The following is a 57,671-nucleotide window of genomic DNA, read 5'->3' as shown; positions in this document are numbered from 1 at the left end:
TACAGAAGGGTGCTGAAATAATGCAGAAGAAATTTAAATTAAAGGATGGACTCTCTATTACAGTTCATCATTTGCCAGACAATATGGTATTAGAGGGGATTTCGGATGTAGGACACGCACCTTACGACCGTATTATATCTTTTGTGTTTACAATTAATGAACTGTTAACGTATTTAAAAAGCACGCTTAAACAGAACTTGTTGGCAGAGCAAGGCTATTTATTTTTTGTTTATCCGAAAAAAAATAATAAAAAATATAAAGAGTATATTCATCGAGACGATATTTTCCCAGCCATTCAGGTGGACGAGGCGAAATATATTGCTGGGAGTGACTATAAATTTTCAAGTTTGATGTCATTGGATGATACGTTTTCTATTGTATGTATTAAACGAGATGCAAAGGGAAGAGGGAAGAAAAAGACAGCAAGTAGTCAATGTGTAGGTGACTACGAAAGTATGGTTCCTTTATTGCGAGGTGAACTTGCAGAAAATCCAATTGATGTAGTCTTTTATGATGCATTAACACCAGGCTATCAAAAGGATTGGGCTCGCTACATTTATAGTGCGAAAAAGCAAGAAACACAGCTAGCACGTTTAATGGAGATGCGTGAACTTACAAGGGCTGGCTTTAAGACGAAGGAGCACTATCGAAAAGCGAAAGCAGAGGGCCAAGTATAGGGAAATTTCCAGAAGTAGGCGTTAGTTCTTAAAACTTTTGTCGATTGTTGTAATAAAGGTGCTTGCACTATTGCTAATAAATAAGCTTCATACTACTATTAAGGAATATTTTTAAATCGTTTAATAACACATTTTTAATAAGAGTGGGGTGGAAATGATGGAGGCATATATTGAACAGGTAGATGAAAAGTGGCGTGATAGCTTCGCCAAGCTTGCAGATGTAATAGCAACGAATATCCCTGCTGGCTTTGAACAAACAATGAATTACGACATGATAAGTTATGTAGTACCGTTATCTTTATATCCAAAGGGGTATCATGTAACACCTAATACACCGCTACCATTTATTAGCTTGGCAGCGCAGAAGCGACATATAGCCGTTTATCATATGGGTATTTATGCAGATGCTAATTTATTGGCTTGGTTTCAGGAAGAGTTTGCAAAACGAGTGCCAACAAAATTAAATATGGGGAAAAGTTGTATTCGTTTCTCTAGTACGAAAAATATTCCCTATGATTTGCTAGGAGAGCTCGTTTCAAAAATGACTCCAGGGGAATGGATTAATAGATATGAAGGAGAATTGACTAAATGAAAAGTGCGACGACATTTTTAATGTTTCAGGGACAAGCTCATAATGCCTTGGAGCAATATAAGCAATGGTTTCCAGAATTATCTGTTGAAAGCTTAACATATGTAGAGAATACACAACAGATTGCGATGGCTGAAATCGTGTTAAAAGGAATGAAGATTAAGTTGAATGACAGTCCAATCAAACATAATTTTTCATTCACTCCAGCGATATCAATCTTTTTAGAGTGTGAGACGCAGGAAGAAATTAAAAGTCTTACTGAGCAAATATTAGATGGTGGTCAAGCATTAATGCCATTGGATAATTACGGGTTCTCTAAGCAGTTTTCTTGGATTCAGGATCGTTTCGGTGTATCGTGGCAACTTACGTATAATTAAATTTTAGGGGGAGTATAAATGAACCAATGGATGGCGCGAGCAGTGGAGCTAGCTCTTCAAAATATAGCACAAGGCGGTCAACCATTTGGCGCTGTTCTAGTAAAGGATAATGAAATTATTGGTGAAGGTGTCAATGAACTGCACCTACGACCAGATAGTACGGGTCATGCCGAGCTACTTGCTTTAAGACGCGCACAAGAAAAGTTAGGCTCTATCGATTTACGCGGAACGGTGATGTATGCAAGTGGGGCGCCTTGCCCAATGTGCTTTGGTGCGATGGCGATGGCTGGCGTGGATAAAGCTTATTTTGCTAATTCATTAGCTGATGCCATTGCAGTAGGTTTAGGACGCTCAAGCGAAGTCTATGCAGATTTACAGAAAATTGATGAAGAACGCGAGTTTCGAATGATTCATATGCCAGTAGAGGATGAAGATAAAAATCCTATGCATGTTTGGTATAGTAAAGCTTAATTGCATAAAAAGGAGAAAAGAGTATGGCAGTAACTTTAGTGAAGCATGATATTAAATATGCTGAAGCAATGCATGCATTGTCTTCAATGCCTCAGGTTCGGGATGCTCTTGGGTTACCTGCTGGGAAAGTAGAAGATACAATTAACTTTATAAAACGTGAATGTGTTGACGAGGAAGAGGGCAAAAGTGTCCCTCGAGTTGTGCTAAATGAGGAAGGACGACTAATAGGCGTAACAGCATTAATGTTTATAGACCGTGAAAATAAAAACTGTCATATTGGGTCTTGGTTAGGTCACGAGTTTTGGGGTCAAGGCTATAATGAGGAAGCGAAGAAGGCAATTTTAGAAATCGCTTTTTTTGACTTAGGGCTAGAACGAGTTTTCGCTGGTGCTAGAAAGGTCAATATTCGCTCACGAAAGGCACAAGAAAAGTTACCTTTTATCCGTATTAATGTAGAAAAGGAATATCCTCAGGAACATTCATGGTTAGAAATGAAGGAAAAGCAACCTTGTGTATTAAATGTTTTTGAACGCGAGGATTTTGTTCGATATTACACATCTATTGAAAAGGTGCAGGGTGACCGAGAAAGCTATATGCCCTATCTACTACTAGCAGATGAAAGTGAAGTTGCCGTTCGTCAATATATGAATGAGGGTGACTTATACGCCATTACATGTGGTGAGAAATTAGCGGGTGTCGCATTGCTTATTGCACAGTCTAATACGACAGTAGAATTAAAAAATATAGCTGTTGTGCCAGCATTTCAAGGTAAAGGTATCGGTAAGGAAGTGTTGAATAAAATTTATGCGGTCTGTGCAGCACAAGATTTTAAAAATATTTTAGTAGGCACAGCAAATTCGAGTATTGATAACATTGCTTTTTATCAAAAATCGGGTTTTCGTATGGAGACTATACAGAAAGATTTTTTCAGTAATTATCCGCAACCAATTTATGAAAATGGTATACGCGCATTGGACATGATTATCTTTTCAAAAGCTTTATAAAAGATATTGTCTATAAAGAAATACCCGATCAACAGTTGTTGAGCGGGTATTTTTATTTGCCGAATAATAAAGCCATTAATTTCTCCTTTGAATGTAAAAAATCATCAAGGGTGTATCGATCAAGGACAGCCATATATGCTTGTAAAGCTTCATATAGAACACCTTTTAATTGACATTCAGGTGCAATTTTACATAAGTTATTTTCTTTGTCGAAGCATTCAACAAGGTGAAAATCTTCTTCTGTATGGCGCACGATTTCACCAATAGTAATTGATTTAGGGTCAATTGCTAAACGAATACCGCCGCCTCTTCCCCGAATTGTTTCGATGTAACCAAGTAGCCCTAATTGGTGTGTCACCTTCATTAAATGGTTTTTTGATATATTATAGGCATCTGAAATTTCTTGAATGGTAGAGAGCTGGCCCTCTTCTTTCGCTCCTAGATATATGAGTGTCCGAAGGGAGTAATCTGTGTATAAAGTTAATCGCATTGGAACACCCTACTTTCTATATAGTTCACTATAATAATTATATCATTTCTACAATAATTTATAGTATTTCATTACTTTTTTAAAAGATGTATTTAAAATACATCAAATATGTCTATTTTGTTAAAGATGTATTTAGAATATTGCTTTAAGGAAATGAAAGCGTTATATTGTAATCACGAAAGGATGGTATGCGATATGTTAAAACAAGAAACAGTACAAATTATTAAAGCAACAGTACCCGTATTAGAAGTTCATGGGGTAGAAATTACGAAGACGTTCTATAAAAATTTGTTTCAAGCTCATCCAGAATTACTAAATATTTTTAACCACACAAACCAAGAAAAAGGTCGTCAACAAACTGCGCTAGCGAATACAGTTTATGCAGCGGCAGTTCATATTGAAAACTTAGAAGCAATTTTACCAGCAGTAATGTTAATAGCTCATAAACACCGTAGTTTAGGCATCTTACCAGAGCATTACCCAATCGTGGGTGAGTTCTTATTAAAAGCAATTAAAGAAGTTTTAGGTGATGCAGCTACAGATGAAATAATTAATGCATGGGCTGAAGCGTATGGCGTCATTGCAGATGTTTTCATTCAAGTAGAAGAGGAGCTATATCAAAAAGCTGAAAATGATGGTGGATGGCGTTTATTTAAACCTTTAAAAGTAGCGAAAAAAGAAGTTGAGAGTGACCTTGTTACTTCAATTTACTTTGTAAACGAAGATGGCTCACCACTTCCAGCGTACGAACCTGGCCAATATATTAGCATCCGTGTGAAAGTACCTGGGGAAGAATATTTATTAAACCGCCAATATACTCTTTCACAAGCTAGTGCAGAGGACGGCTATCGTATTTCAGTAAAACGTGAAAGTGAGCATACTCCGAACGGTAAAGTATCTAACTTTATTCATAATGCATTACAAGTTGGAGATTTAGTAGATGTAAGTGTACCTGCAGGATTATTTGTGCTGCATGAGAGCGCGGCGCCAATTACATTTGTTAGTGGTGGTATTGGCGTAACACCATTAAACAGTATGCTACAATCATTAAAAGATAATGCAGCTAACGAAGTGAATTTTATTCAATGTGCTCGCAATGAAAATGTAGTAGCTTTCAGTGATGACATTAAAGCTAAAGTAAATGCGCTTCCGAATGCATCGTATACTGCCCTTTATTCGGATGAGAACAAGTTACTGACAAAAGATTTATTAGCTGAGCAAGTAACGAACAATACAGATGTTTATATTTGTGGTCCGAGTGGCTTTATGGAGGCAGTCATTAAAAATCTCCATGAACTCGGCGTTAAAGATGAAAAAATTCACTATGAATTCTTTGGTCCAGCAATGCAAATAGCAAACTAATAATTTTATTAACTCTGTTATAAGTCGCATTTTGTGCAATTATAACAGAGTTTTTTTATGGAATGAAGTTAGAAAATAAATATTTAAATCTTTCATGTTGACATTATACCTACAGGGGTATATCATAAAGCACGTAAGCAAGATGAATTACTAAGGTTGAAAGGAGACGTTCACATAATGGCGTACGATGCTAAAACAGCCAATCGTATAAAACGAATGGAAGGCCAATTGCGTGGGATTTTACGCATGATGGAAGAAGGACAAAACTGTAAAGATGTGATTACACAGCTATCTGCCGTACGTTCTGCAGTTGATCGGACGATAGGGGTTATCGTCAGTGAGAACCTGTTAGATTGTGTAACGACTGCTGATGGAGATTCAGAGAAGATGAATACTGCCATCCAAGAAGCGATGGATTTAGTTGTGAAAAGCAGATGATTTCAATATACCCTTTATAGTATATAGACAGGAGGTCGTATTACGTGGAAACATGGATTTTTATTGCTATTGTTATTGGGTTTTTAGTTTGGCGTATGAAGCCAGCGAAAGGGGTGCAGTCAATATCAACAGCACAATTAAAAAATATGCTAAATGATAAGGACAAAGTATTTATTGATGTGCGAACAGCAGCTGAGTACAAAGGTCGAAACATTCCACAATTTAAAAATATTCCCTTAGGCTCTGGATTCGATAAATTACCGAAGGACAAAGAAGTAGTTGTTATTTGTCAAAGTGGTATGCGTAGTAGTCAGGCGTGCAAGCAACTGAAAAAACTAGGATATGAGCGTGTAACTAATGTCCGTGGTGGCATGAGCGCTTATTAGGAGGAAATAATGGTGAAAGAAATAACAGCAATCGAAGTTCAAGAAGCTTTAGCACAAGGTAAAACATTAAATTTAATCGACGTACGTGAAGTAGACGAAGTGCAAGCGGGACATATCCCAAGTATTATTCACATCCCACTAGGCTTACTTGAGTTTCGTATGCACGAGTTAAATAAAAACGAATCATATATTATGGTGTGCCGCTCAGGTGCCCGCAGTGGTCGTGCTACGCAATTTTTAGCAAGCCAAGGCTTCGATGTGACGAATATGGTTGGTGGCATGCTTGCATGGGAAGGTGAAGTTCAGTAAAGGGTTATAGTAAGGGTTATGTAGTGCCCTACGCTATATTTTTTTATCAAAAATAATACCCTTGTAGGTATAAGGAGGAAGTTATGGCTATTAAAGCAGATTTTCAGCTAGATGCGAAAGGGCTATCTTGTCCAATGCCAATCGTAAAAACGAAAAAGGCGATGATGGAATTAGCAGATGGTCAAATTTTAGAAGTGTCCGCAACGGATAAAGGTTCGAAAGCAGATATAGCTGCTTGGGCTGATTCTGTTGGGCATCAGTATATTGGAACGATAGATGAGGATGCGGTGCTAAAACATTATATACGTAAATGTGCACAAGATGCAGTTAGTGAAAAAACGTTTGCATCGACAATTGAGCTACAGCAAATTCAAGGAAGAGATGGGCTTATTCTTGATGTGCGCGAGGAAGCGGAGTTTGCTTTCGGTCATATTGAAGGTGCTAAATCAATTCCGATGGGTGAGCTTGAAGCACGCCTTTCTGAGCTAGATAAAGAACGAGAAATTTATGTGATTTGTCGTACAGGAGCGCGTAGCGATTTAGCGGCGCAAAAACTTGTGGCAAATGGTTTTACAAAAGTATTTAACGTCCTACCTGGTATGACTTCTTGGACGGGCGAATTATTCAAAACTATTTAAATTGGAGGAATTTATTATGTCAAACAAAGTAGCAATTATTGCAAGTAACGGTGGTCTTTTTGATGCGTATAAGGTGTTTAATATCGCAACAGCAGCGGCGGCTTCTGACAAAGAAGTAGCGATCTTCTTCACATTTGAAGGGTTAAATTTAATTCATAAGCAAGGGATGCAAGCTTTGCCAATGCCTGCTGGAACAGAGCATTTTGCTGAAGGATTTGCTAAAGCGAATGTACCTGCAATTCCGCAATTAGTGGAAATGGCGCAAGAATTAGGTGTGAAATTTATAGCATGTCAAATGACGATGGATGTTATGGGCTTAACGATTGAGGATTTCGTAGATGGTATTGAAGTTGGAGGAGCAGTAACATTTTTAGAATTTGCTAAAGATGCAGCACCATCATTAACGTTTTAAGTTGTTTAAGATGAGCGCGATTATGCACAAAACTCATCAAAGCTGACGCAAGTTAAAGTCCGAAGATTGATTGGAAAAGTAGTTATTCAAGCGGGCTCAGAAAAAATATGATTAGACAAAATGAAGCGAAAAGCGGAGAGGTATATCCTTTCCGCTAAAAAAATAATAACAATAATACCGTTGGGGGTAAAAAAGTGTCAGTATTCAAATGGAGCGCTGCTGATGTAGCGAAAAAAGTAATCGACAATGATGATTTATTTATTTTGGATGTGCGTAATGCAGATGCTTTTGCAGATTGGAAAATTGAAGGGCATAAATTTGAGTACCTTAATATTCCGTATTTTGAGCTATTAGATGGAGTGGAAGAAATTTTATCTAAAATTCCTACAAGCAAAGATATATTAGTTGTTTGTGCAAAGGAAGGTTCATCGATGATGGTAGCAGAGATGCTTTCAGATGCTGGACGTTCAGTTGCGTTTTTAGAGGGTGGTATGAAGACGTGGAGCGAATATTTAGAACCAATTAAAGTGGGTGACTTAACAGGTGGGGGCGAGTTATACCAGTTCGTCCGTTTAGGTAAAGGCTGCCTATCGTATATGGTTATTTCAGAAGGTGAAGCAGCGATTATTGATGCTGTACGTTTCACGGATGTATTTACGAACTTTGCAAAAGAGAAAAATGTACACATTAAACATGTCTTTGATACGCACTTGCACGCTGATCATATTTCGGGTGGTCGTCATATTGCAGCCGCTACAGGCGCTGCTTATTACTTACCGCCGAAGGATGCGGAAGAGGTCGTCTTTGATTATACGCCTTTAGTAGATGGCACTACAGTGCAAATTGGTGCATCAAAAATTGATGTAGGAGCACTTTATTCACCAGGTCATACTATTGGCTCAACGTCGTTTGTGGTGGATAGCAAATATTTATTGACTGGTGACATTTTATTTATCGATTCAATTGGTCGCCCTGATTTGGCGGGACTTGCAGAAGATTGGGTTGGTGATTTACGAGAAACGCTGTATAAGCGATACCGCGAATTATCGGATGATTTAGTTGTGCTACCTGCCCATTTTATGATTATTGATGAATTAAATGAAGATGGTACAGTAGCGAAGCGTCTAGGTGAATTATTTGCGCAAAATCACGGACTAAATATTGAAGATGATGAGACATTCCGCAGCATTGTAACTAATAATTTACCACCACAACCAAATGCATATCAGGAAATTCGCCAAGTAAATATGGGGAAAATAACTCCAGCATTAGAGGAACAAACAGAAATGGAAATCGGTCCGAACCGCTGCGCAGTTAGATAGAGTGCAAGATAGAGTGCCAGTCACCCATACAATTTTCACACAATTTAAAAGGAGATTAACATGAACGCAAACTTACAATTAGATGCAAAGGGCTTATCTTGCCCGATGCCTATCGTGAAAACGAAAAAAGCTATTGATACACTGAATTCAGGTGAGGTTTTAGAAGTACAAGTAACGGATAAAGGAGCTTTAGCGGATATTCCTGCATGGGCTAAAGCAGGAGGTCACACGATTTTAAATAAATCGGAAGACGCTGGCGTCATTACATTCTTTATTCAAAAAGCGTAGGGCGAGCAAGGGTGAGTGTTCAAATGAGGACACTCACCTTTCCTCTCATACTACAATTTATGTGGATCTTTGCCTTATGCCTCGTTCTTTATAGAGGACACAGGTGTAAAAGACTTGAAAGAAGGAAAATGAATGACTATCTCGTGGGTAATAACTATATTTATAATTGGCTTTGTAGGTTCTTTTGTATCGGGTATGCTAGGTATCGGCGGAGCCATTATTAAATATCCTATGCTTTTGTATATTCCCTCTTTACTCGGATTTACTGCATTCACTGCCCATGAGGTATCGGGTATTAGTGCGGTAGAAGTATTGTTTGCCTCGATTGCGGGCGTATGGGCATATCGTAAAGGCGGCTATTTAAATAAATCACTCATTATTTATATGGGCGGAGCCATATTAGCTGGCAGCTTTGTTGGTAGCTTTGGTTCGCAATATTTGTCGGAGTCAGGAGTCAACATTGTTTATGGCATATTGGCACTCATTGCGGCGATTATGATGTTTATTCCTAAAAAGCAAATAGATGAGAAGCCATTAAATGAAGTTACATTTAATAAGACGTTAGCAGCTATTCTAGCGTTTATAGTTGGTATTGGTTCTGGCATTGTGGGCGCAGCTGGTGGATTTCTGCTTGTACCAATCATGCTTGTTGTATTAAAAATTCCAACACGTATGACGATTGCTACAAGTTTAGCCATTACGTTCATCTCCTCTGTTGGGGGCACAACAGGAAAGCTAATAACAGGCCAAGTCGATTATTATCCAGCAGCCATAATGATTGTAGCTAGTTTAATAGCTGCACCACTAGGGGCAAAGGCTGGTAAAAGCTTGAATATAAAAGTATTACAAAGTATATTAGCTGTCCTCATTTTAGCTACTGCATTGAAAATTTGGATGGATATTTTATAGGAGGGGGGAAAGGGTACAATGAAAATAGAAGTGTTTTCAGATTTCTCATGTCCATTTTGTTATATCGCAAAAAGGGAATTAGAGCGTGCGATAAAAGAGGCTGGATATACAGGTCAAGTAGACATCGAATTTAAATCTTACCAAATTGATCCGACCGCATCCAAAGAGGTAGGTCAAAATTATTATGATTATGTCATGGCGCACCAAAAGGTATCATTTGAAGAAGCTCAACAAATGATGGCTGACATTATAGAACGAGCTAAAGAAGTGGATCTTCCTTATAATTTTGCTGAAATGAAAAAAGTGCATACCGAAAACGCCCATCGACTAGCAAAATGGACGAAACAATTCGGTAAAGAAGCGGTATTTATAGAAGCGTTAATGGCTGCTCATTTGATAGAAGGTAAAGATTTAAATGATAAGGCAGTATTATTAGCGGTTATAAAAAAATTAAACTTGAATGTTGCTACAGCTAAAGAGGTGTTGGCTAATCCACAAGCTTTTATGGAAGAGTTGGATAAAGACCGCTATGATGCCCAACAGATTGGCGTGCAAAGCGTACCGTTCTTTGTCTTTGAAAATCGTTACGGCATTAAAGGTGCTGAGCCAAATGAAGTATTTGTGCGTACATTGCATCAAGCGGCAGAAATTGCAGGCATTAAACCAACTTTAAATTAGGTGTCAGGCACCGAAACAATTTTGAATTTTATGAACATTCAACATGTAGTATGCCAAGTGTTTCTTGGCATACTATTTTTGTTTTTTCTACCTAGAACAGTGGATTTTGATATAAAGTCAGCGCTGTATTAGCAGAAACTATAGGGTACTTCAAGAGGTATTAAGGATTGCTTTTATTGTTATAGAACAAAATATTTTGTATAATAATTCCATTTTTATTGTCTTTATGGTTCTATTACTGTGAAGTGTGAGAAAAGTCACATCGTTCCATATATTATCTTGCTAGAATAAAATTAACATTCAAAGGGGGTATTGGTAATGAAGAAAATTGCTACTGGTATAGCGGGAACAGTCTTATTAGCCGCTACACTTTTTGTTGGGGCAGCAATCAGTGAAAAAATTTTAGGTGATGCGAATGGTGAGACACAAGAAGCGGGAGTGCAGACACAAATTCCAACAACGGCAGCTTCTCAAAAGGTAGTCTACGCACCACCGAGTATCGAAGAAGTACCCGATGGACCGATGAAAGAAGCTATCTTATTTGGTTATGAGCTTGTAAATAATACGCACGTTGCTGCGGATGAATATGTAGGAAATCAGTTATCTTGCACAAGCTGTCATGCTGGTGCTGGCTATGATGAACAAGCCTCTTCATTAGTTGGCGTTATGGCTAACTATCCACAATATATCGCACGTTCTGGAGGAATTGTGACAATTGAAGAACGCATTAATGGCTGTATGGTACGGAGTATGAACGGTAAAAAGTTTGAAATGAACAGTGACGAGCTTGAAGCGATGGTTGCTTATTTTGCTTACATTTCACAAGGAGTACCGATTGGAGCAGAGCGTGAATGGGCAGGCACAAGTAATATGAAAAATATACCTGTTCCAGATGTAGCGAACGGTGAAGAACTATACGCTCAATCTTGTATAGCTTGTCATGCAGCAGATGGTTCTGGTACTGGCGCTAATACAGGTCCAGCATTATGGGGCGATAATTCCTTTAATGATGGTGCAGGTATGGCACGTATGTCTAAAATGGCTGGCTATATAAAAAATAATATGCCAGTTGGAGCAGGTGGTTCTTTAACTGATCAAGACGCCGCTGACTTAGCTGCCTACATTTTATCGCAGGATCGACCAGAATGGGCTAACCATGATAAAGACTGGCCAAAAGGTGGTCGTCCAAACGATTTAATGGACAAAGAGAAACGAGACCAAGTAAAAAATGGCACGATTGATTGGGAGCAAGTACTTTCTACGAATTAAAAAGTGACAGGCACCAAAACAATTCTGAATATTGTCAGTAAAAAACCCACTGAGATTCCTGCGGCTTTCGAAATGCCATCGGGAAGCGAGGTGGATTTTTACGTTTTAGAAGTTCTGATAGGCATCTGTATAGGAGAAATAAGGGAACTGGCGCCAACTTATCTTGCTGTCTTTAGTAGTTTGTAAAAGAAAGTTAGTACATGAATTTGGTATACTAACAGTATTAGCAGTATTAGGAAGAACAATGGGAGGTGGCGCTAGTTGGTTTACATAAAGTTACTTATTCAAATTATATTTGTTGCAGGAATTATTTATTTTGTTAGTGGTCGTTTAATAGGCTCAAATATAAACTTTGTCAGAAGAGTACTATCGGTTGTTATTAGTGTTACGCTTACATCCTTTGTTTATTGGTACTCCTATTTGCGTCATCGAGATTTTTTATCGGAATCCATGATGCAAACCGTTACCGAAGTAAGCACGCTTATTTGGATAGGTAGTATGTTGCTTATTTCCATGCTACTCTACCTCGTATTCGAACTTTTTGATCCAATAGGGATGAAGGGCGGAGAGCGTCGTAATGGACAAAAAACAATATTGTTGAGACTCCGAAGCTACTGGCGACAGCAGAAGAGACTGCGTCAGGTGCTAAAAATAGCCGTTACAAACGGTATTGTGCAAACAATTAAATATGCAAGACAGCGGGAAAATGAGAAGGAGCTTGCTATTGCGTTGCGCTCTACTTTAGAGCAATGTGGTGGGATATTTATTAAATTTGGTCAAGTACTTTCAACACGTAAAGAATTATTTTCTCCTATTATTATAGATGAGTTAAAGCATTTACAGCAAAGTGTTAAGCCATTACCACACGAGCAAGTTACAAAGATTTTAGAGGATTCCCTACCGATGTCTGTAGATGATGTATTTACAAACTTTCAAATGGAGCCATTGGCAGCAGCTTCTATTGGACAAGTACATAAGGCACGACTGAAAAATTATGAAGAAGTCGTGGTCAAGCTATTGCGTCCAGAAGTAAAAGGAATTATGCGGGATGATCTTGATATTTTAGAGGAATTTGCTAATTGGTTTTCAAACAAGTCTACTTGGGCAGAATCATTAGGCTTCCGAGAGTTAGCAGGTGCATTTGCAGATGGCTTACGAGAAGAAATTCATTTAGATATTGAAGTGCGCAACACTTTACAAGTAACGAATGCTCTTGCCAAAAGTGAATATAAAGTACGTATCCCTAAAATATATACAGAGTTTTGTGATGAAGACATCATTGTAATGGAATATATTCGTGGGAAAAGTGTTGCTGAGGGGTCATCTGAATTTAGACGATTAAATATTGACCATAGACAATTCGCAAGAACAATTTTGTATTCCTTTTTTGAACAAATGTTATTTTCGGGAATATTTCATGCGGATCCGCATCCTGGAAATATTTATATTGATGAGACGGATGGGGGACCCATTCTCCTCGATTTCGGAGCTGTAGGACGGCTAGGAGCTACTCAACAAGAAGGCTTAAAGTTATTTTTATTAGGTATTCAACAAAATGACTCCAGTATTTTATACGATGGCTTAATGCTGCTAGTAGAAAATAAGGAACATGCAGAGCGTAGTAGAATAGAACAGGCAATGGATCAAATATTACTTAAAATATCTTATGTAGATCGTATTCCAACTGAGGAATTAATCCATTCATTGTTTACGGTCGTACGTGATTTTGGGCTTGCGTTCTATCCTTCTGTTGGTTTAGCGCTTCGATCATTAGTCACTTTAGATGGGACTTTACGTGTCATAGATCCGCAATTTGATATTTTTTCAGAAGCTAAAGATTTTTCTGCTTCCTATAGGAGAGCTGCATTTTTAAGACCATTTAAAGAACCGGTAGCAACAAAAGATCGAGTGCAGGAAGAACTGTCGATGCTGCTTCCTACTTTACGAAAAATGCCAAGACGAATTGATCAGCTAATTCAAAGAGTAGAAAGCGGAAAAATTATTTTACATCATGATATTTTTTCAGATGAACATAACTCACGTTTCATTACCCAGCTATTTGCTCGATTCGTACTATTACTTGTCGGCATTACATTTGGTATTATCTCAGTTGCACTGCTAGCAATATCTCAGTTCATTCATGAGCCGTACGCCGTGTATTTAAATACTGCCGCATATTTAGGGCTGTTCTTATGTGCCATTTTATTAGTACGACTATCTATCCAAGCTTTACGCTCAATGAGGTAAGGGGTATTTCCTTAACTTTAGTGTTAACAAACAGAGGTACTCAGGTTTTGGAGCTTATGGCGGGACGTATGTGGAAACGCACAGAACGTAAGAGTCAACAAACCGCTTGCAATCAAGGGTTGCGCTTACATGTGAGTCCGTGGAAAGCATTGGCGCTTAGCAGAGGTTCACTAGTAGTTTAGTCTATGAAATCATTAGATTCTAAGGTAGGGGATGTTTCCCCTACCCTTTTTATATTACAAAAAGATTACAAATAACAGAGGTGAAATGCACTATTTAGAGAAATTTGACGTAATTTGTAGCGTTATATTAACGTTTTGTAGATAAAAGTCGTTTTAAAGACAATGTTACAATTATATTTCGAGTTTTACTAAACTATTAAAACGGTCGGAAATAGTATAAAAGTTACGGCAATAGTGCTAAACTTTAAAAGGCTAATCAAAACATAAGAATTTAAATTGATCGTTCATGTATTTACATAGGAAAATAAAGAGCGAAATTGATAGATGAAGGGAAATGAAGACCCATGGGTAAGCGTAATAAATGGCGTAAGTCGATGGTGCTAGCAGTAGCACTTGCAGGCGGCCTATTATTTAATACAGTTCAACCGATTGAAGCGCACGCTGAAGAAACATCTCAGCAAATGATAGATAAAAAAGCAAAAATTGATGCGGAAGTTAAAAAATTAGAAACAGAGTTAGATCAACTTCAACAAGAAATTGATCAAAAAGTAAAAGTATTTAACCAAGTACAAGCAGATATAAAAGAAGTAGATGCAGGTATTGTTGAAACTGAAAAACGTATTGAGCAACGTTCAACTATTTTAAGCGAGCGTATGGCTGCATACCAAGCTCAAGATAACACAGTGGGTGTATACTTAAGCGTTGTTCTAGAAGCAAAAAGCTTTGCAGATTTAATGGACCGTGTCGTAGCGGTAAAAACATTAATGGATGCTGACCAAGAGCTAGTAAATCAACAAGAAGCTGACAAAGCGAAATTAGAAGAACAAAAAGCAACATTAGACGAGAAACAAAAAGAGCTTCAAAAACAATTCCAAGAGCTTCAACAAAAGGAAAGCGAAATGGAAGTGAAAAAAGCTGAAAACCAAGCAAAATCACTTGCATTAAAGGCACAAATTGCAACGAAACAAGAAGAAGAGCGTCTTGAAGCAGAGCGTAAAGCAGCTGAAGAAGAAGCAGCTCGTTTACGTGCACTTCAAGCAGCTACACCTGTAGTGCATGTCAACAACAATAACAACAACACTAACACTAGCGGTAAAAATAACGGTGGTAGCAAACCTCAACCAATCATAGTTGGATCTGGTTCAGGTACTGCATCTTCAGGTGATGCTATTTCTACAGCGAAGCAATTCCTAGGTCGTTCATATGTTTGGGGTGGCAGTAATCCTACAACAGGCTTTGACTGCTCAGGTCTTGTACAATGGTCTTACAAGCAAGCGGGCGTATCATTACCTCGTACAGCATCACAACAATATTTATCAACAAAACGAATTTCAGCAAGCGAAGCTCGTGTTGGTGACTTAGTATTCTTCAGCTATGGCTCAGGCGTAGCGCATGTTGGTATTTACCTTGGCAATAACACAATGATTGATGCTCAAAATAAAGGGGTAGTCATTGAGTCACTTGATTGGTGGAACCAATACTTAGTAGGCTTCGGTCGTATTCAATAAGCCTCTATTAATTAGACGATTATAATAGCAAAAAAGTTAAATATATTATTAAATAGCATCCATTATCATCACTAGATAATGGATGCTATTTTTATTTAGAAAAAATAAGAGTAGCTAGCGGCCGCTGTTTGCATTCCCCAGGCAGGTAGCGGAATAATCGAACGCATCTTAAACAATGGCGTTTATTAATTCATAAATTTTAATTGTAGTAAATAGACGATAATGTAAGGCACTCTCTGTTTAAATCGAGAGTGTCTTTTAGACTTTTGAGGCGCAATAAAAACATTTTCATTCTATTAAATTTTAAAATTGAATTTGATAACACCAGTTTCTTTTAAGGTGAAAAAAAGAATGATAATGAATGGCCCTAAGAGTAAGCCAATGACGCCAAACAATTGCAAACCGACAAACATCGCGATTAATGTTGGCAAAGGGGGTAAGCCGATGTGAGCACCCATTACTTTAGGCTCTACAGTGCGCCGAATAATTAATAAGATTGCTGCAAGAACAAAGAGCTTTATGGCAATCGCTGTATTACCGATTAGGAGGTGATAAGTTCCCCAAGGTGCTAAAATAATAATTGAGCCAAGGAAAGGGATAACATCTATAATCCAAATAATAATGGTCATGACTAGTACATATTTCGGTTGAATAAGTAGTAAACCAACAAGAGTCACACCAGCTATAATAAAGCTAACAAGAATTTGAGCTTTCATAAAACCGAAAAATGCATCTTTTAAGCGATTAGTAATAATTTTCAATTTTTCTTCAGTTGATGGCTTTAAATATTTATAAGTTGTCTGTTTTAACTTTGGTAAATCTAGCATAAATAAAAATAGGGCAATCATATAAACGAGAAGACTAATAAAGAGGCTTGGAATTTGTGAAAAGAAGGTCGTAACTTTGGTATAATTAAAGAAGTTTAAAAAAGATTCTTCAACCTTCTCAATGAAGTCGGTTGTCGTTTTTTGAAGTGAAGCACTCACTTCAGTTGGAAAGTCTTCTGTATATTTTGAAATATTCTCTTGCATATGACCCCACATCTCGGATAATTTAGAAATATAGTAAGGTGCTTGCTTTGAAATGGAAATAATTTGCGACATTAGTTGTGTAATAGTAAAGTAACAAATAATAGAAATAAAAATAACGCTTACTATGTATATAAAAGCTACAGCTATTTTTCGAGACATTTTCCATTTTCGTTTAAAGAACATAACAATGGGTTCTAATAAAAAAGCTGTAACACCTGCTAAAATAATTGGCACGGAGACAGGTATGATAAAATATGCGGCTACAAGTAGGCAAATAATCGCTAGCGTTCGTATAATCAACTTTCGAGTTATAAATCTATTCATAAGCTCTCCTTTTTATCATTAAATTTTAAGTACAGTGTAACAAAAAAATTTTAAATTTGAAAACGTTCTGAAAGAATGAAGGTAGGGATAAATCATGGAAAAAGAGATTTTGCAACTTTTTAGTAATTTAGCAGAGCGTGACCGTGAGATTGAATACGAGTCGTATAGAAAATTAATAAAAATCATGCAAGAACCAGTAGATTGGACATATGCAGTGTGGGAACAACTTATTAAAGCCCTTACATATACAGATGGACATGCTCGTGCACGGGCAGCGCAGTTTTTATGTGCATTAGCAGCAAAAAGTGACCCAGAAGAACGTGTTTTAGATGATTTTTTAAAAATTTGGGCAGTCACGTATGATGAAAAAACATTAACAGCAAGGCATGCCCTGCAAGCAATTTGGCAAATTGGGCTTGCTGGACAAGTTCAAAGAGATTTAATTGTTTCGTATTTAGCAAAAAGGTTCCAAACTTGTATTGACGAAAAGCAACCATCGCGTATTCGATATGATATTATTGTATCCTTTAAGAAGTTGTTTGATGCTACGAACGATCATAATTTACTAGATATTGCAAAGCGATTAATAGATGAAGAGCAGGATATGAAATACAAAAAGAAATATAAAACCGCCATCCGTTAAAATAGCGAGATGGCTATTTTTATGCCCAAGCGTGTTGTTTTGAAGAAAGAAAAGTTATTGATTATAATAAAAATAGGAGGATGGATTCAGTTTTTGATAGGTCTTATATACTGACGTAAGCTATCGTATAAGTGAGAGCCAGAAACTATCCATAAAGAGGAAACAAGTAAATCTGCAACAGTATATAGCATAGTAACAGTATAAATATTGTAAATTAGAAAGGGTCGAGAAAATGGGGATTTATAATTATTTAGTGAAAAAGCCAAACGGTGAAATTTTATCAATGGAGACGTATCGAGGAAAGACAATGTTAATCGTTAATACCGCCAATCAATGTGATTTTACATATCAATTTGAAGATTTGCAAAAAATGTATAATAAATATGGCAAGGGAAATTTCATTGTTTTAGGTTTCCCGTGTAATCAGTTTGGACAGCAGAACCCAGAAGATGGAGTTGAGACAACTCAACTTTGTCAGCTTAACTACGGGGTAACTTTCCCGATTTTTGAACTAGTTCAAGTTAATGGAGAAGAGACACATCCATTATTCAATTATTTAAAGCACGAAGTAGATTTTCGTGAATTCGGTAAGGCGAATATGCAGGAAAAGATGTTAGCTGAAGCTATTATCCAAATTGCACCTAGCTTTTTAGATGGACGTAACATTCGTTGGAACTTTACAAAATTTTTAGTAGATAATCAAGGAAATACAGTCGAGCGCTTTGAACCAACAGATTCACAATTAGATATTGAGCAAGCTATTGAAAAAATTTTATAGCTAGCCATTTTAATCAGAATTTTTAGGCTGGAATAACAAATAGCTAATCACTATGTAGAAATAGTGCTAAGTTTTGTATATATATTTTCGAATATTCCACAATCTCACAACTATTTTTTCAAATCAATATATGATAAACTGCTAATCAAGTGAATAATTCTTGCAGAATAATGGTGCTAACTTTAGCATAATCGGGAATTCGGTGTAAAACCGAAGCTGTTTCCGCAACTGTAAGTACAAGAATCATAAAAAATGCCACTGTCGAAAAGGGGAAGTCCTAAGATGGGAAGGTTTTATGATATCGCAACTGATTAGTGGTAGCGAACTGTACGAGCCAGGAGACCGACCTTTATTTAATGTATAAAAACTCTTCGGAAGCTAGGAGGATATACGGCAAATACATAAGCGATGTCGCATGGGCGGCACTATATATGCTATTTTCGTCGTTCCTAGGGAGCGGCGTTTTTTTATGCACCTATAAAGCAAAATCTGTTCATGAAAGAAAGAAGGGACTAGTTATGAAAAAAGATGCTCGTTATTCTTGCTACCCATTCATGCGTGAAAAAATATCTACTGTAGATTTTGAGATTCGTACGGATAGTTTAACAACTCATGTCGGTGTAGCATTAACGGCTGTAAAAGCAGAAGCAGTTGAGGTTGTAGCGACAGATTTATTGACGATTTTGCCAATGGCCTACCATGTAAATGGCTCAGTACGTGGCAAATTAGCAGTAACGGAAGAAGATTTAGTATGGCTTAGTGATCGCTATGATTTTTATGTGGGGCATGTAAAGGAAGAAATACAGAACTTTGTTTTACCACAAGGAACGGGGGCTGCAACAGCGCTTCATTTATGTCGTAGTGAGGCAAAAAAATCATACCGTGTTCTACATAAAGTTTCTGAGGAAAGAGAAGTACCAGCAATTCTTTTCGATTACTTAGGATTATTAGCGAATGTATTTTTTGTAATGGCTGTATACATGAATCAGCAAGCTGGTATTGCTGAAATACCGTTTATAAGCAAATCATACCCTATGAAGAAGAAGAAGGAGAATGTGTAAAGTGAAGAAACTAATTAATTTCCAATGGATTACAATATTAATGTTAGCACTTGTATTGGCAGGGTGCGGTACAGCAGATGAAGCCAAAAAGGACGATACATCATCTAAAGAAGGACAACAAGCTGAGCAAACAGGCTATAAAGTGACAGATGATCGCGATGTCGAAGTAGCATTTGATGCAGTACCAAAAACGATTGTGTCACTACAACCAAGTAATACAGAAATCTTATTTGCACTAGGCGTTGGAGATAAAGTTATTGGGGCAACTGAATATGATACGTACCCAGAAGAAGCAAAAGATATTGAACGTGTTTCAGACTCTGTGACATTTAACACTGAGCGAATTGTGGCTTTAAAGCCAGATGTCGTAATTGCTTATTCAACAGGCAATGCCGAAACACTTGATGCGCTAAAAGGTCTTGAAGATGCAGGCGTAAAAGTATTTGCAATTAAATCAGCAGCTTCATTTGAAGATGTATATGGAGATATTCAACAAATTGCTGAAGTGATGGGTGTTAAAGATAAAGGTGAGCAGTTAAACGAAAGTATTAAAGCGAAAATTGCAGATGTACAAGCAAAAGTCAAAACTGTAGAAACACCGAAAAATGTCTACTTAGAAATTAGCCCTAAGCCAGATATTTATACAACAGCAGCTGGTACTTTCCAACAAGAAATTCTTGATGCAGCGAATGTGAACAATGTATTTGGTGATCAAACAGGATGGGTAAAAGTTTCTGAGGAGGATGTTATTGCGAAAAATCCTCAAGTTATTTTAACTACAGTAAACTATGTAGAAGATGCAGTAGGTGAAATTCTTGGGCGTGATGGATGGAATACAATCACTGCTATTCAAGATAAAGCGGTAAATTATATTGATACTGATATTTCAAATCGCCCAGGTCCACGTATCGGTGAAGCTGTAGAGATGGTAGCAAAATCAGTATATCCTGAGTTATTTAAATAAGGATAAAGAATAATAGCCCTTGGGCAAAAGAGATTAAGTGTTAGATTGATGGCAATCAATCTAACACTTTTTTGCAGTGAACGGTATTTTCCACTACTGTTTTCCTCGGGCGCACGGGCTTCACAGGCGTCTAACGGCGCTATTCCTAAGTATATCGGCGATTTAGGAGCATCTATCGGCGCCATTCCCAAGTATATCGGCGATTCAGAAGCATCTATCGTCGCTATCTCCATGTTTATCGGCGATTCGCTCTCAATCTCTTCAAAAAGGCATTGGATAATTGGTATTATCTTCATTTGTTCTATAAAATAGAAGTATAGATAGATGATTGCTTAAATAAGGGAGGCGTAGTGGATGACACAGTTTGACATGAAGGTTATTCCGTTTGAGGCAGTCTTGAATTTCCGCGATATGGGTGGCTATAAGGCCCGAGATGGTAGAGTAGTTAAAAATGGATTGCTCTATCGCTCAGCTGCACTAGGTAAGATGACCCCAGCGGATAAGGAGCGCTTTGAAGCATTAGGAGTAAAAACAATCTTTGATTACCGCGATCAACACGAGGCACTGAATAATCCTAACCCCTCGTTTAAGGGCGCACAGTATATTCATATACCTGCAAAGGGCAATCACGCGTTTGAGATGCCGACAAATACTGGTGGCCATAATTTTTATAAAGTTGTTAGCCCAGAGATGTTCCGAGATTTTTACGCACAAATGCCATTTAACAATGCTTCATTTAAAAAGTTAATATCCACAATTCAAAATCCAGATAATTTAGGCCTCGTCCATCACTGTGCCGTAGGAAAAGATCGAACAGGAATTGGCGGTGCCCTCATTTTGCTTGCATTAGATGTCCCTGAAGAAACTATTATGCAAGATTATTTAGATACTAATATATACTTACGTCCCATGGTAGAACGAATGGCACAAGCAATTCAAAATACTTTTAATGACCATGAATTACAACAGTTCCATGCATTAATGTCTGCACGTGAGGATTATTTACAGGCTGCATTCGATGCTATTGATAGTCGTTATGGTTCGAAAACAGTATTTTTAGAGAAAGAGTTTGGTTTAACAACAGAAAAACGCCAGCAATTACAAGAAAATTGCTTATGCTAATAGCCCACCCTTTCACAGTAATTCAGTGAGAGGGATTTTTTTGTAAGCAATTCAAAATATTTTTTTATTAGCTATCCTTTACAGTGGCAAATCTGTGATAAGATACAATAGATTTTTATGTAAAGTATAGAGAGAAGTGAAGTTGTTGGGACAAGCGATAAGAGAGAAACATTCGGCGGACCAGTTTAGTTTATTTCATTTAACATGGCCGATTTTTTTAGAAGTTTTTTTATTTATGTTAATGGGATTAGCCGATACATTTATGTTAAGTGCCTTATCGGATAACGCTGTATCTGGTGTCGGCGCAGCAAATCAATACATTCATATTGCGATTTTAATACTTGAAGTAGTGGGTAATGGTGCTGCGATAGTTGTCTCGCAATATTTAGGTTCAAAGCGATTTTTAGAAGCTACAAAGATTTCGGCGTTAGCTATTACGTTGAACTTAATTCTAGGGCTTATTATGAGTGCTCTATTTTTCTTAGGCTCAAGCCATTTAATGACGATGATGAATTTAAAGGGTGATGTTCTACAATATGCCCAAAGCTATTTAGTCATTATTGGTAGTTTTATTTTCTTACAAGCGATTATTAATGCGTTAGCAGCTATTATTCGTGTCCATGGTTGGACGAAGCAAACAATGTACGTATCACTCGGTATGAATGTTATTCACGTCGTGTTAAATTACGGATTGATTTTTGGTAATTTTGGAATGCCAGAATTGGGTGTGAAAGGAGCTGCTATTTCCTCAATTATTAGTCGTGGACTTGCAGTTATTGTTTTTTCATGGTTGTTGTATCAAGTAATGGAGATACGTGTGAAAATCGAATACTTTTTTACTTTTTCAAAAGAGTATGTACGAAAAATTTTAAATATCGGATTACCTTCTGCATTTGAACAAGTACTTTATCAATTTTGCCAAATTGTTTTCCTCTATTATGCAACGTATATAGGATCCGAAACACTTGCAGCAAGACAATATGCAATGAATATTTCGATGTTTACATACTTGTTTGCGGTTGCAATCGGTACAGGGACAGCTATTATTATAGGTCGCTATGTAGGCGCTGGTAAAAAAGACGAGGCGTATCAACAGTTATGGATAAGCGTGCGTTCAGCTTTTATTTTCACAATACTAATGGTGAGTGTAGTGACAATTTTCCGCAAACCGTTAATGAGCATATTTACAGATAATCCAGAGATCATCGCGATTGGTGGGTCTGTATTAGCATTGAGTATTTTATTGGAAACAGGTCGTACGATGAATATTGTTGTTATTAATTCATTACGTGCTTCAGGCGACGCAAGATTTCCTGTGAAAATTGGATTTTTATCGATGGTCTGTATGAGTTTGCCGCTTGGCTATTTGTTTGTATTTGTATTAGATTGGGGACTAGTCGGGATTTGGTTAGCTATATCAGCAGATGAATGGATGCGTGCTATTATCGTATACTTTAGATGGAAAAGTCGAAAGTGGGAGCGTTATGCAATTGTCTCACCTACAGACCAAAAGGAGGCGAATTAAATGGGAGCACTTTCTAAACGTGCTGCAGGAGCGGCATTAATAAATGCAAATATTGGACTATTTGCTTGTCCAATTTGTCAGGAATCCATGCAAGTCTATGAGCAAGGAAGGCTTACATGCTCAGCAAACCATTCCTTTGATATTGCAAAACAAGGTTATGTCAATATGCTGACGCATAGTGCAGCTTCTAAATATAGTAAAGATCTTTTTGAATCTCGTAAAACAATTATTGATAGTGGTTTGTATGACCCATTAGAAGAGAAAATAGCAGAGCTAATAGGAGAAGCCAAAACAGTACTTGATACAGGCTGTGGAGAGGGATCACATTTAGCCCGTATTATGACGCAAAAACAAGGTATTGGCATTGGTATTGATATTGCAAAAGAGGGTATTCTTGCAGCTGCTCGTCATTATCCAAAGCAAATTTGGTGTGTTGGAGACTTAGCAAAAAGTCCTTTTGCCAAGACAAGCTTTGATGTCATTTTGAATATTTTATCTCCAGCAAATTATGAGGAGTTTAAACGCCTACTTACATCAAATGGATGTGTCGTAAAAGTGGTACCACAAAGTGGCTATTTGCAACAAATACGTTCACAACTTTATGCTGATTCGGCAAAAGAAACATACTCTAATGCACAAACTGTAGAGCGCTTTCGGGAAAGTTTCTCACATGTCACAGTAGAACGTATTACTTATACAGTGCCACTTGCTTCGGTGCTAGTGCCTGCACTGCTTGAAATGACGCCGATGGGCTGGCATAAGGAGCAGCATGCAGAAGTTTGTGTAAATGAAATCACGATTGATGTTGATGTCCTAGTTGGTCGGGTATAAATCAAATAGATTTGACTTGGACAATTGCAGTATATAACTCTTTTCGATTACAATGGTAATAACTATTGAATAAGGTAGGAATAAAACAGTGTATAAATTTACGGCAAATCTTGTCAAATTAATATTAAAATTATCGGGTTCAAAAGCTCGGGTATATGAAGAGCAAAACTTACCGAAAGATGGTGGGTTTATTATTGCATGTACACATACAGGGTATGTGGATATTTTAAACTTAGGTGTTTCGGTCTTGCCTCGTGAAATTCACTTTATGGCGAAAAAACAATTGTTTGATATTAAGGGCCTTGGCTGGCTTATTGACCATTTAAACGCCTTTCCAGTTGACCGTGACAACCCAGGACCAAGTGTTATTAAAGTTCCATCACAATTGCTGAAAGAGGGGAAAATTGTTGGAATTTTTCCATCAGGTACTCGGAACTCAGAAGGGTCTGATTTAAAGCAAGGTGCTATAACGATTGCACAGTTGTCTAAAACACAAATCGTTCCAGCTGCTTATGTTGGAGCGCGAAATGCTGGGGATGTGTTTAAGCGTGGAAAAGGTTATCTCATTTATGGTGAGCCATTTTATGTAACAGGAAAAGGGAAAGAAGGTCGTGAGGAATTTACACACCATCTTGAACATGAGCTTATCGCTCTAACAGAAGAATTAAATAAGCGAATTGCAGCAGATAAAAAATAATACGGACAGCACTCAAAATCAAGTTGATTTTGGGTGCTTTGTCGTAGGAGGTATTTTTAATGATACGCGTACTATTTGTTTGCCTAGGGAATATTTGTCGCTCTCCAATGGCGGAGGCAGTTATGCGAGATTTAATAGAAAAGGCAAAGTTGGATGACAAAATTAAAGTTGATTCAGCTGCGACAAGCTCATGGCATATTGGTGAGCCGCCACATCGCGGTACACAAGATAAGTTACGAGAATATGGTATCTCGACGCAAGGAATAAAAAGTAGACAATTACATAAGCATGATTTTGATCAATTCGATTACATTATTGGAATGGATGAAAATAATATTCGTAACATTTATACGATGCTTGGTAATCCCGATTCACCAAAAATTTTCCGTTTTTTAGATTTAACGGACCATCGAATGGATGTACCTGATCCATACTATACAGGGGATTTTCAGGAAACTTATAATTTAGTGCTAGAAGGCTGTCAAGCTTTATTGGCTAAAATGAAGCTTGAGAAAAAGTTATAATTAGTAAAATATTTAAAATGTTTAATACAGCATACCGTTCTGAAAACATTACTATAAACATTGGTATATCTAGCTTTGAGAGCATCAATATGTTATTATTTGCAGAGTAAAGATACGAAAAGTATTTAAATACCATTTGCAGATGTGCAGTTATGCATCTATGATTTTATAAACTTTATTTTCGAAAGAGAGTGGAAACAATGGGTCGTAAGTGGAACAATATTAAAGAAAAGAAGGCGTCAAAAGACCAAAGCACAAGTCGCGTGAATGCAAAATTCGGTCGTGAAATTTATGTAGCAGCAAAATCAGGCGAACCAGATCCTGAATCAAATCGCGCTCTTAAAGTTGTTCTTGAACGTGCTAAAACTTACAGTGTTCCTAAACATATTATTGAAAAAGCAATTGAAAAAGCGAAGGGTGGCGGCGACGAAAGCTTCGATGAATTACGCTACGAAGGTTTCGGACCAGCAGGAACAATGCTAATCGTGGATGCTTTAACAAACAATGTTAACCGTACAGCTTCTGATGTACGTGCGGCATTTGGTAAAAACAACGGTAACATGGGTGTAAGTGGTTCTGTTGCTTATATGTTTGATTCAACAGCCGTTATTGGTTTAGAGGGCAAGACTGCGGATGAAGTACTTGAAATTTTAATGGAAGCAGATGTCGATGCACGTGATATTCTTGAAGAAGAAGAGGCTGTCATTATTTATGCAGAGCCAGACCAATTCTTTGCTACACAAGAAGCACTGAAAGCAGCGGGTGTTGAAGAATTTACTGTTGCTGAGCTGACGATGTTACCTCAAACAGAAGTTACATTAACAGGTGATGATGTAGCGAAATTTGAAAAATTAATTGATGCATTAGAAGATTTAGATGATGTACAAAACGTTTACCATAACGCAGACTTAGGTGAATAATTTTTATTATAAGGCAGACCAGTAGCAATTCTTTGCTACTGGTTTTTAACTTGATTCAGAGAATTCCTACTACAATAAGTAAGGATGAGTGAGGAAAGTATGGACTAACTGCAAATGGGGGTATCTAAACCCGCTGAATCAAGTTAAAAGCACCGGCGGATGTCACAGATTTTTTAAAGGAGCTATTCGAGCAAGCTCGAAAAAAATCTGGACGCACTGACGCCGAGGCATCAGTGATTGGGCTTGATTCAGAGAATTCCTACTACAATAAGTAAGGATGAGTGCTAAAAGTATGGACTAACTGCAAATGGGGGTATCTAAACCCGCTGAATCAAGTTAAAAGCACCAGCGGATGTCACAGATTTTTTAAAGGAGCTATTCGAGCAAGCTCGAAAAAAATCTGGACGCACTGACGCCGAGGCGTCAGTGATTGGGCTTGATTCAGAGAATTCCTACTACAATAAGTAAGGATGAGTGAGGAAAGTATGAACTAACTGCAAATGGGGGTATCTAAACCCGCTGAATCAAGTTAAAAGACAGGCGGATGTCACAGATTTAAGGAGGAGAACTGTGCAAACTTTTTTAGCTATCATTATATTTTTAGTGACGTTATTTTTAGTCATTGTACAGCCACGGAAATTGTCAATTGGCTGGTCAGCATGTATAGGTGCAGCATTTGCCTTAATGCTAGGTGTTGTTACAATGAACGATGTCGTGGCAGTTACTGATATTGTTTGGAATGCAACATTGTCATTTATTGGGATTATTATCATTTCCCTCATCTTAGATGAAATCGGATTTTTTGAATGGGCAGCATTGCATATGGCACGACTTGCGAAAGGTAGTGGGATTCGGCTATTTATTTATATCGCCTGCTTAGGTGCGATTGTTTCTGCACTATTTGCGAATGATGGTGCAGCATTAATATTAACGCCAATCGTCTTAGCGATGGTAAGAAAGTTAAACTTAACAGAGCAAAGAGTATTTCCGTTTATCATAGCAAGTGGCTTTATTGCCGATACAACTTCATTACCGCTAGTAATCAGTAATTTAACGAATATCGTGTCAGCAGATTATTTTAATATAGGCTTTATGGAATATGCAGTGCATATGATTGTGCCTAATATCGTTTCTTTAATCGCTAGCATATTCGTGCTATATGTATATTTTAGAAAAGTTATTCCAAAGCAATATTCGATGGAAGCGTTAGTACATCCGTCAGTCGCTATTCGTGATCAAAAGTTATTTAATATTTCTTGGTACGTTATTGCAATATTATTACTTGGTTTCTTATCGAGTGAGTATTTTACTATTCCAGTGTCATTTATATTATGCAGTGTAGCAATAATCTTTTTATGGTTGGCACGGAGAAGTAAAAGCATTGATACGAAAAGAGTTATTAAAGGTGCACCATGGAGCATCGTGTTTTTCTCAATTGGTATGTATGTCGTAGTTTATGGTTTAAAAAATGTAGGGCTTACAGGTTTATTAGCGGATTTGTTAGAGCTGACTGTTCAGCAAGGATTGTTCGTCGCAACATTAACGATGGGCTTTGTGGCAGCGATTTTGTCTGCAGTTATGAATAATTTACCGACAGTTATGATTGATGCATTAGCAATTGCTGAAACAAGTGCAACAGGCACAATCAAAGAAGGTCTGATTTATGCCAATGTGATAGGGACGAATTTAGGGCCAAAAATGACACCGATTGGTTCCTTGGCTACATTGTTATGGCTTCATATATTGGCACAGAAAGGCATTAAAATAAGCTGGGGGCAGTACTTTAAGATTGGTATTTTACTAACGATACCGACACTTTTCATTACATTACTAGCATTAATTGCTTGGTTAGCAATAATATCGTAGTATAAAAGTCAAAATAGTTGAAAAAATAAAATATTCAGTAATAATAAGATTAGTATACTAGTAAAATGAAGAAGGAAAGTGCCAATAATATGACAAAAACAAATAAGTTAAGTAATAAGATTATTTTAATGTTATTAATGACAATAGTCGCTTTATTAATTGGTTTTATAGTAACTACTATTTACACAGCAAAATCAGCTGTAAATAAAACGATGGGCACACAGGCAGTTGCAATGGCAGGCAACATTGCTAAACAGTTAAATGTTGACGATTATATTGAGCTTTCAAAAAGCCCATCGGAGTCTAAATTATACTGGGAGCTACGAGAAGAGCTAAACGGATTACGTGAACAAAATGGCGTTCTCTATGCTTACACTTTTGCCGTGCCACAGGAAGATCAAAAGGTAAGATTTTTAGTAGATGGAATGCCTAAAGATGACCAAGAAAATGCAGGTAGCATTAATTCAGAATCATCTTCTACATACTATAAAGATCTTGAAAAAGTAATATCTACAGGCAGTTATTATTCAGCAATATTACATAGTGATTTTGGCGATTATTTATCAGGTACAGTGCCGTTAAAAGATGCATCAGGTACTATCGTTGCCTTTGTTGGCGTAGATATTGAGGCAACACAAGTAAGCGGCGTAACAAATGCCGTGCTAACTTCTGTTTTACCAGCCCTTATTGCTATTATGCTAATTTTAACGGCAATTTTGATGTACATAGTGTATCGTTATGTAAATCGTTCATTAAAACCGTTAAGTTATTTAGGGGAAGCGGCAGAAAGCTTTGCTCAAGGTGATATTGAGGAAGCAACAAAAGCGGTGGAACAAATTCAATTTAAAAATAAAAATGAAATTACAATTTTTGCACAAGCCTTCAAGGAATCGCTAATAAAGTTAAAAGACACATTACAAACAATTCAACATCGTACTGTTGCATTGCAAGAGGTTGTTGGGAAAATAGATGCTACGTCACAGCAAGTTGAAGCATCAAATTTAAAGATTGCAGACAGTATTATCGAGATTGCAGCTGGCAGTGAACAGCATCAGCAAAACAATAATGAAGTTGTGTTAACGATGAACGAAATGTCGATTGGTATTCAACGTTTAGCAGATTCGACTTCGGAAATAGCTGAGTCTTCTACCGCGATGACGGGATTAGTCGAATCGAATGTGAATCATTCTCATGAGGTAGTTTCACAAATACAAAATGTTGAATCTTCCGTCCTACGTACAGCTGGACATGTTGAAGAAATGGGCAATAGATTCCGATCAATCGAAGATATGGTTCAGGTTATTACAAATATTGCGGATCAAACAAACTTACTTGCATTAAATGCAGCTATAGAGGCGGCAAGGGCTGGAGAAGCTGGGAAGGGCTTTGCTGTTGTAGCAGACGAGGTACGTAAATTGGCTGAAATGTCTAAGACTTCTGCTGATGATATTCAAAAACATTTAATTAGCTTTAAAGATATTACAGAGCGTGCACTTTCTGAAATGGCAAGAAGTATGGAAGATGTCCAGGCAGGTAATATCGCAGTACAACATATAGGGACTAGCCTTTCTCAAATTTTACAATCTGTTGTGCTCGTCAATAATAAAATTCAGGATGATTCTGCAATCATAGAGCAAATGTCAGCAGGGTCAGAAGAAATATTAGCAACAATAGAGCAAATGCAAAGTATTGCACAGCAAAGTGCTATAGGAACTAAAGAGGTAGCGACAGCTTCTGATCTTCAGGTGGCAATGGTTACAGAATTAAATGATGTCGTGGAAATTTTGGAACGTACATCGAAGGAAGTAATTGAAGCGATTAATACTTTTAAATTATAAAGAATATCAAAAAACTATTTTTCTACACATCATATCCCTGTAGAAAGATAGTTTTTTTTGTTTGCGAAGAAATGTGTATATTAGCATATTTAAGCGAAAGGGTGAATAATATACACATTTATTGTGAAATACCCATTGTGTAAACTGTAAATCCATTCCATAATATTAATTAATGCATTAAACGATAGAAGTAAAAAGGGGTGTAAAGTATGAAATTTTTACGTTCAATACAGGGGAAATTAATTATCGTTTCAATGGCATTATTAATAGTGCCGAGCTTAATCATTGGGATAGTTAGCTATGGGAAAGCAAAGGATGGGATGGAAGGATTAGGTGAACAAGTTCTTCAAAATAGTGTTGAGTCTACTTTGCAATTAATCGAACTGGCAAATGAAAGTGTAGAAAAAGGTAACATTCCATTGGAAGTTGCGCAAGAAAGAGTACGAGAAGCACTACTTGGTCCAAAGGATAGTGAGGGAAAACGGCCAATCAATTATCCTGGTAATCTAGGTGAATATGGGTATATATACGTGTTAGACGATAAAGGGACGCTAACTACCCATCCGACACGTGAAGGAGATAACTTGTGGGATGATCAAGATAGTAGTGGTAAGTATTTTATTCGCGATGTAACTGAACGAGCATTAGAGGGTGGGGGCTTTACACAATATGAATTTGCACTGCCAGGTCAGGATGTTTTAGCTGATAAAATTATCTACTCAGAAAAAGATCCACATTGGGGATGGATTATAGCATCAGGTACATATATGCAAGATTTTAATAAGGAAGCCAATTCGTTGTTATTAGTTATTGGTCTGACACTATTAGGAGCTATAATTATCGGAACGGTTATCGTCATACTTGTTTCTAGACATTTAGCTTTACCAGTTAAAAAGTTATCAACTCGTGTACGTGAAGTGGCGCAAGGTAATTTAACGGTAGAAATAGAACACCTACAACGTACAGATGAGATTGGCCAATTAAACACAGGCTTTAATGATATGGTAGATCAATTAAAGACATTAATTACAAATGTGGAAGAATCTATTGCTGAAATTCAATCCACTTCATCTAATTTAACAGCCGTTGCTGAGGAAACAAATGCGTACGGTGATGAAATCGTGAAGGCAATTAATGAGGTTTCAAGAGGTGCAGTTAAGCAAGCTTCAAATGCTGAAGATACAAATCGTACAGCTATAGCGTTTGCTCAGCAAATAGAAGGACTACATGATAAAAATGAATTAATGCTTGATGCTTCTCAAACTATGAAGCATTCCAATGAAGAGGGGCTTGTAAACTTAAATAGTTTGAAGGACACATCACAAGAATCGTCTACGCTTATTAATAGTGTACAAACAGTGTTCAATAGCTTAATTGTTAAGGTAAGAGAAATTGAAGGCATTGTAGGAACGATTAATGAAATCTCCGATCAAACAAACCTTCTTGCACTTAATGCATCAATTGAAGCTGCTCGTGCTGGCGAGCATGGCAAAGGATTTGCAATAGTAGCGGAGGAAGTAAGGAAGCTAGCAGACCAAACGTCTGTTGCCACTGATTTAGTACGTACAACACTACGTGGTATCGAAAGTGAAACGAATTTAGTAAATGATGAAATGCAAAAAACAAGTGCTATTGTTCGAGAGCAAAATAATTCAGTGGGAATAATGGAATCTTCATTTAAAGAAATTGAATTGGCTGTTGAAAAAATTATAGCGATTATTGGAGACATGACTTCAGGTGTAGCATATTTAAATAGCTCTAAAGATGAGATGATGCAATCTATAGAAAGTATCGCTATGATTAGTGAGAAAAATGCAGCCGCATCAGAGGAAGTAACAGCTTCTGTTGACGAGCAACAAAGAGCTATACAATTAGTTAGCGAATCCTCAAACGATTTAACGGACGAAATCTCGGCATTACAGGAATCCATTCAACGCTTTACGATAAGATAGCCATTCAAGATGCTTGTACAGTAGCCTAAACTTTGTACAAGCATCCTTTTTATGTTTGGGACGTTGTAAGTAAAAAAGGGGTGTTGCATTTGAAAAGGTGGTTGGTGGGAGGAATCATAATTGTCGTTTGTATAGGTAGTGCCCTCTACATATGGCTAGGACAGGAAATTAAACGAGGGACACAGCCAGTCGCTGATGGAACTGCACAATATGCCATAGTACTTGGGGCGAAGGTAAAGCCTGGAGGGGTATTATCGCTATCTTTAAAGAACAGATTGGAAGAGACTGTAACCTATCTTAATAAGTATCCACACGTGAAAGTAATTGTATCGGGTGGTCAGGGGGCGGATGAGGATAGAACAGAGGCGTCTGCAATGCTTTCGTATTTACAAGAGAAGGGGATTGACCCTGAACGAATTTTAGTGGAAGAACAGTCAACATCGACATATGAAAATTTGCTATTCTCAAAGGAATTACTCCCAGAGGGAACGAAGCAAATTACGATCGTCTCAAATGATTTCCATTTGCAAAGAGCAAAGTATTTAGCGAATAAGCTTCAGTTAGAGGCGGATGTCGTTGTTGCAAAAACACCAAAATCGGTTGAAGCAAAGTTAAAGATTCGAGAAAGAGCAGCATTGTTAAAAACCTATATCATAGGTCATTAATGGTATATTTGCTTTCTTTCTTTAATATATTTGTCATATAATAGAAATATAATGAGTAAACGACAGAAAGAGGGTACTTCTATGACAACGTTTAAAGATTATAAATACAGCCGTCCAAACGTGGCAGCAATGAAAGAACAGCAATTAGCTTTAATCGAGCAATTTAAAGAAGCGCAGACTGTTGAGGCGCAAAGCGAGCTAATTGAAAAGTTAAATGAACTGAGTAATGAATATGCGACAATGGCTAACCTTGTATATATTCGTGCATCAATTGATACGAATGATACGTTTTATCAAGAGGAACGCGATTATTTTGATGAAGTAGGCCCAGAACTTGAAGAGCTTACAACAGAATATTATAAAGCATTAATAGCATCACCATTCCGTGAGCAGCTTGAAGAGAAATGGGGCCAACAGTTATTCGACTTAGCGTCCTATCAAATTAAAGGATTTTCTCCGCAAGTTATTGATTTAATGCAGAAGGAAAACAAGCTAGTTTCAGAATATAATAAACTAGTTGCCTCTGCCCAAATTGAATTCAATGGGGAAACATTAACATTAGCTCAGCTAGGGCCTTATGCAGAATCAACAGATCGCGAAATGCGTAAAGCGGCTACAGAAGCTCGCTTTGGCTTCTTTGCTGAGCATGAAGAGGAATTTGATCGATTATATGATGAGCTTGTCAAAGTACGCCATGAAATTGCGGTAAAATTAGGCTATAAAAATTATGTAGAACTTGGCTATATTCGTATGAATCGTATTGATTATAATGCGGAAATGGTGAAAAAATTCCGTGACCAAGTGCGTGATTTAATCGTTCCAGTTGCAACAAAATTATTTGAGCGCCAAGCGAAGCGTATCGGCATAGCAGACTTAAAGTTTTATGATGAAGCATTAAACTTCTTAACAGGAAATGCTACACCAAAAGGTGATGCGAATTGGATTGTGGCGAACGGTAAAAAAATGTATGAAGAACTATCACCTGAGACGGGTGAATTTTTCAACTTTATGATTGACCATGATTTAATGGACTTAGTAGCGAAAAAAGGAAAAGAAAGTGGCGGCTATTGTACGTTTATTGAAAACTACCATTCGCCATTTATTTTCTCGAACTTTAACGGTACATCAGGTGATATTGATGTGTTAACACATGAGGCTGGACATGCCTTCCAAGTATACTCAAGCCGTGATATTGGCATTCCAGAATATTTATGGCCAACATATGAATCATGTGAAATCCATTCGATGAGTATGGAGTTCTTCACATGGCCTTGGATGGAATTATTTTTCAAAGAAGATACAGAGAAATATAAATTTACGCATTTAAGTAGTGGCCTACTATTTCTTCCTTACGGTGTTGCTGTTGATGAATTCCAACATGTTATTTATGAAAACCCTACAATGACACCAGCTGAACGTAAAGCTGCATGGAAGAAAATCGAGGAAACATATTTACCACATCGTGACTATGACGGGAATAGCTACTTAGAATCAGGTGGCATTTGGCAACGTCAGGCACATATTTATGCAAGCCCATTCTATTATATTGACTACACGTTAGCGCAAATTTGTGCATTCCAATTCTGGAAACGTTCACGTGAAGAGTTTGATGCTGCATGGAAGGACTATATTCATTTATGTGGCTTAGGGGGCTCTATGTCATTTACAAAGCTAGTGGAGGAAGCTGGCTTAATTTCACCATTTGAGGATGGCTGTGTAGAATCAGTAATTGGTGTTATTGAAAACTACTTAAATTCAGTGGATGATACAAAATTATAGATTGCGATAGATTCTTTCGAGAGCTAATGAAAAAATTTGTGAACTTCTCTGGGAAACCGAGTTAGTTAGAGAGACTGGAACTTAGCTATTATTACTTTGCCATAAATAAAATTCAGCAAAGAAAGAGTACTAGTTGATGGTAGCGAAGGCGGTGACTCCTGTGGGAACGCACGCAATGTAAGCCACAACAAACCGCGCGCCAGCGACGGTTGCGGCTTACGTGTGTGCCCGCGGAAAGCAACCGCCGTAGCGGACATCAACGGCATTGCAAAAAGTGTTAGATTGATGGCAGTCAATCTAACACTTTTCTCATTTGTCAAAGATAAGTTGTTTTTTTGCCTGTTATCTTTTTTTATGTTTGTAATAAATACTAGGATACTTGCGAAATGGTTAATATATAAGTAGTATTTTCAGTAACTGCGATAAAAGGAAGTGAAGAACGTGACGAGGAAAGTATGGTTCCAAGTAGGAGTAGGCATTTTGCTAGTTCTACTAATACTTAAATATTTTATAGAAATTCATTGGCTCTTTTCACCGCTTGCGATTATTTTAAAAGCGATATTTGTGCCGTTACTGCTTGGTGGCGTGTTGTATTATGTGACTGAGCCAATTCAACGTTTTTTAGAAAAACGAAAATGGCCAAGATGGGCTAGTATATTAACAATTGTCGTTGGTTTGATTGCTATGGTCGTTGGCTTTGGCTGGGTTGTTGGAAATCCGATAGCTACTCAGCTTAATAATCTTGCAAAAAATGCACCGATGATTGGATCAAGTCTTCAAGATGCAACGGATTATGTTGTAAGCCTGTTCAGCAATAAGGATAATTTACCTCCACAAATAACCGAATTTATCGATAACCTCGCCAATTCCGTACAAAGCATTGCGGTCGTGGCAAGTAAATGGCTCGTATCATTTATACAGTCTATTGTGTCAGTTTCGTTATTAGCTATTTTAATTCCATTTTTCTACATATTTATGTTGAAGGATCATGAGAAATTTGCGCCTTCTATTTATAAATATTTTAGTGGTGAGCGTCGGGAATGGATTAAAAAGACGTTAAGTGAAATAGATGATGTATTACGTAGCTATATTCAAGGCCAACTGCAAATTAGTTTTTTATTAGCACTTATTATGTATGTTGGATATTTAATTATTGGCTTAGAGTATTCATTATTGCTCGTTATTTTTGCTTTCTTTATGAATATGATTCCGTTTATCGGACCGTGGATTGCCCTTACACCAGCTGTGATTGTGGCAGTTATTCAAGATCCAATGCTTGTTGTTTGGGTATGTGTTGTTACACTGATTGCGCAGCAGATTGATAGTAACTTCATTACTCCTAATGTAATGGGGAAATCACTCGATATCCATCCGTTAACAGTTATTACAATTATTTTAGCGGCAGGAAATATCGCAGGCTTCATAGGAATTATCATTGCCGTTCCGTTTTATGCGGTATTAAAGGTTATTGTTTCGAATATTTATGATAAACGAATTGCCATAAAGAAAAAGGCTACGAAGTCAGTATAGGGGTCGAATAAAATGGAACAAGAGATTGTTAAAGTTTTTAATGAGCAGCATGAACAAATTGGTACGGCTACAAGAGCTGAAGTGCATGAAAAAGGCTTATGGCATGAGACTTTTCACTGCTGGCTTGTTAATGAGAACTATATTTATTTCCAAATTCGTAGTGCGCAAAAAAAGGACTATCCAGGGCTGCTTGATATTACAGCAGCAGGTCACTTACTGGCTATTGAGACAGTGGAAGCGGGCATACGAGAAGTAAGAGAAGAATTAGGATTAACAATCGATATTGATGAAATCGTGAAAATGGGTATGACTTCATGTAGTATCGTTTCTGAAAAAATGATTGATAATGAATTTTGCCATGTTTATTTGTACCCTTTTGAAGACAATTGGGATTCTTTTAAGTTGCAATATGAGGAAGTTTCGGGTGTTGTGCGAGCAAAGCTTGATGAAGCCGAAGATTTCTTTTTAGGAAAAACCGTCACGTTAAATATTGAAGGATATGAATATTTTCCAGATGGACAACGTGCGAGAATAGTACGTCCTGTAAGCACAGCGCAATTTGTTCCATATCGTGAGTTGTACGTTGCACATGTTATAGATTTTGTGAAAAACTCAATGTACAGTCGATAAAATAGCTTCACAGTATTTTAGAAAAACACGCTTCATGCTGCTACACGCCCGAAAAGGTTGTAGTTTATAGCATGATAGCGTGTTTTTGTTTTTTGTTGTGACGATGCTAGTGACAAGTCTTTCTATAAAAAATGGACATTAGGAAGGTAATAATAGTTTAATAGAGAAATATATGTAATTAAACAAATTGGATGAACGGATATAATAAAATTTCGTACAAATGAGGAGGTTGAAAATGACACAGTACTTTAATGAGCTTGCGAATCGATTCAATTGGCACAGTAAATATCAAATTTGGATTGCTAGTATGGAGCACCCACTTTTTGAATTAATCGAAGGTGTAATCGCACCAACTATATTACCATTTCAACAGCTAACATCTCATAGTGAACAAATTTTCCAAGCAATTCAGAACGAAAATATGTTTCTCCTTTTTACGTATCCAGGCAATTATCAAATAATGCTTAATTTATTTGAATACAAAACATTTACCGATGGTGAATTAGTTGTGTTATTTCACTATTTATATCCCTATTACACACAAGCAGCTATTAAACGAGAAAGATACAAGCTAGGGAAAGTGATTGAAAGTACTAGAAGAGCCTCGGCAACGTTAAATACCGAAGAAATATATAACAATATTTTATCTTATGCGATGGATGTCATCCCAAATTGTGATATTGGAACTTTATGGTGGTTTGACGAAGAGAAAAACAAACTCACATGTAAAGCCTCTGTTGGGAACATATTAAAGGGCATTAACAAAATGGAATTTGATATAAATGAAGGACCCGTTGGTTACACATTTAGAATGAACAGGCCGCTGTTGTTCAATCAGAACAATAATAGTATTTGGGATACGATAGGGAATATATCCAAAGAAAACTCTAAATACTGGGACCCATCATATGTGTTTACTGAAAACGTCAAATCATTTTTGACGTATCCTATTAATGTAGAAGATAAAGTAGAAGGAGTACTATTTTTATGCCAAATTGTTAAGCCCTATCCTTTGTCAGATGAAGATTTGCATTTACTACAGGGCTTTTCATCGCAAGTTGGAATATCTATTCGTAATGCAAGACAGTACTCGCATATAAAAAACTTGAATGACGTGTTGCTAAAACGAGATGATATTCACGCAACCCTTACAAAGCTATCCATACAAAATAAAGGGGTATTAAAAATCGTAGAAGAGATGTCACGTATGATGGGCAAAAATGTCCTTTTTGTTGATTTATTAGAAAATGAAATAACGCCCATTACAGAAAAACTCCCAGTTCAATTAACGTATAAAGATTTAAATGGCATTCTCCAAACAACACAAGAGCAACCATTCTATGAGTTAAAACGCTCTGGCTATGTGACGCATATTATTTATCCAATCCGTTCGATGCAAATTACATTAGGCTGTATTATTGTCGAAGCTGCCACACAAATTGAGCAAATAGATACAATTGTAATGGAGCAGGGACATTCAGTACTCGCGCTCGAACTAGTAAGAAAACAAAACGATACAGCATTTTACTATAAAAAGAGACGAGAGCTATTTTCTGAGTTAGTTAATTCGAAAGATCAGTCCATTGTATTGCAAAAAGCAAAAGAGCTTAATATAAGCCTGCATGAGCCATGCAGTGTCACTTTATTTAAACTTAGTCATTATACAAGTCCTCATCATTTAGAGGCATTTATCCATCGTTTAACAGCACAATTAAAACGTGATTTATTTTCATATATTCAACTGCTGTATGCGTATCACGATGAAGTTACGGTTGTGATAAGTGTGCATAGTGCGACTGATAAACAGTTTCGAAAAAAGTTACAAACTATTTGTAATGAATGGGGCAAGGAAAAAAACATTACATTGAGCTGTGGACTTGGGACAACGTATCAAGACGTTTACTTTTTACCTAAAACGTATGATGAAGCAAAAACAGCTTTAGCTTATTTAAATTCAAGAGGACAACAAGGATTAGTAGATTACTCACAAATTGGTGTCAATCGATTGTTTATTAAACAAGACCAAGAGGAAATTAAGCAATTTTTAACTGAAGTGTTCGAGCCACTTCGTACAAAACATAGCATGAACAATTCTTTAGAAGAAACATTACTTGTATATGTAGATACAAATCGTTCAGCAGTTAAGGCTGCTCAAATTTTACATGTCCACATTAACACGCTATATCAACGACTAAGAAAAATAGAAGAAGCATTAGATATTTCTTTCCAACAGCCTGGAGATTTATTGAAGCTGCAATTAGCATGCTATTTAAAGCAGTCTTATAGCCATTTATGAGTTATTTCAAATTTAGATTACTGCTACGTTGATTTTCGCTCCAGGCGGACGCTTTCCGCGGGCACACACGTAAGCCACAACCCTCGCTATCGCGCGGATTGTTGCGTCTTACGTTCTGTGCGTTCCCGCAGGAGTCGCCGCCCTCTGCTTCAATCAACTGGAATCACCTTTTGCTCCCGATGGAAAAGTTAAAAAGTAAGCGGAATTATTCTTCCTATGAAATAAACGATAATCGTCTTCTTCTAGCATCATTAAAAAATTTAGATGACTGCTACGTTGATTTTCGCTCCAGGCGGACGCTTTCCGCGGGCACATACGTAAGCCACAACCCTCGCTATCGCGCGGATTGTTGCGTCTTACGTTCTGTGCGATCCCGCAGGAGTCGCCGCCTTCCGCTCCAATCAACTGGTATCACCTTTTGCTCCCGATGGAAAAGTATAAAAGTAAGCGGAATTATTCTTCCTATGAAATAAACGATAGTCGTCTTCTTCTAGCATCATTAAAAAATATAGATGACTGCTACGTTGATTTTCGCTTCGGGCGGACGCTTTCCGCGGGCACATACGTAAGCCACAACCCTCAATGCGCAGAGATTTTTATATCTGAATATTCGAAATTGTTTGAGTGCCTGACACCTTGAGAGTGCCTAGTTTATTAAATAAACTGGGCACTTTTTATATAAAAAACTCTATTAATTTGGTAGAAACACTATAAAAACATACATTGTATGAAGTAGTGCTGGAAAATAAAATAACGTTAATAAGCAGAAAAAATCTTAATTAAGCAGAATAAATATGATTTTTTCGAAAGGGAGGGAGACGTGAACCTGCACATTTGGAAATAATAGCATTTTCGAAAAAGGTTTGAACTGTTGAATTAGTCAAAGAGTAATTTCCACTGAAAAACAAAAGGGGGTATTATTTTGAATTTAACATATACGCAGGAAGATGAGCACTTTCGTTTAGAAATACGGAGTTGGTTAGAAGCGAATTTACCTGAAGGATGGCTAGCAGGTAGTCGTACATTGCCTGAAAATGACCGTGAACGAAAAGAATTTTTAAAAGCATGGCAACGCAAGCTGATGGAAGGTGGCTGGGCTGGCATTCACTGGCCGAAGGAATATGGTGGGCGAGGAGCAACATTAATTCAAGAGGTCATTTATCAGGAAGAACTTGCTCGTGTAAAAGCGCCACCTGTACTAAATTTTATGGGCATTAATATGGTAGGCCCAACGCTAATCCAGATGGGGACAGCTGAACAAAAAGAAAACTACATCGATAAAATTTTAAGTGGTGAAGAAATATGGTGTCAGGGCTTCTCTGAACCGAATGCTGGATCGGATTTAGCAGGGTTACAAACGAAAGCAGTAGAGCGGGATGGGAAATGGTACATTACAGGACAAAAAGTGTGGACGACCTATGCACACATGGCAGATAAATGTTTTATTTTAGCTAGAACAGACAATACAGGAAAACGCCATCATGGAATTACGGCATTTTTAATTGATATGCATCAGCCAGGTGTTGAAGTACTTCCGATTTATCAAATGAATGATGATCACGATTTTAATGAAATTTTTCTTCAGGATGCTGTAGCCGAAGCAGGTGACATAGTAGGTGGTGTAGGAATGGGCTGGCAAGTTTCAATGGCATTACTTAGTCATGAACGTGTGGGCGTAGCTGGTACTATTTTTCATTTGGAAAATATATTTAATAATTTAGTACAAGATATGCAAATTGAGGCTCCTAATCGCACTTCGGCTATCCACAACCAACAACATGCTACGAAGCTTGCCAAATTGTATACGCGATTACGTGCAGCGTCACTGAACTATTATCGTAATTTAACAAAAACAATTGAGCAAGGCTATCCTGGTCCAGAAGGATCTATTGATAAATTAGTGAGTAGTGAGTTATCGAAAGTACTTACCGATTTTGCCGTTTCTATGCAAGGTTTAAAAGGTGCGCTTTGGAAAGGTGATGAAGATACATCTATTGATTGGCAACATCAGTATTTACAATCATTTGGTTCAACGATTGCTGGTGGTACGACTGAAATTTTGAAAAATGTCATCGGTGAACGAATTTTAGGTTTACCAAAGGATTTAAAATAATTTAGTTGTAAAGGAGGGCTAATGATGTATTTTGCATTAACGAAAGAGCAAAAATTATTTCAAACATCGGTTAGAAAATACTTAGCGGCGCAGGAAAAAACAAGAGCTGCTAGGTTGTTTATAACAGGTGACCTTACACACTACGAAAAAATTTGGACAGGCCTAGCAGAATTAGGGGCTATGGCCATCAATATACCAGAGGAATATGGTGGCGCGGGATTGACACAAATAGACCTTATCCCTGTGCTAGAAGAAGTTGGACGCATTTTACTACCAGGTGTGTATGCAGAAACGGTGGCATTTGCTGCACCACTTATTACAAAGTACGGTACAGAGCAACAACAGGAACGCTACTTACCGAAAATTGCAGCTGGAGAAGCAAAGATGTCTTTAGCAATAGTGGAACCTGACACATTAAGTTTTGCGCAACAAGCTATTCAATTAAAAGCTAAGTCAATAGGGGATTATTTTATTATCAATGGGACGAAAACGTTTGTAATAGATGGCGATTATGCAGATGCTTTAATTGTTGCTGCTAAAACTTCTGAAGAAGGTATAACACTATTTATTGTTGATAAAGAGGATGTCCAATGGATGACAAAACGATTGCAAGTTGTGGATGAAACAAAGAGTGTAACAGAAGTACACTTCGATCATCTACGCTTACCAAAAACGGCGGTTCTTGGAGAAGTACATGGGGGATGGGCCATTTATCAAGAAGGTGAGCAATCATTAAAGGCTGCCCTCGCGATGATTAGTATAGGCAGTATGGAGGAAGTTGTGGAGATGTGTACTGAATATGCCAAGACTCGCGAGCAATTTGGTCATGCAATCGGTCGTTTCCAAGCGGTCAAACATCGAATTGTAGAGATGAAAGTAGAATTAGATTTAGCCAAGTCAATTGCTTATTATGCCAATTGGGCAGTAGCAGAGCAAGCCGCAGATGTTGTCACAGCGGTAGCGAGTGCAGATGCTTTTGTCAAAAATGCCTTTATGGAAGTAGCCGCGCATAATATCCAAATGCATGGTGGGATAGGATTTACTACAGAAATTGATTGTCATTTATTTTTGAAAAGAGCTCGTTTGTTGGAAAGCTATTTAGGTCAATTGCAAGATTCATATGATGTCATCATAAAAGCGCAGGGGTGGATGCTAAATGATCAAACAGTTCAACAATCCGAAGTTTTACAATCAAACAATACCTAATGAAATTGATATTCCTCATGTACCAGTCGGTGCCATTATAAAAGGTGCTGCAAAGTACTTTGGCAATCGTGTTGCCTTTCTTTATCGTAAAAAAGAGCTAACCTACAAAGAGCTATATAATCAAGCATTGCGTGTAGCTAATGGACTAAAAGAGATAGGCATTGGTAAAGGTGATGTTGTAGCGATTCAAATGTTAAATTGTACACAATACGCCATTTCCTATTATGGTATCGTGCTATCGGGTGCTACGTATACACCGATTAACCCATTATTACCGAAGGATGAATTTTTATTTCAATTGCAGGATAGTGGAGCTAAAGTGTTAATCACATATGAACAACTCGTAAATGTATGGGAAGGTGTGATGGAACATTCTAAAATTGAAAAAATTATTGTAACGGGCGATGTTGAGATTAGCTCCTTAGAGCAATGTGTGGACACAACATCGTATGGGGATGGTGTCGTAAGTTTCAATCAGTTTATTAATAATAATGAAGCAAGGGAATTTACTATAGATGTTGATGTTGTAGAGGACGTTGTGCATATTGCCTATACGGGTGGTACAACAGGGAAACCAAAAGGCGTTATGATTACTCATAAAAATTTAGTAAGTAATGTTTTGCAGTCGGGCGCATGGTCTTCTGCTGCTTTACCACAACTCGATGATGATGGTGCCTTAACAGTAAAGGTTGTGGAGAAAGAAGTGGATAAATATTTGCAGCATTATCCAACTTTGCCAGGTACGAATATCCGCCTAAGCCCAGCACCGATGTATCATGGCGCTGGAACAATGGGTGGTTTGGCTTATGGTGTACTTTTTGGAGCGACTTCTATTATATTTGACCGTTTTATCCCAGAAGAATTTTTAGCAGATTTAGAACGTTATAAAGTAACAGAGTTATCTGGTGCTCCAGCTATGTTTAACTTTTTATTGATGCACCCTAACATTGCAAAGCACGATTTCTCCAGTGTGCGGACGATTAATTCGGGTGCTGCACCAATTGCTATGGAAACAATGAAGCTGCTCATAAAGTACTTCCCGAATGCGGTAGTGACAGAGGGCTATGGTTTAACTGAGTCGACAGCAAGTGCTGTGCAAAGTGTTGGTTTTTATGATGGTTTACGTACATTAGGTACGGTAGGGTTACCTATTTATAATACAGAGGTAAAACTAATGTCTGTAGATGAAGCAGGTAAAGAAGTAACGGAAGTCGGTCAACGTGGGGAAGTATGTATTAAAGGCCCACAGGTCATGAAAGGATATCTCAATAATCCTGAAGTGACAGCAGAAACGTTGATTAATGGCTGGTTGCATACGGGGGATATTGGCATTTTTGATGAAAATGGTTTTTTATCTATCGTAGATCGTAAAAAAGATATGTTGATATATAACGGCTATAACGTATATCCTCGCCAAATAGAAGAGCATCTGTATGAGCATCCAGCTGTTGCAGCAGCCATTGTCGTCGGTATTCAAGATGTGAATGTAGGAGAGAAGCCGAAAGCATTTGTCGTATTAAGGCAAGGTGTCTCCGCAACGGAAGAAGAAATTATGAGTTTTGTAAATGATAAGGTTGTCCATTATTCACGTATACGGGAGCTGGAATTTATCGATCAGTTACCAATGACGGCTGCTGGTAAAATTTCGAAAATTCAGTTAGTAGAAAGAGAGAAAACACGTCTAAATCAAGTGTAGGGAGGAAGATGATGTTTGAAGCAGTAATAGTAGATGCTATTCGTACGCCAATGGGCAGACGCAATGGGAGCTTAGCAAATGAGCATCCTGTAGATTTATTAGGATTTGTCTTAAAGACAATTATTGAACGCAATCATTTAGACCCTACTGTCGTAGATGATGTTATTGTCGGCTGTGTAGATCAAGTTGATGAACAGTCATCGAATATTGCGCGGAATGCATGGCTTGCCGCAGGACTGCCTATTACAGTTCCTGGTACAACGATAGATCGACAGTGTGGTTCTAGTTTACAAGCTGTTCATTTTGCTGCACAAGGCATTATGGCTGGTAGCTATGATGTAGTAATCGCAGCGGGTATCGAGTCGATGTCGCGTGTGCCAATTGGTACCTCCGCACGTGATGGGAAAACACCAATGACCAAAAGTTTATTTGAAAAATTTGATTTACAAGGTTACGGGTTTAACCAATTTGCTGGAGCTGAAATAATTGCCCAAGAAATCGGTTTAACAAGAGAGCAAATTGATGAATATAGTGCCCGCTCACATCAACGGGCAGCAACAGCGCAACGTAACGGCTATTTTGATAATGAGATTATAGCAGTACCAATTCAGAATGCTGAAGGGAATACTTCTATTTTTGAAAAGGATGAAACAATAAGACCAGATACTTCAGTAGAACAATTAGCAAATCTTAATCCTGTATATGCAGGGCTAAAAACTGTGACACCAGGTACATCGAGTCAGATTTCTGATGGTGCTAGTGCAGTGTTAATTGTTAGTAAAGAAGCGGCTGAAAAATATAGTTTACGACCACGAGCGCGATTTGTGGGTTTCTCGGTTGTAGGTACTGATCCAGTTGCGATGCTAAAGGGTCCTGCTGTTGCAACGAAAAAAGTGCTTGAAAAGGCAGGGTTAACGAAAGACGACATACATTTAGTAGAAATTAATGAAGCATTTTCGTCTGTAGTACTTCGATGGCAGCATGAAACGGATATTCCGCTAGAGAAGGTTAATGTTAACGGCGGTGCTATCGCATTAGGACATGCACTTGGTTCAACAGGTACACGGCTTGTAGCCACATTATTAAATGAATTAGAAAGACGGAAAGAGCGATATGGACTCGTGACAATTTGTGAGGGCCCAGGCATGGCGAATGCTTTAATTATAGAACGGTGTGAATAGGGAGATGACAAGATGGAATTTAACAATAAAGCGATCGTGATAACAGGTGGGGGATCTGGTTTAGGTGAAGCAACAGCTAGAGTAATAGCGGAGCAAGAGGGATTCCCGATAATTTTGGACTTAAATGAAGAAAAAGGCCATGCAATCGCAACAGAGTTAAACGGTTTGTATGTACAAACAAATGTGACAAAAGAGGAAGATGTACAACTTGCCATAAATACGGCTCTTGAAAAATATGGCTCCATTCATGGTGTTGTAAATTGCGCAGGTTTAGGTACATCTACGCGTGTAGTAGGGAAAAAAGGGATTTTCCCATTAGATGAATTTAACTTTGTTGTCCAAGTGAATTTAGTGGGGACGTTTAACGTTATTCGCTTGGTTGCAGCGGCTATGGTAAATAACGAGCCAAATGACTATGGGGAAAAGGGAGTAATCGTTAACACTGCATCCGTAGCGGCATTTGAAGGTCAAATTGGGCAAGCAGCCTATGCGGCTTCTAAGGCAGGTGTTGTAGGTATGACATTGCCAATCGCCCGTGACCTTGCAAGTCATGGTATTCGTGTTATGACCATTGCGCCAGGTATTTTTGATACACCGTTAATGGCGATGGCTCCTCAAGAGGTGAAGGATGCTTTAGGTAAGCAAATTCCATTCCCACCACGTTTAGGTGATGTGAAAGAATTTGCCCATTTAGTAAAGGCAATTTTTGAAAATCCAATGTTGAATGGTGAAACAATTCGATTAGATGGCGCAGTGCGTATGGGACCAAGATAAAAGGGGGATGACCAAATGAAATTAGAAACAATGACTATTAAAAAACTTGAAAATGGTGTACATGTTGTCACGATTAATAATCCGCCAGCAAATACATTAAACGTAGGAATTCAAAACGATTTATTAAAAATAATTAACAATGTAAAAAGTGATTCATCTATTCGTGTACTTGTGTTTAAATCTGCTCATCCGAAAATTTTCATTGCGGGGGCTGATTTAGGGCAGATGAGTAACACCGATGGCCCTATTGATTATGCAGAGGGTGCAAAACAACTACAGGATATTTTTAATGCATTAGAGCAATTACCTATTCCAACAATTGCCGCTATTAACGGACATGCATTAGGTGGAGGCTGTGAATTTGCCCTTGCTTGCGATTTCCGTATTATGGGTAGTGGTACGATTGGCTTGACTGAGGCATCACTTGGCTTATTACCCGCTGCTGGTGGAACTCAGCGATTACCACGGCTAATAGGTGGGGCAAAGGCTCGTGAATTAATGTTCTTCAGCAAGCGGTTAAATGCGTTGGAGGCAGAGTCACTTGGACTTGTAACAAAAGCTGTTGAACCAGCTACATTCGATGAAGAAGTATACCAATTTGCAAATATTTTAGGGCAAAGTGCAATTGGAGCACTTGGCTTAATTAAAGAAAGCATTTTAGCTGCAGATGGCACATTAGAGGCAGGGTTAAAGGTAGAGCGAGAAGCATTTGCTAAAACTTTTGGAACTGGAGAGCCTGAAGAGGGCATGAAAGCCTTTTTTGAAAAGAGAGCACCAAATTTTATGCAACAATTAACAACATAGAAATGTATAGGGCGTGACATAATGTCATCGCCCTTTTAGTAAATAAAGGGGGCAGATAGCATGTTACTCAATGGATTAAAAATATTAGATTTTTCAGCGCTTTTACCAGGACCATTTGCGACAATGATGCTTGCGGATTTAGGTGCTGAGGTAGTGCATATTACAAAACCAACTGCAGGGGAAGGGCGTTGGATTGTCGATGATTATTTGCAACGTTCAAAAAAATCGATAGCTGTTGATTTGAAGGATGCAACGGTTATTAGTCAATTAAAAGAGTTAGTGGCGGAATATGATATTGTAGTTGAACAATTTCGACCTGGAGTAATGGAGCGACTTGGCTTAGGGTATGAAACGTTAAAAGAGATGAACCCAAGCCTTATATATTGTTCTATTACTGGCTATGGGCAAACAGGTCCTTATAAGGATAAGGGCGGCCATGATATAAATTATGTCTCTTTAGCAGGCATCCATGGCTATTCTGGAAGTCAACAAGGAGGCCCTCCAAACATCGGCATCCAAATTGCAGATTTGGCGGGTGGTTCCTTACATGCGGTAGCTTCTATTTTAGCAGCGGTAATTTATCGCACAAGAACAGGGGAGGGGCAACATTTAGATATAAGCATGACAGACTGTGCGTTAGCGTTAAATGCATTAGCTGCACCTGAATATTTAGTCCAAGGGAAGCCACTAGAACGGGAACAAATGATGCTGAACGGTGGTAGCTTTTACGGTCATTTTGAAACACGAGACGGACGTTATATGTCGGTTGGCAGCATAGAGCCTAAATTTCGCCAAGCGTTATGTAATGCAATAGGTAGACAGGATTTGCTACCGCTTGTGCTCAGCTATAAACCGACAGATGAAGCTCTATTTAAGCGGCATTTAACGGAGATATTTAAAGAAAAAACATATGCACAGTGGGTAAATATTTTCGCTAAAACAGATGCGTGTGTAGAACCAGTATTAGCCTTTGAAGAAACGGTTACACACCCACTATTTCTTGCACGTAACATGTTCGTTGATATTACAATGGAAAATGGAACAACGCACAAGCAGCTAGCCTGCCCTATTAAGTCAAATATTTTTCAGCCTGTATACACAGCAGCTAGTGAAGCTTTAGGGGAGCATAACGAGGACATTCTCGGATTACCTATTAAATAAGGGAATACTCATTTATTAATCATAGTAGCTCATAAAGATAACTTCAAAATGAATTGAAGTTATTTTTATGAGCTTTTTATGTCTATATGTTAATTTGTGTAGAAAATAAGCTATACTTGTAATTACAATGAAAGAAAAGGAGCATATACATGCTAACATTTGAACAAAAACAAGCGATAATTGAATCGTTTTCAGAATTAACAAGAAAAGAAATTTCAATGAAACGAGTAAATTATCATTTTATGGACAGTTTGTTTGAAAAAACGATTGTCGTTGAAAAATTACATCCAAACGGAAATGGTTTTGTCTTCGTAGGTGATTTATTGCGCTATGAAAATGAGGCAAATGATAAAGGATTAGTAAATATTCGTGATTATGATGAGCAACAGCTACGTGCCATTATTGAAGATGCGATTACGTACTTAGGCGAAGAACAAGAAGAGGAACAACCAATTATTGAGACTTGGCGTAACCGTGAAGGAGATCAATTAGAGCTTGCCTTTGAACAACGTTCATGGAATGTCTACCATCGAGATAATTTAGAAGAAGCGTTTGGTACTTATGAAGCGGCAAAAGAATACTTATTGGAAGAAGGCTTTCGTAAAAAGAACTAAGTAATATGGGGGAAATGAAATGAGCGGTAAAAAATTGGTGGGGATCGTAATTATTGTTTTAATTATTGCATGCTTATTTTCAGTTTTTACGATTCAAAATTTCTATAAAAACAATGAAGAACAACCAAATAGCGAAAATCGTGAATTTAATAAGTCAAAAAGTTTGAATTTAATTTTACCACAAGCTACAATTATCTCGAATTCAAGATAATTGAAAGGTGATGTGTTCATGCAACATATATTTCATAAAGGAACAGATGAAACAAAGCAAACCTTATTGTTATTACACGGTACAGGTGGAGACGAGCATTCTTTAATTAGCCTTGCGAAGGAAATAGATGCAACGGCCAATGTTTTAAGTGTGCGTGGTAATGTATTAGAAAATGGCATGCCTCGTTTTTTCCGCCGTTTAGCTGAAGGTGTCTTTGATATAGAAGATTTAATTTTCCGTACGCAAGAACTACAAAGCTTTTTGGCAACAGCAGCAGAGCAATACGGATTTGATCGTACGCGCATTGTAGCGATTGGTTACTCAAATGGTGCAAACATTGCAGCAAGCTTATTATTCCATTTCGAAGATGCATTGGCTGGTGCAATTCTACATCATCCGATGGTGCCAAGACGTGGAATTCAACTACCAGTGTTACCTAATACGCCTGTATTTATTGCGGCTGGAACGAATGATCCATTATGTTCGGCACAGGAATCAGAGGATTTAGAATCACTCTTATCTGATGCAGGCGCTAATGTAACGACAGCATGGTTTAACTACGGTCATCAGCTTACAATGCCTGAAGTAGATTCAGCAAGAGAGTGGTATCATAAAAATTTTTAAACAAAAAACCGAGAACGATGTCCGTGGACGTTCTCGGTTTTTTTATAGATAGTTACTTCTTCTTAGCAAATGGTAGCCACCAATTCCAATCGCCAAATAGCTTCATAAGACTTGGGACGAGCATAAGGCGAATAATGGTAGCGTCAATAGCAATAGCAATGGCAATACCAACACCGATTTGCTTGACAGGCATAACATCAGTAAAAGCAAATGCTCCTGTAATAACAATCATAATAAGCGCAGCAGATGTAATAATACGGCTAGTAGATGTTAGTCCCTCTACTGTTGCACGAGTATTGTCCGCACCTTTTTGGTATTCCTCTTGTATTCTTGAAATTAAAAACACTTCATAGTCCATGCTCAAACCAAATACAAGACAAAATACAATGACTGGAATAATGAGGACAATGGTGCCAGCTTCTATTCCAAAATGTCCATATTGGAATATATATACGAGTATCCCAAACGCTGAGGATAACCCAATAATATTCATTATTATTGCCTTAAGCGGAATTAAAACCGAGCGGAAGGCAAGCATTAAAATAAAGAATGTTGACACGATAATGATTAAGACAGCGAATACAATTTTATTGGCAATTTCATCGAAAATCTCTTGATTGAATTTACCTTGTCCACCTAGTTTAAAGTCAACGTTTAAGTCTTTGTCCATCCATGTTCTTGCGAATTTTTGCGCAGCAGAGGACGAACCAGCTACATTTAATGTAATAGGGATAAACAATTGTGTATCCTTTGAAAACGAATGAATAAGTGGTTTTAATTGTTCTGCAACTTGTGGCATTTCCAAGGATGCTGTTAATTCCTCAGGCGATTTAATATTAGCTTCTGTATAAACAGTTGATACTTGATCAACAAGTGGATCATCAAGTAGCTTTTCTTGTATATCAAACAGTAGCTCTCTTGCTTGCTCATCTTCCCAGCCTTCTTTGCGTTCTGCGAGTAAATATAAAACGGAAGTATCACCGAGTCCAAATGTCTCATCTAATTTATCGTAGGCAGCACGTGCATCATATTTGGTAGGTAAAGAATCCACTTGTGGAATAGCTAGTTTAATATCCTTTAATGGAATCATACCGATACCCAGCAGCAATAATGCAACGATGACAATCGAGACAGGTCGTTTCATAACAAAGCCAGCAAAGCTGCGCCAACGATTTGTACCGCTTGGCTTTACGCGTAAGATGCGCCATTTATTTAGGCGATCTCCTAACACCATCATTGTAGCAGGTAGTAAAGTGAGACCTGCTAACACCGCGAATAACACGACAATTGTGCCGCCTAGTGCAATATTGCGGAATATTTCCACGTCAATTACGATCATGGCACCTAGACCAATCATGACACAAACAGCAGAGAATATGATTGAACGGCCTGCTGTCTGGATAGCCATTTGTATTGCATCGGCAATGGTTGAATGGCCACGTTCCTCGCGATAGCGATTAATAAATAGTAGGGCGAAATCAATACTGAGGGCAAGTCCTAGCATTGGTACAATGTTTAAGACAAAAATGGATAAGTTTACACTACCGCTAAGCAGTGTCAACAATCCAAATGCTGTGACAACAGTAACGACACCAATTATAATTGGCAAAATGGCAGCGACAACGGTGCCAAAAGCCAGTAATAATACAACAATCGCGATTGGTAAGCCAATTGCTTCAGCAGAAGCCAAGTCTTTCTGGCTAGCTTCATTGATATCCTCTGATATCACAGGGCCACCTGTAATACTAATGCCATCCTCTTCAACTAAAGTACGAACTTCTTTTACTATATCAGGCAAATTTTCAATGTTATTTTTAAAATGTACCATGGCATAGGCGATGCTATCTTTTTGTAACGCAGAATCATCCAGTGGTGACTGGATTGAATGGATTTCTTGAATGTTATCAAGTTTTTTCAAGGTGTCTTCGATTTTTTTATCGTCTGCTTGGTCAAAGACAACCATTATTGTTTCTGCAGGTAAGTCGAATGTTTCTGCTAGTTCATTTGTGACATAGGTATGATCAGCTTCAACAAAAAAGCCATCTCCATGCAGTTTGCTCGGAAGCTGTATAGCAAACACAGCCATTGCGATAAAAAATACAATCCAAATTGCAACGATAGCTTTCGCATGTGCAGTGATAAAAGCTGAAAAAGTTTTCATAATTATAAAGCATCCCCCTTTTAAACTAGTGTAAAGGATGTGTCGCTTTTTGTCGTGTGACAAAGTAAAAACTCCTGCTAACAGTAACATGTGTGGGAATTGTGTGAGAATTGTGTGCGTGCCTGTCACTCCTAAATTGGCGCTTTCCGCGGGCACGACGTAAGGCGCAACCGTCGCTGAGGCACCGCCTGTTGCGTCTTACGTTGCGTGCGTTCCCGCAGGAGTCTCCGTGGATTGTTACTGGGATATTGAATTGTATGGGAATTGTGTGAGTGCCTGACACCAAAACTAAAAAAGCACTTTCTGTGAGCAGAAAGTGCCGTAAAATCTAGAAGAATAAAGATAATATAAAGTAAATAACGGATGCCATAACAGCTGATATTGGCATTGTAATAATCCACGTTGTCACGATTTTACGTGCCATTCCCCAGTTTACACCACGAACACGTTGTGCTGAACCAACGCCCATGATTGATGAAGAAATCACGTGTGTTGTCGATACTGGTAAGTGAATTAAAGTTGCACCGAAAATAACAGTAGCAGAAGCTAAATCTGCGGCAACGCCATTTACAGGGCGGATTTTCATAATTTTACCGCCGACCGTTTTGATAATTTTATAACCACCAATAGAGGTACCAAGCCCCATAGCAATTGCTGCCGCTGCTCGAACCCAGAAAGGAATATCATCCCCAGTGTGTAAGCCTGCAGCGATTAGCGCCATTGTCATAATACCCATTGCCTTTTGCGCATCATTTGTACCGTGTGTAAACGATTGTATAGCCGCTGTGAAAATTTGCATTGTACGGAAGCCTTTGTTCGTACGATATAGATTTAAGTTTTTAAACCATAATTTAAACAGAGACATCATTAGAAAGCCGGCACAAATTGCAAGAATTGGTGAAAATACTAAAGCCATAATAATCTTTGTAAAACCACCGTAGTTAAGTACGCCAAAGCCTGCAGAAGCAACTGCAGCGCCAGCAATTGAACCGATTAACGTATGTGAAGAACTTGATGGGATACCAAAGTACCAAGTAAGCAGGTTCCAAATAATAGCTGAAATCAATGCGGCTAAAATTACGACAGAACCTGTAGTATCTCCTTGAAAGGCATTTAAAGAAAATGGATCTACAATATCTTTTGTTAGAGCCTTTGCTACACCGACGAATGTAATAGCACCGATGAAGTTCATCGTCGCCGCCATAATAATGGCAACACGTGGAGGCAATGCTCTAGTTGAAACCGACGTTGCGATAGCATTTGCTGTATCGTGGAAACCGTTGATAAAGTCAAATGTTAGGGCAAAGATGACGACCAATACGGTTAGTATAATTATTGTATTCATAGTAAGTGACCCACTCCTAATTACGCGTTTCGCATGATAATTGTTTCCATTGTGTTTGCAACGTTTTGACAATAATCAGCGATATCCTCTAGTTGTTCATAAATATCTTTAAATTTAATGATGCGGATTGGATCTTTTTCATTTAAAAACAATTGCTTAATAGAAGTTCTTTGTACTTCATCACATTCACGCTCATAGTCTTTTATTAAAATTGCATGTGGGCGCATGCCAATAAGATTTTTTTTCTTTAACTCTTCTGTAGCTTTAACAATTTCATCGGCACTTTTAGAAATGTAGCCTAAGAAAATACGCATCGCTTCGTCAACCTCTGTTAAAGAGAACATTTCAAAGTGAGCGATACAATGCTCCGTACCATCTAACACGTCGTCCATACGGATTGCGAATTCTAAAATATCTTCGCGTTCAATCGGTGTCATAAATGATTTGTTTAGCATCACGATTAATTCATGAATAAGTTTATCGCCAGCTGTTTCGTAATTCTTCATTGTAATGCTAATCTCTTTTAAGTCAGCTACACTTGTAATACGAAAATCATTTGCGTAATGTACGGCCTCTCTCATGTTTTCTGCAATTTTATGCAATGCTATAAAGAAAGGGTCTTGTTTTTTTGAGTTAAGCATGTAAATGAAATCCTCCTGGATGTATATAAAATAATCAACCTTTAAACTTTACTATCATAACAAAATCTTTCGTTTATCTACATAAAATTTATCTTCTCTACATAAAACTTTACAATCCTGTAATATACAATTTGTTCACAAATAAGCTGTATCGCATGTGTATTTATTCCTATTAGTACAGGGAAATGCCTATAAAATAAGAGTTTTTGTGAAAAATATAGGTTGTTTAGTACAGAATATAGCAATCACAATTACGCGATTATACTTGATGGCTAAATTGAATTGTAAACGCATTGTAAAGAAATGCCCTTTAACATAGTGTTCCCTATTTTCTTAAGAATATCTTCATTTTTATCCTTCAATATTTTTAAGAATTGTTTTCTATACTTAAGAAAGTACGAGAAAGGGGCATTACAACAAAAATGATTCAAGTCGAGAACTTACAACATACATTTTTAATTGGGAAAAAAGGCAAGGAAAAGCATGTACCTGTATTAAAGGACGTCAATTTCGAGGTAAAGAAGGGCGAGATTGTCGCGATTGTCGGCAAAAGTGGCTCAGGCAAATCTACATTGCTTCAAACATTAGCAGGGTTTATGAAGGCTGAACAAGGCTCGATAAAGGTTAATGGACAAGAAACAGCAAAACTTAATGAAACAGAGAGTGCTGCTTTTCGATTGCGACAATTCGGATTTATTTTTCAAAACTTTCAACTCATGCCAGGTTTAACTGCATTTGAAAATATCGAATTGCCATTGAAATTGCAAGGTGCTAGCAAAGCTATACGTAAAGAAAAGGTAAAGAAGTTAATGGAGAAGGTTGGTTTAACAGCTGTAGCTGACCATTATCCAAATGAATTATCAGGCGGTCAGCAACAGCGTGTAAGTATTGCAAGAGCATTGATTACCAATCCTCCGATATTGCTTGCGGATGAGCCGACGGGTAGCTTAGATTCTGAAACAGAACAAGATATATTACTCCTTATTCAAAGCTTAAATCGTGAGCTTGGCTTAACCTTTGTCATTATTACGCACGATGAAGAAGTGGCAACGATTGCTCATCAACGTTTCAGAATGTCTGATGGCGAGCTTGTGAAGGAGGAAAAATAACATGGTATGGAAAGATCAACTAGATTTTGTTTTACAACATATAAAGAAAAATAAACTACGCGTATTTATGACAGTGCTAGCTGCAACAATGGGTTGTGCATTTTTAATTGTCCTTGCATCTGTAGGGTTTGGACTACAAGATTCAATTCGTAACGAAATTCTTTCAGATGAAAATGTAACAAAAATACAAGTATATGATGGTTCACAATTTACAGAGCAACAAAAAGATGAAATAAAATCGATAGAAAATGTTAAGACAGTACTTGAAACGATTACAGTTAATGCAAGTGCGCACTCATATTTTGAAGACCGTGATACAAACTCAAACTTAATTTTAACGAATATGAAAGATTTTAAAGATGTAACGGGAAAACTTGCGCAAGGACAGTATCCAACAAAGCCGAATGAGATTATTGTTGGGTATCATTTCGCTCAAACATTATTAAATGACGCCGATCGCAAAGTTATTAACGAAAAAAGTAAAAAGGCTGAGGCTGAGGGAACGTACTATGATGGAAATGAGGAAGGATATAAACAGTCTGTCATAGGTAAAGAGATTGAGTTATCGTTAATTTCTAATTCAAATGGAGCGACTGAAACTGAAAAGGTAAAATATACGATTGTCGGTGTGACGAAGAAGCCTTCTTATGATTGGATGATCGACAATACAGTGCATATGGATTCAAAGCAGAAAGAGGCAATAGGTAGCAGTTTAGCGGCATTGGATGATGTATCAGAAGATGAAGTGTTTAATTCGGAATTTAATATATATGCAGACAGTTTAGAGCACGTAAAGCCTATTTTGGAAAAACTTAAAGACAAAGGCTATAGTGTGTATTCAGTGACTGAGCAATTAGATCAAATGGATGTATTTTTCCTTGTATTGAAGATTGGTTTAATTTTTGTTGGCACAATTGCCGTATTGATCGCTTCTATTGGGATTTTTAATACGATGACAATGGCAGTTACAGAGCGTACACGCGAAATTGGAGTCTTAAAGGCGATTGGCGCTAGTCCAAAGCTGATTCAACGTCTATTTTTAATGGAAAGTACATTTATCGGTATTTTTGGAACAATCATTGCGGTAATGATTTCGTATGCGATTAGCTTTACAGCAAATGCGATTTTACCGTTAATATTAAAAGCGGCAACAGGTGAAGATGCGTTTAGTTCGTCTGATATTACATTTTCACTTATTCCATGGCAGCTCGTTCTTATTGCGTCAGCTATCAGCATTGGTGTTGCGATGATTTCAGGCTACCGACCAGCTCGTAAAGCAACAAAGATCGATGTTATCCAAGCGTTACGACAAGAGCTATAAAAAGAACCCGAGGCACATAATGCGCCTCGGGTTTTCATAGTTTATAAATAAGATGTTAATTCATTTGCCAAAAACGGCTTCGCATTCAACAGTGTTACAAAAGCATCGTACTTAGCACGTTGCTGTGTACTTGGCTTTTTACCAGTATAATATGCTCGAATTAGTATGTTTTTTGGTGTGTTTTCCATGTCGATAAATTCTAGTAATTGCGCTTCATAGCCAACAAGCGATAAAATCTCTGCGCGAATTGAATCAGTAGCCAGTGCCGCAAAGCGTTCGCGGACAAGACCGTGCTGAAGCATGATGTCGAGTGCAGGTGTATCAAGTTGACGATTTAGCTCATGCTGGCAACATGGGACGCTTAAAATAACACTTGCTCCCCATTTCACTGCGCGTGATAATGCCATATCTGTTGCAACATCACAGGCATGGAGAGTCACTACCATGTCTACACTGGACTCGTCATTATAATCATTAATATCCCCAACTAAAAATTCAAGTTGCTCATAGCCTAAATCCTGTGCAATTCGTGAGCATTCCTCAATAACCTCTTTTTTCAAATCTAAGCCAGTAACACGAATATCCAAACCTTTTTCAATTTTTAAGTAATGATATAAGGCAAACGTTAAATAGGATTTTCCTGAACCGAAATCTAAAATGCGGACTTGGCGATCTTTTGGCAAATAAGCTAAGGCATCGTCGATAAATTCAATGAAGCGGTTAATTTGCTTGAATTTATCGTATTTTTGTTTTTTCACTTTTCCTTCTTCACTTTGTACACCTAAGCGAATTAAAAAAGGATAGGGGGTGGACTCATCCAATAAATAGTTTTTCTTACGGTTATGTGCTAAGTTGACTTCCTTTGGAGTAGCTGTTTTATCAGACTTCCATAATACTTTGTTCTTTTTCGATAGCTGTACCTGTACTTTTTCGTCAATAAAATCGATATGTGCTTGACGGAAATCAGCAAAAAACAGCTCGAGCTTAGGAGAGAAATCTGCCAGTAGGACGTTCTCATGTTTTAAAATGCGCTCATATTGGTATTCAATTTGTATATGATAAGCCTCTTTCAGCATGATGGGTTTGAGCTTAATACGTTTTACTTCATTAGACTTCATTCGAGGTTGACTGATTGTAGCTGCAACGAGTTGTTGTTGTGCAAATTGCTCTTGTAGCTTTTCTTTCATTTCTTCAAATGTCATTTATTTCGCCTTCTTCGTTGTGTAATAGATGGCAATAGTGTAACACAATTTTATGAACGCATTGTTGTTTTCAATTTTAAATAATCAGTATATCGAATATTCAGATAAACGATTTTGTTTTTAATAATTTTACGGTATATTTATAGTGAAACGTTTTGAAGGTAAAGAATAATTGTGGATAGGAGGAAGACTTATGTCGGACAACACTTATCAGCTAATCGCTATTATTATTTATATGATTACAATGCTAGGAATCGGTTGGTATGCATTTGTAAAAACTTCAAATTTAACGGATTACATGCTAGGGGGACGCTCGCTAGGACCAGCTGTAACAGCCCTTAGCGCTGGTGCTGCGGATATGTCTGGTTGGCTATTAATGGGGTTGCCAGGTGCAATTTATCTATCGGGACTTGTGGAAGCATGGATTGCAATCGGCTTAACAATCGGTGCCTATTTAAACTGGATGTTTGTCGCACCAAGATTACGAGTTTATACGCAAGTTTCCAATGATTCTATTACGATTCCAAGTTATTTGGATAATCGATTACGGGATAATACGAAATTAATACGCATTGCTTCTGGGCTCATTATTCTTATATTTTTTACATTCTATGTATCTTCAGGAATGGTAGCTGGAGGCAAGTTTTTTGATAGTTCTTTTGGCTATGAATACCATACAGGTTTATTAATAGTATCAGGTGTCGTTGTTGCCTATACATTGTTTGGTGGTTTTTTAGCGGTAAGTTATACAGACTTTTTGCAAGGCCTAATTATGTTTTTAGCACTTATAACAGTACCGTTATTCGGATTGTTTTTAACGGGTGGACTTAGTGAAACAGTCGAATCCATTAAGGCGGTTAACCCAGAGCATTTAAGTTTATTGCCAGCAACAGCGACTGCAGCCGCGATTATTTCTTCCCTTGCATGGGGACTAGGATACTTTGGGCAACCGCACATTATCGTGCGTTTTATGGCG

Annotated in this window: 56 protein-coding genes and 1 riboswitch (1 of these 57 running past the window's edge); of the genes, 50 read left to right on the top strand and 6 right to left on the bottom strand. The window is 37.7% G+C overall.

The window, feature by feature from the left end:
* Positions 1 to 20 precede the first annotated feature (20 nt).
* The 5 genes from FH508_RS22245 to FH508_RS22225 all read left to right on the top strand — a co-directional run bounded on the left by FH508_RS22245 (position 21) and on the right by FH508_RS22225 (position 3,118).
* Positions 21 to 677 carry a YdeI/OmpD-associated family protein gene (locus FH508_RS22245; RefSeq protein ID WP_173479330.1) on the top strand — a complete coding sequence of 219 codons (657 nt, stop codon included), beginning with the start codon at positions 21 to 23 and terminating at the stop codon, positions 675 to 677.
* A 154-nt stretch (positions 678 to 831) separates the two neighbouring features.
* On the top strand, positions 832 to 1,269 hold the full coding sequence (locus FH508_RS22240) for a DUF1801 domain-containing protein (protein WP_173479331.1): 438 nt from the start codon (positions 832 to 834) through the stop codon (positions 1,267 to 1,269).
* Entirely contained in the window at positions 1,266 to 1,643 is a 378-nt protein-coding gene (locus FH508_RS22235; RefSeq protein WP_173479332.1) for a VOC family protein, read from the top strand. The genes FH508_RS22240 and FH508_RS22235 overlap by 4 nt, the downstream gene beginning before the upstream one ends.
* Positions 1,644 to 1,661: 18 nt before the next feature.
* Positions 1,662 to 2,114: a nucleoside deaminase gene (locus FH508_RS22230; RefSeq protein WP_139860028.1), complete on the top strand. Its 453-nt coding sequence runs from the start codon at positions 1,662 to 1,664 to the stop codon at positions 2,112 to 2,114.
* A 23-nt stretch (positions 2,115 to 2,137) separates the two neighbouring features.
* Positions 2,138 to 3,118, top strand: coding sequence for a GNAT family N-acetyltransferase (locus FH508_RS22225; protein ID WP_139860026.1), 981 nt, complete (start codon positions 2,138 to 2,140; stop codon positions 3,116 to 3,118).
* Between the two features lie 52 nt (positions 3,119 to 3,170).
* On the opposite strand, the gene FH508_RS22220 is transcribed toward FH508_RS22225, so the two are convergent.
* Positions 3,171 to 3,608 (bottom strand): Rrf2 family transcriptional regulator, encoded by a 438-nt coding sequence (locus FH508_RS22220; RefSeq protein WP_139860024.1) that lies wholly within the window; start codon positions 3,606 to 3,608, stop codon positions 3,171 to 3,173.
* Between the two features lie 195 nt (positions 3,609 to 3,803).
* On the opposite strand from FH508_RS22220, the gene hmpA reads away from it, so the two are divergent.
* The 13 genes from hmpA to FH508_RS22155 all read left to right on the top strand — a co-directional run bounded on the left by hmpA (position 3,804) and on the right by FH508_RS22155 (position 15,556).
* A complete protein-coding gene (gene hmpA / locus FH508_RS22215) occupies positions 3,804 to 4,970 on the top strand; it encodes an NO-inducible flavohemoprotein (protein ID WP_173479333.1) in 1,167 nt (388 codons plus the stop codon).
* 177 nt (positions 4,971 to 5,147) lie between these two features.
* Positions 5,148 to 5,408, top strand: coding sequence for a metal-sensitive transcriptional regulator (locus FH508_RS22210; RefSeq protein ID WP_173479334.1), 261 nt, complete (start codon positions 5,148 to 5,150; stop codon positions 5,406 to 5,408).
* 44 nt (positions 5,409 to 5,452) lie between these two features.
* Positions 5,453 to 5,794 carry a rhodanese-like domain-containing protein gene (locus FH508_RS22205; protein ID WP_173479335.1) on the top strand — a complete coding sequence of 114 codons (342 nt, stop codon included), beginning with the start codon at positions 5,453 to 5,455 and terminating at the stop codon, positions 5,792 to 5,794.
* 12 nt (positions 5,795 to 5,806) lie between these two features.
* Positions 5,807 to 6,103, top strand: a complete 297-nt coding sequence (locus tag FH508_RS22200) for a rhodanese-like domain-containing protein (RefSeq protein ID WP_173479336.1) — start codon at positions 5,807 to 5,809, stop codon at positions 6,101 to 6,103.
* A gap of 83 nt (positions 6,104 to 6,186) precedes the next feature.
* Positions 6,187 to 6,741 (top strand): sulfurtransferase TusA family protein, encoded by a 555-nt coding sequence (locus FH508_RS22195; RefSeq protein ID WP_173479337.1) that lies wholly within the window; start codon positions 6,187 to 6,189, stop codon positions 6,739 to 6,741.
* Positions 6,742 to 6,757: 16 nt separating this feature from the next.
* Positions 6,758 to 7,153, top strand: coding sequence for a DsrE/DsrF/DrsH-like family protein (locus tag FH508_RS22190; RefSeq protein WP_173479338.1), 396 nt, complete (start codon positions 6,758 to 6,760; stop codon positions 7,151 to 7,153).
* A gap of 194 nt (positions 7,154 to 7,347) precedes the next feature.
* On the top strand, positions 7,348 to 8,475 hold the full coding sequence (locus FH508_RS22185; RefSeq protein ID WP_139859397.1) for an MBL fold metallo-hydrolase: 1,128 nt from the start codon (positions 7,348 to 7,350) through the stop codon (positions 8,473 to 8,475).
* Between the two features lie 60 nt (positions 8,476 to 8,535).
* A complete protein-coding gene (locus FH508_RS22180; RefSeq protein ID WP_139859396.1) occupies positions 8,536 to 8,763 on the top strand; it encodes a sulfurtransferase TusA family protein in 228 nt (75 codons plus the stop codon).
* 132 nt (positions 8,764 to 8,895) lie between these two features.
* On the top strand, positions 8,896 to 9,672 hold the full coding sequence (locus tag FH508_RS22175; protein ID WP_139859394.1) for a sulfite exporter TauE/SafE family protein: 777 nt from the start codon (positions 8,896 to 8,898) through the stop codon (positions 9,670 to 9,672).
* A gap of 18 nt (positions 9,673 to 9,690) precedes the next feature.
* Entirely contained in the window at positions 9,691 to 10,350 is a 660-nt protein-coding gene (locus tag FH508_RS22170) for a DsbA family oxidoreductase (RefSeq protein ID WP_139859392.1), read from the top strand.
* A 318-nt stretch (positions 10,351 to 10,668) separates the two neighbouring features.
* A complete protein-coding gene (locus tag FH508_RS22165; RefSeq protein ID WP_139859391.1) occupies positions 10,669 to 11,619 on the top strand; it encodes a c-type cytochrome in 951 nt (316 codons plus the stop codon).
* Between the two features lie 261 nt (positions 11,620 to 11,880).
* Positions 11,881 to 13,866 carry an ABC1 kinase family protein gene (locus FH508_RS22160; RefSeq protein ID WP_139859389.1) on the top strand — a complete coding sequence of 662 codons (1,986 nt, stop codon included), beginning with the start codon at positions 11,881 to 11,883 and terminating at the stop codon, positions 13,864 to 13,866.
* A gap of 526 nt (positions 13,867 to 14,392) precedes the next feature.
* Positions 14,393 to 15,556 (top strand): C40 family peptidase, encoded by a 1,164-nt coding sequence (locus tag FH508_RS22155; protein ID WP_139859387.1) that lies wholly within the window; start codon positions 14,393 to 14,395, stop codon positions 15,554 to 15,556.
* 296 nt (positions 15,557 to 15,852) lie between these two features.
* Here FH508_RS22155 and ytvI read toward each other — a convergent pair whose 3' ends face one another.
* Positions 15,853 to 16,911 carry a sporulation integral membrane protein YtvI gene (gene ytvI / locus FH508_RS22150; protein WP_173479339.1) on the bottom strand — a complete coding sequence of 353 codons (1,059 nt, stop codon included), beginning with the start codon at positions 16,909 to 16,911 and terminating at the stop codon, positions 15,853 to 15,855.
* Positions 16,912 to 17,005: 94 nt separating this feature from the next.
* Here ytvI and FH508_RS22145 point away from each other — a divergent pair, with 94 nt between their 5' ends.
* The 29 genes from FH508_RS22145 to FH508_RS22005 all read left to right on the top strand — a co-directional run bounded on the left by FH508_RS22145 (position 17,006) and on the right by FH508_RS22005 (position 48,916).
* Positions 17,006 to 17,554, top strand: coding sequence for a hypothetical protein (locus FH508_RS22145; RefSeq protein WP_173479340.1), 549 nt, complete (start codon positions 17,006 to 17,008; stop codon positions 17,552 to 17,554).
* A 232-nt stretch (positions 17,555 to 17,786) separates the two neighbouring features.
* Positions 17,787 to 18,332, top strand: a complete 546-nt coding sequence (locus FH508_RS22140; RefSeq protein ID WP_173479341.1) for a glutathione peroxidase — start codon at positions 17,787 to 17,789, stop codon at positions 18,330 to 18,332.
* Positions 18,333 to 18,486: 154 nt separating this feature from the next.
* Positions 18,487 to 18,698, top strand: a riboswitch (cobalamin riboswitch).
* 152 nt (positions 18,699 to 18,850) lie between these two features.
* Entirely contained in the window at positions 18,851 to 19,393 is a 543-nt protein-coding gene (locus tag FH508_RS22135) for a hypothetical protein (RefSeq protein WP_173479342.1), read from the top strand.
* 1 nt (position 19,394) lies between these two features.
* Positions 19,395 to 20,357, top strand: a complete 963-nt coding sequence (locus tag FH508_RS22130; RefSeq protein WP_173479343.1) for an ABC transporter substrate-binding protein — start codon at positions 19,395 to 19,397, stop codon at positions 20,355 to 20,357.
* A gap of 48 nt (positions 20,358 to 20,405) precedes the next feature.
* Positions 20,406 to 20,669, top strand: a complete 264-nt coding sequence (locus FH508_RS22125; protein ID WP_173479344.1) for a hypothetical protein — start codon at positions 20,406 to 20,408, stop codon at positions 20,667 to 20,669.
* Positions 20,670 to 20,711: 42 nt separating this feature from the next.
* Positions 20,712 to 21,479 carry a tyrosine-protein phosphatase gene (locus FH508_RS22120; protein ID WP_173479345.1) on the top strand — a complete coding sequence of 256 codons (768 nt, stop codon included), beginning with the start codon at positions 20,712 to 20,714 and terminating at the stop codon, positions 21,477 to 21,479.
* A gap of 145 nt (positions 21,480 to 21,624) precedes the next feature.
* Complete coding sequence (locus tag FH508_RS22115; protein ID WP_228134197.1) at positions 21,625 to 23,004, top strand: MATE family efflux transporter; 1,380 nt, start codon at positions 21,625 to 21,627, stop codon at positions 23,002 to 23,004.
* Complete coding sequence (locus FH508_RS22110) at positions 23,005 to 23,835, top strand: putative RNA methyltransferase (RefSeq protein WP_139860257.1); 831 nt, start codon at positions 23,005 to 23,007, stop codon at positions 23,833 to 23,835.
* 88 nt (positions 23,836 to 23,923) lie between these two features.
* Positions 23,924 to 24,532: a lysophospholipid acyltransferase family protein gene (locus FH508_RS22105; RefSeq protein WP_173479346.1), complete on the top strand. Its 609-nt coding sequence runs from the start codon at positions 23,924 to 23,926 to the stop codon at positions 24,530 to 24,532.
* Positions 24,533 to 24,591: 59 nt separating this feature from the next.
* Positions 24,592 to 25,056 (top strand): low molecular weight protein-tyrosine-phosphatase, encoded by a 465-nt coding sequence (locus FH508_RS22100; protein ID WP_173479347.1) that lies wholly within the window; start codon positions 24,592 to 24,594, stop codon positions 25,054 to 25,056.
* Positions 25,057 to 25,256: 200 nt separating this feature from the next.
* Positions 25,257 to 25,976: a YebC/PmpR family DNA-binding transcriptional regulator gene (locus FH508_RS22095; protein ID WP_173479348.1), complete on the top strand. Its 720-nt coding sequence runs from the start codon at positions 25,257 to 25,259 to the stop codon at positions 25,974 to 25,976.
* Between the two features lie 570 nt (positions 25,977 to 26,546).
* A complete protein-coding gene (locus FH508_RS22090) occupies positions 26,547 to 27,842 on the top strand; it encodes an arsenic transporter (RefSeq protein ID WP_173479349.1) in 1,296 nt (431 codons plus the stop codon).
* 89 nt (positions 27,843 to 27,931) lie between these two features.
* A complete protein-coding gene (locus tag FH508_RS22085) occupies positions 27,932 to 29,680 on the top strand; it encodes a methyl-accepting chemotaxis protein (protein WP_173479416.1) in 1,749 nt (582 codons plus the stop codon).
* Between the two features lie 209 nt (positions 29,681 to 29,889).
* Positions 29,890 to 31,632: a methyl-accepting chemotaxis protein gene (locus FH508_RS22080; RefSeq protein WP_173479350.1), complete on the top strand. Its 1,743-nt coding sequence runs from the start codon at positions 29,890 to 29,892 to the stop codon at positions 31,630 to 31,632.
* 89 nt (positions 31,633 to 31,721) lie between these two features.
* Positions 31,722 to 32,297 (top strand): YdcF family protein, encoded by a 576-nt coding sequence (locus FH508_RS22075; protein WP_173479351.1) that lies wholly within the window; start codon positions 31,722 to 31,724, stop codon positions 32,295 to 32,297.
* Between the two features lie 81 nt (positions 32,298 to 32,378).
* Entirely contained in the window at positions 32,379 to 34,076 is a 1,698-nt protein-coding gene (locus tag FH508_RS22070; RefSeq protein WP_173479352.1) for a M3 family oligoendopeptidase, read from the top strand.
* A gap of 441 nt (positions 34,077 to 34,517) precedes the next feature.
* Complete coding sequence (locus FH508_RS22065) at positions 34,518 to 35,606, top strand: AI-2E family transporter (protein ID WP_173479353.1); 1,089 nt, start codon at positions 34,518 to 34,520, stop codon at positions 35,604 to 35,606.
* Between the two features lie 12 nt (positions 35,607 to 35,618).
* Complete coding sequence (locus FH508_RS22060; protein ID WP_173479354.1) at positions 35,619 to 36,236, top strand: NUDIX hydrolase; 618 nt, start codon at positions 35,619 to 35,621, stop codon at positions 36,234 to 36,236.
* 235 nt (positions 36,237 to 36,471) lie between these two features.
* Entirely contained in the window at positions 36,472 to 38,532 is a 2,061-nt protein-coding gene (locus FH508_RS22055; RefSeq protein WP_173479355.1) for a helix-turn-helix domain-containing protein, read from the top strand.
* A gap of 922 nt (positions 38,533 to 39,454) precedes the next feature.
* The gene (locus tag FH508_RS22050) at positions 39,455 to 40,645 is read left to right on the top strand and encodes an acyl-CoA dehydrogenase family protein (protein ID WP_139860412.1); all 1,191 of its coding nucleotides are present in this window, start codon (positions 39,455 to 39,457) and stop codon (positions 40,643 to 40,645) included.
* A gap of 21 nt (positions 40,646 to 40,666) precedes the next feature.
* Positions 40,667 to 41,851 (top strand): acyl-CoA dehydrogenase family protein, encoded by a 1,185-nt coding sequence (locus FH508_RS22045; RefSeq protein ID WP_139860410.1) that lies wholly within the window; start codon positions 40,667 to 40,669, stop codon positions 41,849 to 41,851.
* Positions 41,802 to 43,547, top strand: a complete 1,746-nt coding sequence (locus FH508_RS22040; protein WP_173479357.1) for a class I adenylate-forming enzyme family protein — start codon at positions 41,802 to 41,804, stop codon at positions 43,545 to 43,547. Before FH508_RS22045 ends, FH508_RS22040 begins: the two co-directional genes overlap by 50 nt.
* Before the next feature lie 11 nt (positions 43,548 to 43,558).
* On the top strand, positions 43,559 to 44,728 hold the full coding sequence (locus tag FH508_RS22035) for a thiolase family protein (protein WP_173479358.1): 1,170 nt from the start codon (positions 43,559 to 43,561) through the stop codon (positions 44,726 to 44,728).
* 12 nt (positions 44,729 to 44,740) lie between these two features.
* Complete coding sequence (locus FH508_RS22030) at positions 44,741 to 45,502, top strand: 3-hydroxyacyl-CoA dehydrogenase (protein ID WP_173479359.1); 762 nt, start codon at positions 44,741 to 44,743, stop codon at positions 45,500 to 45,502.
* Positions 45,503 to 45,517: 15 nt separating this feature from the next.
* Positions 45,518 to 46,306 (top strand): enoyl-CoA hydratase/isomerase family protein, encoded by a 789-nt coding sequence (locus tag FH508_RS22025; RefSeq protein ID WP_173479360.1) that lies wholly within the window; start codon positions 45,518 to 45,520, stop codon positions 46,304 to 46,306.
* A gap of 60 nt (positions 46,307 to 46,366) precedes the next feature.
* Positions 46,367 to 47,467, top strand: a complete 1,101-nt coding sequence (locus tag FH508_RS22020; protein ID WP_173479361.1) for a CaiB/BaiF CoA transferase family protein — start codon at positions 46,367 to 46,369, stop codon at positions 47,465 to 47,467.
* A 149-nt stretch (positions 47,468 to 47,616) separates the two neighbouring features.
* A complete protein-coding gene (locus FH508_RS22015) occupies positions 47,617 to 48,081 on the top strand; it encodes a hypothetical protein (RefSeq protein WP_173479362.1) in 465 nt (154 codons plus the stop codon).
* A 19-nt stretch (positions 48,082 to 48,100) separates the two neighbouring features.
* Positions 48,101 to 48,292 carry a hypothetical protein gene (locus FH508_RS22010; RefSeq protein WP_173479363.1) on the top strand — a complete coding sequence of 64 codons (192 nt, stop codon included), beginning with the start codon at positions 48,101 to 48,103 and terminating at the stop codon, positions 48,290 to 48,292.
* 18 nt (positions 48,293 to 48,310) lie between these two features.
* Entirely contained in the window at positions 48,311 to 48,916 is a 606-nt protein-coding gene (locus FH508_RS22005) for an alpha/beta hydrolase (protein ID WP_173479364.1), read from the top strand.
* Between the two features lie 52 nt (positions 48,917 to 48,968).
* Here FH508_RS22005 and FH508_RS22000 read toward each other — a convergent pair whose 3' ends face one another.
* The 3 genes from FH508_RS22000 to FH508_RS21990 form a co-directional block, all read right to left on the bottom strand.
* The gene (locus tag FH508_RS22000) at positions 48,969 to 51,077 is read right to left on the bottom strand and encodes an MMPL family transporter (protein WP_173479365.1); all 2,109 of its coding nucleotides are present in this window, start codon (positions 51,075 to 51,077) and stop codon (positions 48,969 to 48,971) included.
* Between the two features lie 328 nt (positions 51,078 to 51,405).
* Positions 51,406 to 52,422, bottom strand: a complete 1,017-nt coding sequence (locus tag FH508_RS21995) for an inorganic phosphate transporter (RefSeq protein ID WP_173479366.1) — start codon at positions 52,420 to 52,422, stop codon at positions 51,406 to 51,408.
* A 20-nt stretch (positions 52,423 to 52,442) separates the two neighbouring features.
* On the bottom strand, positions 52,443 to 53,063 hold the full coding sequence (locus tag FH508_RS21990) for a DUF47 domain-containing protein (RefSeq protein ID WP_173479367.1): 621 nt from the start codon (positions 53,061 to 53,063) through the stop codon (positions 52,443 to 52,445).
* Positions 53,064 to 53,485: 422 nt separating this feature from the next.
* Here FH508_RS21990 and FH508_RS21985 point away from each other — a divergent pair, with 422 nt between their 5' ends.
* Together FH508_RS21985 and FH508_RS21980 are read left to right on the top strand one after the other, a co-directional pair.
* On the top strand, positions 53,486 to 54,172 hold the full coding sequence (locus tag FH508_RS21985) for an ABC transporter ATP-binding protein (protein WP_173479368.1): 687 nt from the start codon (positions 53,486 to 53,488) through the stop codon (positions 54,170 to 54,172).
* Position 54,173: 1 nt separating this feature from the next.
* A complete protein-coding gene (locus tag FH508_RS21980) occupies positions 54,174 to 55,493 on the top strand; it encodes an ABC transporter permease (RefSeq protein ID WP_173479369.1) in 1,320 nt (439 codons plus the stop codon).
* 41 nt (positions 55,494 to 55,534) lie between these two features.
* On the opposite strand, the gene FH508_RS21975 is transcribed toward FH508_RS21980, so the two are convergent.
* A complete protein-coding gene (locus tag FH508_RS21975) occupies positions 55,535 to 56,695 on the bottom strand; it encodes a class I SAM-dependent methyltransferase (RefSeq protein ID WP_173479370.1) in 1,161 nt (386 codons plus the stop codon).
* A gap of 193 nt (positions 56,696 to 56,888) precedes the next feature.
* Between FH508_RS21975 and putP the strand changes: the two genes are divergently transcribed.
* Positions 56,889 to 57,671, top strand: the 5' portion of a protein-coding gene (gene putP, locus FH508_RS21970; RefSeq protein ID WP_173479371.1) for a sodium/proline symporter PutP. 708 nt of this gene lie beyond the right edge of the window; the window shows 783 of its 1,491 coding nt (coding positions 1-783); it begins with the start codon at positions 56,889 to 56,891; the stop codon falls past the right edge of the window.

The organism is Lysinibacillus sp. CD3-6 (genome assembly GCF_006351725.2).
In the GTDB taxonomy this organism is placed as follows: Bacteria; Bacillota; Bacilli; order Bacillales_A; family Planococcaceae; genus Lysinibacillus.
The sequence above is the reverse complement of the archived record's forward strand: the minus strand, read 5'-3'. Positions and strand labels throughout refer to the sequence as shown.

Coding starts and splice junctions, on each gene's coding strand:
- FH508_RS22245 (WP_173479330.1), top strand. CDS start 21: ATGCAGAAGAAATTTAAATTAAAGGATGGACTCTCTATTACAGTTCAT.
- FH508_RS22240 (WP_173479331.1), top strand. CDS start 832: ATGATGGAGGCATATATTGAACAGGTAGATGAAAAGTGGCGTGATAGC.
- FH508_RS22235 (WP_173479332.1), top strand. CDS start 1,266: ATGAAAAGTGCGACGACATTTTTAATGTTTCAGGGACAAGCTCATAAT.
- FH508_RS22230 (WP_139860028.1), top strand. CDS start 1,662: ATGAACCAATGGATGGCGCGAGCAGTGGAGCTAGCTCTTCAAAATATA.
- FH508_RS22225 (WP_139860026.1), top strand. CDS start 2,138: ATGGCAGTAACTTTAGTGAAGCATGATATTAAATATGCTGAAGCAATG.
- FH508_RS22220 (WP_139860024.1), bottom strand. CDS start 3,608: ATGCGATTAACTTTATACACAGATTACTCCCTTCGGACACTCATATAT.
- hmpA (WP_173479333.1), top strand. CDS start 3,804: ATGTTAAAACAAGAAACAGTACAAATTATTAAAGCAACAGTACCCGTA.
- FH508_RS22210 (WP_173479334.1), top strand. CDS start 5,148: ATGGCGTACGATGCTAAAACAGCCAATCGTATAAAACGAATGGAAGGC.
- FH508_RS22195 (WP_173479337.1), top strand. CDS start 6,187: ATGGCTATTAAAGCAGATTTTCAGCTAGATGCGAAAGGGCTATCTTGT.
- FH508_RS22190 (WP_173479338.1), top strand. CDS start 6,758: ATGTCAAACAAAGTAGCAATTATTGCAAGTAACGGTGGTCTTTTTGAT.
- FH508_RS22180 (WP_139859396.1), top strand. CDS start 8,536: ATGAACGCAAACTTACAATTAGATGCAAAGGGCTTATCTTGCCCGATG.
- FH508_RS22175 (WP_139859394.1), top strand. CDS start 8,896: ATGACTATCTCGTGGGTAATAACTATATTTATAATTGGCTTTGTAGGT.
- FH508_RS22170 (WP_139859392.1), top strand. CDS start 9,691: ATGAAAATAGAAGTGTTTTCAGATTTCTCATGTCCATTTTGTTATATC.
- FH508_RS22165 (WP_139859391.1), top strand. CDS start 10,669: ATGAAGAAAATTGCTACTGGTATAGCGGGAACAGTCTTATTAGCCGCT.
- FH508_RS22155 (WP_139859387.1), top strand. CDS start 14,393: ATGGGTAAGCGTAATAAATGGCGTAAGTCGATGGTGCTAGCAGTAGCA.
- ytvI (WP_173479339.1), bottom strand. CDS start 16,911: ATGAATAGATTTATAACTCGAAAGTTGATTATACGAACGCTAGCGATT.
- FH508_RS22145 (WP_173479340.1), top strand. CDS start 17,006: ATGGAAAAAGAGATTTTGCAACTTTTTAGTAATTTAGCAGAGCGTGAC.
- FH508_RS22140 (WP_173479341.1), top strand. CDS start 17,787: ATGGGGATTTATAATTATTTAGTGAAAAAGCCAAACGGTGAAATTTTA.
- FH508_RS22135 (WP_173479342.1), top strand. CDS start 18,851: ATGAAAAAAGATGCTCGTTATTCTTGCTACCCATTCATGCGTGAAAAA.
- FH508_RS22125 (WP_173479344.1), top strand. CDS start 20,406: ATGGCAATCAATCTAACACTTTTTTGCAGTGAACGGTATTTTCCACTA.
- FH508_RS22120 (WP_173479345.1), top strand. CDS start 20,712: ATGACACAGTTTGACATGAAGGTTATTCCGTTTGAGGCAGTCTTGAAT.
- FH508_RS22110 (WP_139860257.1), top strand. CDS start 23,005: ATGGGAGCACTTTCTAAACGTGCTGCAGGAGCGGCATTAATAAATGCA.
- FH508_RS22100 (WP_173479347.1), top strand. CDS start 24,592: ATGATACGCGTACTATTTGTTTGCCTAGGGAATATTTGTCGCTCTCCA.
- FH508_RS22095 (WP_173479348.1), top strand. CDS start 25,257: ATGGGTCGTAAGTGGAACAATATTAAAGAAAAGAAGGCGTCAAAAGAC.
- FH508_RS22085 (WP_173479416.1), top strand. CDS start 27,932: ATGACAAAAACAAATAAGTTAAGTAATAAGATTATTTTAATGTTATTA.
- FH508_RS22080 (WP_173479350.1), top strand. CDS start 29,890: ATGAAATTTTTACGTTCAATACAGGGGAAATTAATTATCGTTTCAATG.
- FH508_RS22070 (WP_173479352.1), top strand. CDS start 32,379: ATGACAACGTTTAAAGATTATAAATACAGCCGTCCAAACGTGGCAGCA.
- FH508_RS22060 (WP_173479354.1), top strand. CDS start 35,619: ATGGAACAAGAGATTGTTAAAGTTTTTAATGAGCAGCATGAACAAATT.
- FH508_RS22055 (WP_173479355.1), top strand. CDS start 36,472: ATGACACAGTACTTTAATGAGCTTGCGAATCGATTCAATTGGCACAGT.
- FH508_RS22045 (WP_139860410.1), top strand. CDS start 40,667: ATGATGTATTTTGCATTAACGAAAGAGCAAAAATTATTTCAAACATCG.
- FH508_RS22040 (WP_173479357.1), top strand. CDS start 41,802: ATGATCAAACAGTTCAACAATCCGAAGTTTTACAATCAAACAATACCT.
- FH508_RS22035 (WP_173479358.1), top strand. CDS start 43,559: ATGTTTGAAGCAGTAATAGTAGATGCTATTCGTACGCCAATGGGCAGA.
- FH508_RS22030 (WP_173479359.1), top strand. CDS start 44,741: ATGGAATTTAACAATAAAGCGATCGTGATAACAGGTGGGGGATCTGGT.
- FH508_RS22025 (WP_173479360.1), top strand. CDS start 45,518: ATGAAATTAGAAACAATGACTATTAAAAAACTTGAAAATGGTGTACAT.
- FH508_RS22020 (WP_173479361.1), top strand. CDS start 46,367: ATGTTACTCAATGGATTAAAAATATTAGATTTTTCAGCGCTTTTACCA.
- FH508_RS22015 (WP_173479362.1), top strand. CDS start 47,617: ATGCTAACATTTGAACAAAAACAAGCGATAATTGAATCGTTTTCAGAA.
- FH508_RS22010 (WP_173479363.1), top strand. CDS start 48,101: ATGAGCGGTAAAAAATTGGTGGGGATCGTAATTATTGTTTTAATTATT.
- FH508_RS22005 (WP_173479364.1), top strand. CDS start 48,311: ATGCAACATATATTTCATAAAGGAACAGATGAAACAAAGCAAACCTTA.
- FH508_RS22000 (WP_173479365.1), bottom strand. CDS start 51,077: ATGAAAACTTTTTCAGCTTTTATCACTGCACATGCGAAAGCTATCGTT.
- FH508_RS21995 (WP_173479366.1), bottom strand. CDS start 52,422: ATGAATACAATAATTATACTAACCGTATTGGTCGTCATCTTTGCCCTA.
- FH508_RS21990 (WP_173479367.1), bottom strand. CDS start 53,063: ATGCTTAACTCAAAAAAACAAGACCCTTTCTTTATAGCATTGCATAAA.
- FH508_RS21985 (WP_173479368.1), top strand. CDS start 53,486: ATGATTCAAGTCGAGAACTTACAACATACATTTTTAATTGGGAAAAAA.
- FH508_RS21980 (WP_173479369.1), top strand. CDS start 54,174: ATGGTATGGAAAGATCAACTAGATTTTGTTTTACAACATATAAAGAAA.
- FH508_RS21975 (WP_173479370.1), bottom strand. CDS start 56,695: ATGACATTTGAAGAAATGAAAGAAAAGCTACAAGAGCAATTTGCACAA.